The 54,805-nt window shown below is 72.1% G+C and carries 53 protein-coding genes, 2 tRNA genes and 1 pseudogene (1 of these 56 only partly in view); 27 read left to right on the top strand and 29 right to left on the bottom strand.

All coding sequences use genetic code 11. From position 1 onward, the window contains the following. Together AMK11_RS22080 and AMK11_RS22075 are read left to right on the top strand one after the other, a co-directional pair. Positions 1–1,104, top strand: partial view of a GNAT family N-acetyltransferase gene (locus tag AMK11_RS22080; RefSeq protein WP_073729723.1) — the 3' portion only. It extends 150 nt beyond the left edge of the window; the window shows 1,104 of its 1,254 coding nt (coding positions 151–1,254); its start codon lies off the left edge, out of view; its stop codon occupies positions 1,102–1,104. Between the two features lie 305 nt (positions 1,105–1,409). Continuing rightward, the gene (locus AMK11_RS22075) at positions 1,410–2,321 is read left to right on the top strand and encodes a FadR/GntR family transcriptional regulator (protein WP_073729722.1); all 912 of its coding nucleotides are present in this window, start codon (positions 1,410–1,412) and stop codon (positions 2,319–2,321) included. A gap of 11 nt (positions 2,322–2,332) precedes the next feature. On the opposite strand, the gene AMK11_RS22070 is transcribed toward AMK11_RS22075, so the two are convergent. Beyond that, positions 2,333–2,521 (bottom strand): hypothetical protein, encoded by a 189-nt coding sequence (locus tag AMK11_RS22070; protein WP_073729721.1) that lies wholly within the window; start codon positions 2,519–2,521, stop codon positions 2,333–2,335. 148 nt (positions 2,522–2,669) lie between these two features. Between AMK11_RS22070 and AMK11_RS22065 the strand changes: the two genes are divergently transcribed. The 7 genes from AMK11_RS22065 (at position 2,670) to AMK11_RS22035 (ending at position 11,643) form a co-directional block, all read left to right on the top strand. Further along, entirely contained in the window at positions 2,670–3,545 is an 876-nt protein-coding gene (locus tag AMK11_RS22065; protein ID WP_079187600.1) for a GntR family transcriptional regulator, read from the top strand. Then, positions 3,545–4,300, top strand: a complete 756-nt coding sequence (locus AMK11_RS22060) for an HAD family hydrolase (protein WP_241847031.1) — start codon at positions 3,545–3,547, stop codon at positions 4,298–4,300. Before AMK11_RS22065 ends, AMK11_RS22060 begins: the two co-directional genes overlap by 1 nt. Before the next feature lie 340 nt (positions 4,301–4,640). Continuing rightward, on the top strand, positions 4,641–5,540 hold the full coding sequence (locus AMK11_RS22055; protein WP_073729719.1) for a GntR family transcriptional regulator: 900 nt from the start codon (positions 4,641–4,643) through the stop codon (positions 5,538–5,540). 305 nt (positions 5,541–5,845) lie between these two features. After that, on the top strand, positions 5,846–7,945 hold the full coding sequence (locus AMK11_RS22050) for a phosphotransferase (protein WP_079187622.1): 2,100 nt from the start codon (positions 5,846–5,848) through the stop codon (positions 7,943–7,945). 72 nt (positions 7,946–8,017) lie between these two features. Next, the gene (locus tag AMK11_RS22045; RefSeq protein ID WP_079187599.1) at positions 8,018–8,869 is read left to right on the top strand and encodes a hypothetical protein; all 852 of its coding nucleotides are present in this window, start codon (positions 8,018–8,020) and stop codon (positions 8,867–8,869) included. Between the two features lie 35 nt (positions 8,870–8,904). After that, entirely contained in the window at positions 8,905–9,510 is a 606-nt protein-coding gene (locus AMK11_RS22040; protein ID WP_073729717.1) for a TetR/AcrR family transcriptional regulator, read from the top strand. 75 nt (positions 9,511–9,585) lie between these two features. Further along, positions 9,586–11,643, top strand: a complete 2,058-nt coding sequence (locus AMK11_RS22035; RefSeq protein ID WP_073729716.1) for a HelD family protein — start codon at positions 9,586–9,588, stop codon at positions 11,641–11,643. 18 nt (positions 11,644–11,661) lie between these two features. Here the strand turns inward: AMK11_RS22035 and AMK11_RS22030 are convergent, their stop codons facing one another. Then, a complete protein-coding gene (locus tag AMK11_RS22030; protein ID WP_073729715.1) occupies positions 11,662–12,555 on the bottom strand; it encodes an NAD(P)-dependent oxidoreductase in 894 nt (297 codons plus the stop codon). A 51-nt stretch (positions 12,556–12,606) separates the two neighbouring features. Here AMK11_RS22030 and AMK11_RS22025 point away from each other — a divergent pair, with 51 nt between their 5' ends. The 4 genes from AMK11_RS22025 to AMK11_RS22010 all read left to right on the top strand — a co-directional run bounded on the left by AMK11_RS22025 (position 12,607) and on the right by AMK11_RS22010 (position 14,694). After that, complete coding sequence (locus tag AMK11_RS22025; protein ID WP_073729714.1) at positions 12,607–12,966, top strand: winged helix-turn-helix transcriptional regulator; 360 nt, start codon at positions 12,607–12,609, stop codon at positions 12,964–12,966. Between the two features lie 137 nt (positions 12,967–13,103). Continuing rightward, entirely contained in the window at positions 13,104–13,571 is a 468-nt protein-coding gene (locus AMK11_RS22020; protein ID WP_073729713.1) for a helix-turn-helix domain-containing protein, read from the top strand. An 84-nt stretch (positions 13,572–13,655) separates the two neighbouring features. Then, positions 13,656–14,261 (top strand): hypothetical protein, encoded by a 606-nt coding sequence (locus tag AMK11_RS22015; protein ID WP_073729712.1) that lies wholly within the window; start codon positions 13,656–13,658, stop codon positions 14,259–14,261. A 97-nt stretch (positions 14,262–14,358) separates the two neighbouring features. Then, positions 14,359–14,694, top strand: a complete 336-nt coding sequence (locus AMK11_RS22010) for a DUF2516 family protein (RefSeq protein WP_198941427.1) — start codon at positions 14,359–14,361, stop codon at positions 14,692–14,694. A 28-nt stretch (positions 14,695–14,722) separates the two neighbouring features. Here the strand turns inward: AMK11_RS22010 and AMK11_RS22005 are convergent, their stop codons facing one another. The 3 genes from AMK11_RS22005 to AMK11_RS21995 form a co-directional block, all read right to left on the bottom strand. After that, on the bottom strand, positions 14,723–16,207 hold the full coding sequence (locus AMK11_RS22005; protein ID WP_073729711.1) for a PP2C family protein-serine/threonine phosphatase: 1,485 nt from the start codon (positions 16,205–16,207) through the stop codon (positions 14,723–14,725). Between the two features lie 260 nt (positions 16,208–16,467). Further along, positions 16,468–17,577, bottom strand: coding sequence for a C40 family peptidase (locus AMK11_RS22000; RefSeq protein ID WP_079187597.1), 1,110 nt, complete (start codon positions 17,575–17,577; stop codon positions 16,468–16,470). A 205-nt stretch (positions 17,578–17,782) separates the two neighbouring features. Then, on the bottom strand, positions 17,783–18,601 hold the full coding sequence (locus tag AMK11_RS21995) for an SAM-dependent methyltransferase (RefSeq protein ID WP_079187596.1): 819 nt from the start codon (positions 18,599–18,601) through the stop codon (positions 17,783–17,785). Positions 18,602–18,815: 214 nt separating this feature from the next. Here AMK11_RS21995 and mshA point away from each other — a divergent pair, with 214 nt between their 5' ends. Continuing rightward, positions 18,816–20,189, top strand: a complete 1,374-nt coding sequence (gene mshA, locus AMK11_RS21990) for a D-inositol-3-phosphate glycosyltransferase (protein ID WP_073729826.1) — start codon at positions 18,816–18,818, stop codon at positions 20,187–20,189. Then, positions 20,182–20,694 (top strand): YbjN domain-containing protein, encoded by a 513-nt coding sequence (locus AMK11_RS21985; protein WP_073729709.1) that lies wholly within the window; start codon positions 20,182–20,184, stop codon positions 20,692–20,694. The genes mshA and AMK11_RS21985 overlap by 8 nt, the downstream gene beginning before the upstream one ends. A 7-nt stretch (positions 20,695–20,701) precedes the next feature. On the opposite strand, the gene AMK11_RS21980 is transcribed toward AMK11_RS21985, so the two are convergent. Next, on the bottom strand, positions 20,702–21,514 hold the full coding sequence (locus AMK11_RS21980; RefSeq protein WP_073729708.1) for an AraC family transcriptional regulator: 813 nt from the start codon (positions 21,512–21,514) through the stop codon (positions 20,702–20,704). On the opposite strand from AMK11_RS21980, the gene AMK11_RS21975 reads away from it, so the two are divergent. Beyond that, positions 21,513–21,980, top strand: coding sequence for a DUF2000 domain-containing protein (locus AMK11_RS21975; RefSeq protein ID WP_107429727.1), 468 nt, complete (start codon positions 21,513–21,515; stop codon positions 21,978–21,980). The two genes, AMK11_RS21980 and AMK11_RS21975, sit on opposite strands and share 2 nt — an antisense overlap. A 15-nt stretch (positions 21,981–21,995) precedes the next feature. On the opposite strand, the gene AMK11_RS21970 is transcribed toward AMK11_RS21975, so the two are convergent. After that, positions 21,996–23,282, bottom strand: a complete 1,287-nt coding sequence (locus AMK11_RS21970) for an MDR family MFS transporter (RefSeq protein WP_073729707.1) — start codon at positions 23,280–23,282, stop codon at positions 21,996–21,998. A gap of 188 nt (positions 23,283–23,470) precedes the next feature. On the opposite strand from AMK11_RS21970, the gene AMK11_RS21965 reads away from it, so the two are divergent. Beyond that, complete coding sequence (locus tag AMK11_RS21965; RefSeq protein WP_073729706.1) at positions 23,471–24,232, top strand: phosphoglyceromutase; 762 nt, start codon at positions 23,471–23,473, stop codon at positions 24,230–24,232. 440 nt (positions 24,233–24,672) lie between these two features. On the opposite strand, the gene AMK11_RS21960 is transcribed toward AMK11_RS21965, so the two are convergent. The 3 genes from AMK11_RS21960 to AMK11_RS21950 all read right to left on the bottom strand — a co-directional run bounded on the left by AMK11_RS21960 (position 24,673) and on the right by AMK11_RS21950 (position 26,548). After that, on the bottom strand, positions 24,673–25,155 hold the full coding sequence (locus AMK11_RS21960; protein ID WP_073729705.1) for a hypothetical protein: 483 nt from the start codon (positions 25,153–25,155) through the stop codon (positions 24,673–24,675). A 92-nt stretch (positions 25,156–25,247) separates the two neighbouring features. Further along, on the bottom strand, positions 25,248–25,628 hold the full coding sequence (locus AMK11_RS21955; RefSeq protein WP_073729704.1) for an ATP-binding protein: 381 nt from the start codon (positions 25,626–25,628) through the stop codon (positions 25,248–25,250). 377 nt (positions 25,629–26,005) lie between these two features. Continuing rightward, positions 26,006–26,548: a DinB family protein gene (locus AMK11_RS21950; protein ID WP_073729703.1), complete on the bottom strand. Its 543-nt coding sequence runs from the start codon at positions 26,546–26,548 to the stop codon at positions 26,006–26,008. A gap of 149 nt (positions 26,549–26,697) precedes the next feature. Here AMK11_RS21950 and AMK11_RS21945 point away from each other — a divergent pair. Further along, positions 26,698–26,772, top strand: a tRNA-Trp gene (locus AMK11_RS21945). A 15-nt stretch (positions 26,773–26,787) separates the two neighbouring features. On the opposite strand, the gene AMK11_RS21940 is transcribed toward AMK11_RS21945, so the two are convergent. From AMK11_RS21940 to phoU, 6 genes are all read right to left on the bottom strand, one after another. Further along, positions 26,788–27,657: an AraC family transcriptional regulator gene (locus AMK11_RS21940; protein ID WP_073729702.1), complete on the bottom strand. Its 870-nt coding sequence runs from the start codon at positions 27,655–27,657 to the stop codon at positions 26,788–26,790. A 99-nt stretch (positions 27,658–27,756) separates the two neighbouring features. Next, entirely contained in the window at positions 27,757–29,235 is a 1,479-nt protein-coding gene (locus AMK11_RS21935; RefSeq protein WP_073729701.1) for an AAA family ATPase, read from the bottom strand. A gap of 88 nt (positions 29,236–29,323) precedes the next feature. After that, positions 29,324–29,695, bottom strand: coding sequence for an SCO4225 family membrane protein (locus AMK11_RS21930; RefSeq protein ID WP_073729700.1), 372 nt, complete (start codon positions 29,693–29,695; stop codon positions 29,324–29,326). Between the two features lie 123 nt (positions 29,696–29,818). Further along, a complete protein-coding gene (locus AMK11_RS21925) occupies positions 29,819–30,067 on the bottom strand; it encodes an SCO4226 family nickel-binding protein (protein ID WP_073729699.1) in 249 nt (82 codons plus the stop codon). Positions 30,068–30,184: 117 nt separating this feature from the next. Continuing rightward, positions 30,185–30,361, bottom strand: a complete 177-nt coding sequence (locus AMK11_RS37485) for a hypothetical protein (RefSeq protein ID WP_107429716.1) — start codon at positions 30,359–30,361, stop codon at positions 30,185–30,187. Between the two features lie 111 nt (positions 30,362–30,472). Then, the gene (gene phoU / locus AMK11_RS21920) at positions 30,473–31,162 is read right to left on the bottom strand and encodes a phosphate signaling complex protein PhoU (RefSeq protein ID WP_073729698.1); all 690 of its coding nucleotides are present in this window, start codon (positions 31,160–31,162) and stop codon (positions 30,473–30,475) included. Between the two features lie 222 nt (positions 31,163–31,384). Between phoU and AMK11_RS21915 the strand changes: the two genes are divergently transcribed. Together AMK11_RS21915 and AMK11_RS21910 are read left to right on the top strand one after the other, a co-directional pair. Beyond that, entirely contained in the window at positions 31,385–32,656 is a 1,272-nt protein-coding gene (locus AMK11_RS21915; protein ID WP_073729697.1) for a sensor histidine kinase, read from the top strand. Continuing rightward, positions 32,653–33,333 carry a response regulator transcription factor gene (locus tag AMK11_RS21910; protein WP_043381903.1) on the top strand — a complete coding sequence of 227 codons (681 nt, stop codon included), beginning with the start codon at positions 32,653–32,655 and terminating at the stop codon, positions 33,331–33,333. Before AMK11_RS21915 ends, AMK11_RS21910 begins: the two co-directional genes overlap by 4 nt. A gap of 106 nt (positions 33,334–33,439) precedes the next feature. Here AMK11_RS21910 and AMK11_RS21905 read toward each other — a convergent pair whose 3' ends face one another. Next, the gene (locus AMK11_RS21905) at positions 33,440–34,117 is read right to left on the bottom strand and encodes a copper chaperone PCu(A)C (RefSeq protein ID WP_073729696.1); all 678 of its coding nucleotides are present in this window, start codon (positions 34,115–34,117) and stop codon (positions 33,440–33,442) included. 643 nt (positions 34,118–34,760) lie between these two features. On the opposite strand from AMK11_RS21905, the gene AMK11_RS21895 reads away from it, so the two are divergent. The 6 genes from AMK11_RS21895 to AMK11_RS21865 all read left to right on the top strand — a co-directional run bounded on the left by AMK11_RS21895 (position 34,761) and on the right by AMK11_RS21865 (position 41,380). Then, the gene (locus AMK11_RS21895) at positions 34,761–35,243 is read left to right on the top strand and encodes a CarD family transcriptional regulator (protein ID WP_003953493.1); all 483 of its coding nucleotides are present in this window, start codon (positions 34,761–34,763) and stop codon (positions 35,241–35,243) included. 282 nt (positions 35,244–35,525) lie between these two features. Then, positions 35,526–36,314, top strand: a complete 789-nt coding sequence (ispD, locus tag AMK11_RS21885) for a 2-C-methyl-D-erythritol 4-phosphate cytidylyltransferase (RefSeq protein WP_073729694.1) — start codon at positions 35,526–35,528, stop codon at positions 36,312–36,314. After that, a complete protein-coding gene (gene ispF / locus AMK11_RS21880; RefSeq protein WP_073729693.1) occupies positions 36,304–36,816 on the top strand; it encodes a 2-C-methyl-D-erythritol 2,4-cyclodiphosphate synthase in 513 nt (170 codons plus the stop codon). The genes ispD and ispF overlap by 11 nt, the downstream gene beginning before the upstream one ends. 215 nt (positions 36,817–37,031) lie before the next feature. Then, on the top strand, positions 37,032–38,432 hold the full coding sequence (gene cysS / locus AMK11_RS21875; RefSeq protein ID WP_073729692.1) for a cysteine--tRNA ligase: 1,401 nt from the start codon (positions 37,032–37,034) through the stop codon (positions 38,430–38,432). A 123-nt stretch (positions 38,433–38,555) separates the two neighbouring features. Then, positions 38,556–39,497, top strand: coding sequence for a 23S rRNA (guanosine(2251)-2'-O)-methyltransferase RlmB (gene rlmB / locus AMK11_RS21870; RefSeq protein WP_073729691.1), 942 nt, complete (start codon positions 38,556–38,558; stop codon positions 39,495–39,497). A 125-nt stretch (positions 39,498–39,622) separates the two neighbouring features. Next, positions 39,623–41,380: a DoxX family protein gene (locus AMK11_RS21865; RefSeq protein ID WP_073729690.1), complete on the top strand. Its 1,758-nt coding sequence runs from the start codon at positions 39,623–39,625 to the stop codon at positions 41,378–41,380. 116 nt (positions 41,381–41,496) lie between these two features. On the opposite strand, the gene AMK11_RS21860 is transcribed toward AMK11_RS21865, so the two are convergent. The 3 genes from AMK11_RS21860 to msiK all read right to left on the bottom strand — a co-directional run bounded on the left by AMK11_RS21860 (position 41,497) and on the right by msiK (position 44,139). After that, entirely contained in the window at positions 41,497–42,234 is a 738-nt protein-coding gene (locus AMK11_RS21860) for a nucleotidyltransferase family protein (protein ID WP_073729689.1), read from the bottom strand. Positions 42,235–42,308: 74 nt separating this feature from the next. After that, on the bottom strand, positions 42,309–42,779 hold the full coding sequence (locus AMK11_RS21855) for a hypothetical protein (protein ID WP_241847030.1): 471 nt from the start codon (positions 42,777–42,779) through the stop codon (positions 42,309–42,311). Positions 42,780–43,002: 223 nt separating this feature from the next. Continuing rightward, positions 43,003–44,139 (bottom strand): diacetylchitobiose ABC transporter ATP-binding protein MsiK, encoded by a 1,137-nt coding sequence (msiK, locus tag AMK11_RS21850; protein ID WP_073729688.1) that lies wholly within the window; start codon positions 44,137–44,139, stop codon positions 43,003–43,005. A gap of 217 nt (positions 44,140–44,356) precedes the next feature. Here msiK and AMK11_RS21845 point away from each other — a divergent pair. Then, positions 44,357–44,430: transfer RNA gene (locus tag AMK11_RS21845), tRNA-Thr, on the top strand. A 57-nt stretch (positions 44,431–44,487) separates the two neighbouring features. On the opposite strand, the gene AMK11_RS21840 is transcribed toward AMK11_RS21845, so the two are convergent. The 9 genes and pseudogenes from AMK11_RS21840 to AMK11_RS37970 form a co-directional block, all read right to left on the bottom strand. Then, on the bottom strand, positions 44,488–46,140 hold the full coding sequence (locus AMK11_RS21840; protein ID WP_073729687.1) for an alpha/beta hydrolase: 1,653 nt from the start codon (positions 46,138–46,140) through the stop codon (positions 44,488–44,490). A gap of 109 nt (positions 46,141–46,249) precedes the next feature. After that, a complete protein-coding gene (locus AMK11_RS21835) occupies positions 46,250–47,515 on the bottom strand; it encodes an NADase-type glycan-binding domain-containing protein (protein ID WP_241847038.1) in 1,266 nt (421 codons plus the stop codon). 572 nt (positions 47,516–48,087) lie between these two features. Continuing rightward, entirely contained in the window at positions 48,088–48,597 is a 510-nt protein-coding gene (locus tag AMK11_RS21830) for a phage tail protein (RefSeq protein ID WP_073729822.1), read from the bottom strand. 59 nt (positions 48,598–48,656) lie between these two features. Then, on the bottom strand, positions 48,657–50,615 hold the full coding sequence (locus AMK11_RS21825; RefSeq protein ID WP_073729686.1) for a putative baseplate assembly protein: 1,959 nt from the start codon (positions 50,613–50,615) through the stop codon (positions 48,657–48,659). Further along, positions 50,615–51,067, bottom strand: a complete 453-nt coding sequence (locus tag AMK11_RS21820) for a GPW/gp25 family protein (RefSeq protein ID WP_073729685.1) — start codon at positions 51,065–51,067, stop codon at positions 50,615–50,617. Before AMK11_RS21820 ends, AMK11_RS21825 begins: the two co-directional genes overlap by 1 nt. 58 nt (positions 51,068–51,125) lie before the next feature. After that, positions 51,126–53,051 (bottom strand): VgrG-related protein, encoded by a 1,926-nt coding sequence (locus AMK11_RS21815; protein ID WP_073729684.1) that lies wholly within the window; start codon positions 53,049–53,051, stop codon positions 51,126–51,128. Then, a complete protein-coding gene (locus tag AMK11_RS21810) occupies positions 53,051–53,773 on the bottom strand; it encodes a CIS tube protein (RefSeq protein ID WP_073729683.1) in 723 nt (240 codons plus the stop codon). Before AMK11_RS21810 ends, AMK11_RS21815 begins: the two co-directional genes overlap by 1 nt. 46 nt (positions 53,774–53,819) lie before the next feature. Continuing rightward, entirely contained in the window at positions 53,820–54,242 is a 423-nt protein-coding gene (locus AMK11_RS21805) for a phage tail protein (RefSeq protein ID WP_073729682.1), read from the bottom strand. A 56-nt stretch (positions 54,243–54,298) separates the two neighbouring features. After that, a pseudogene (locus tag AMK11_RS37970) lies at positions 54,299–54,805 on the bottom strand (hypothetical protein); the annotation flags it as partial.

The following is a 54,805-nucleotide window of genomic DNA, read 5'->3' as shown; positions in this document are numbered from 1 at the left end:
CTGCTCGGCGCCTTCGACGGCGCCCGGTGCGTGGCGACCTTCCGGTCCTTCGACCAGGAGGTCACCGCCGTCGGCGGCGCCCCCGTCCGGGCCGACGCGATCTCCAACGTGACCGTCACCGCGACCCACCGCCGCCGCGGCCTGCTGACCCAGATGATGGTGCAGGACCTGGCCGCCGCGAAGGACCGCGGGGACGTCGTCGCGACGCTGATCGCCGCCGAGTACCCGATCTACGGCCGCTACGGCTTCGGCCCCGCCACCACCATGACCGAGTGGACGGTCGACGTCCCCCGCGCCGGTCTCGACCCGCGCCGGCCGGTCCCGGAGGACGGCGGGCGGATCGACCTCGTGGACGGCGAGGACGTCCGCAAGCTCGGCCCCGAGCTGCACGAGCGGCTGCGCCGGGCCCAGCCGGGCGCGATCAGCCGGACCGAGCTGTGGTGGCAGATGCGGACGGGCGCCGTCAACTGGAGCGGCGCCCCGTGGACCGAGCCCTACTACGCCCTGTACCGCTCGGCGGACGGCGAGGTGGAGGGCCTGGTCTGCTACCGGAGCGACGACCACTGGGTCGGCAAGCAGCCGCTGAACACGGCGACCGTCGACTGGCTGATCGCCGTCACCCCGGCCGCCGAGCGCGCGCTGTGGCGCTACCTGTGCTCGATCGACTGGATCACGACCGTCAAGAGCGGCTGGCGCGCCCCCGACGACCTGCTCCCGCACCTCCTGCCGGACCCCCGCGCGGCCAGGATCACCACGCAGGCGGACTGGCTGTGGGTGCGGATCCTGGACGTCGTACGGGCGCTGGAGGCGCGCGCGTACGAGGGGCGGGGGGCGCTGGTGCTGGAGGTCGCGGACCGGGCGGGGCTGACCGGCGGGCGGTGGCGGCTGGACGCGGGACCGGACGGGGCGTCCTGCACGCCGACCACCGAGAGCGCCCATCTCGTGCTCGACGCGGGCGAGCTGGCGGCGCTGTGGCTCGGCGACGAGTCGGCCGTGCGGCTGGCCGCGCTCGGGCGGGTCCGGGAAGAACGAGCGGGCGCCGCCCGTGTGGCCGACGCCCTGCTGCGTACGTCCAGGCGGCCTTGGTGCCCGGACCTGTTCTGAGGTGGCTCCCTTCTGCCGGTGACGGTGGGTGTGCGCATCCGTAGCGCTCTTCGGTTGTGGTTGTGGTTGTGGTTGTTGTACGTGGTGTGTAGTGCGTGTGCGTGGTGCGACTGCCCGTCCGGGTCCCCGGCTCCCCTCCGGAAGGGGGCCCGGACAGCAGTGGGCCGGCTCAGTCGGCCAACCCCCCAGAGGTCTGACCACGTTGCTCAAGTTGGCTGCCAACTTCTCTGTACTTATCTCCGATTGGGCGCGTCTCATAACCACCTTTCGCTGAACTGCCCAAAGATGGCGAGAAGTTGTAGTGTTTGGTCGTGGAGCCGGAACACGCCCTCGTCGACGGCCTCAAGGGCCCGCAGCGGCCGCAGAGGACACATCGCGAGGTGGCCGACGAGCTGCGCGCCCGGATCAGGTCCGGCCGGCTGCGGGCGGGCCAGCGCATGCCCACCCAGGCCCAGTTGGCCGACGAGTTCGGCGTGGAGCGCGGCACCGTCCGCCAGGCCCTGCGCATCCTCCAGTCGGAGCGCCTGCTCACCAACGTGTCCAAGGGGAGCCCGGCGACCGTCGCACCCGACCCCGGCGCGGTCCTGACCGGCCCGGCTGCCCTGCCCGCGCCCACCACGGTCGCCCTCGCACCCCGCATCGCCGAGGCCTTCGCGTCCCCGCACGTGGAGATCGACGCCCTGTGCCTGACCTCCGTCTCCCTCACCCTCGCCCTCGGCGAACCCCTGCGCCAGATCCACGCGGGGCGGCGGAAACCGGCCAAGATCGACGTACGCGTGCTGCTGCCGGGCCGGAACATCGACCTGGCCTTCCCGGTGGCGGTGGCCGGCCGCGGGGGCGGCGACCCGGTGCACGAGCGGTGGCTGGCCATGCGTAACGCCCAGGGGCAGGTGCTCCAGCACAACCTGCTGGGTCTGCGGGCCACGCACGGCATCGACGTCAGCGTCTCCTTCCGCGCACTGCCCTTCACGCCGCCGGTGAAGCTGTACCTGCTCAACGGCACGGAGGCCCTCTTCGCGTACTACACCCTCAGCCGGCGTGAGCACGAGATCGATCACGAGCCGATGGAGATGTACGACGTGGAGGGCATCCGTTCGACGCTGTTCGCGTTCGGGCAGGCCGGGGGCGTGCGGGACGGGGTGTTCGTGAAGCAGTCGCGGCTGTGGTTCGACGCGCTGTGGGAGACGATCAGTTCGGAACTGCTGCTCACGACGTGATCATCGCCTGGTCACAGGGCTGGGCCCGCGACCAGGAGGGCCAGCACCACCGCTCCGGCGGAGCTGACGGACGGGCTCTTGGCCTTGACGCCCACGGTGAGCAGGAGCAGTCCGACGATGCCGGCGGCGCCGTACTTCCACTGGACGACCTGCTCGAGGGTGACGAAGAGGATCGCGGAGACGAAAGCGAGGACGGGCACGGTCTTTCCCCCTTCGGAGGTTCGGGAAGAAGAACTTCCGCCAACTGGCTAAAGTTGGCAACCAACTCCAACTAGGTTGTCCCCACTTGGCTGCTACCTATAAACAAGTTTCAAACAACTCCCTATAGGTAGGTCAAAGTTGTAGCGTTTGGTCGTGACCCAGGAGAACGTGTCCGTGAACGGCAGCAGAAGGCTCTCGTCCCAGGAGATCGCCGACATCCTGCGGGAGCGGATCCGCGAGGGAGACCTCAAGGCGGGCGACCGTCTGCCCACCCAGGCCGAGCTGGCCGACGAGTTCGGGGTGGAGCGCGGCACCGTCCGCCAGGCCCTGCGCGCGCTCCAGGAGGACGGCCTGCTCACCAACGTGAGCAAGGGCAGCCCGCCCCGCATCGCCGAGCCCCCCACGCCCCGGGACGAGCCGCAGCCGACGATGGTGGCCCTCGGGCCCCGCCTGGCGGAGGCGTTCTCGGTACCGCGCGTGAAGGTCGACGTCGTCTGCCACACCTCGGAGACGCTGATGCTCGCCCTCAGCGAGCCGCTCCGCCTCATCCACGAGGGCCGCATCCGCCCCGAGTCCATCGACTTCCGTGTCCTGATGCCGTCGCGGGACATCGAGCTGGCCTTCCCCGTCCTGGTGGACGAGGAGGACGACGACCCGGTCCACCAGCGCTGGCTCCAGATGCGCAACGCCCAGGCCCGCGTCCTCCAGCACAATCTGCACGCCGTGCGCTCCACCCACCGCGTCGACGTGCACATCGCCTTCCGCGCGCTGCCCTTCACCCCGCCGATGAAGCTCTACCTGCTCAACGGCGAGGAGGCCCTGTACGGCTACTACATGCTGACCCGGCGCGAGGAGGAGTACGAGAGCCGGACGCTGGAGATGTACGACGCCCTGGGCTCCCAGTCGCTGCTGTTCTCCTTCCTGAAGCGGGCGGGGCACCGGGACGCGGTGTTCGTGGAGGAATCACAGAAGTGGTTCGACGCCCTCTGGGAAACCATCACCTCGGACATGACACTCTCCTAGTGACTTCCGATACGGATCAGACGGAACCGGTGACCGAGCGGGACGCCGGCCTCAGGGACCTGATCGCGGGCGCCCGGGTGGTCCTGTGGGACTTCGACGGCCCCGTCTGCCGGCTCTTCGCGGGCTACTCGGCCGACCGGGTCGCCGGCGAACTGGTGGACTGGCTGGAACGGCTGGGCCTCAAGGAACTGCTGACCGAGGAGGAGCAGGTCCACCCGGACCCGCACGTCCTGCTGGGCGCGGTCGACCGCAGGCGCCACCACAGCGACCTGGCCGCCGAGTTCGAGGAGCGGCTGACCCGCGAGGAATTGCGGGCGGTGCCCTCCGCACGGCCGACCGCGTACGCGGACCCGCTGATCCGCACCTGGGCCGCGCTGGGCGTGGGACTGGCCGTGACGACCAACAACTCGCCGCGCGTGGTGGGCGAGTACCTCACGACACGCGGCCTGCTCGGCTGCTTCGCTCCGCACATCTACGGCCGCACCCGGAACCTCGGCCTGCTCAAGCCCGACCCCCACTGCCTCAACCGGGCCCTCAGCGCGATGGGCGCGGCGCCCGGCCAGGCCCTGATGGTCGGCGACACCCCCTCCGACCTGACGGCCGCCCGGCGCGCCGGTGTGCCGTTCCTGGGCTACGCGCGCAACGAGGAGAAGGCGAAGCTCCTGAGGCAGGCGGGCGCGGACACGGTCGTGCACTCGCTGGAGCCGGTGCTGAGGCTCGTGCGGGAGGGCGGCGGGGGTCGGACTCAGGCCTGAGTCATCAGCAGGACGAAGAGTACGGCCGCGGGCGCCGCCAGCGGCAGGCTGCGGGCGCGTACACCGAGCGCGACCAGGACCAGGAGGGCGACGGACGCTGCCCCGAGGGGGTGCGGAGCACCTGGGACACAGCGGTGTGCACGAGGACTGACGTCAACTGGTTGAAGAGCATGTGTCCCCCTGACGATCGGGCCAATTGGCCTGGTCTTGTCCTTGAGTTGTCCCCTTGCTGGCTGATCGACTAACGGACTCGGTCAAGTTGCCAGTCCAACTGGCCGACACCTGACCGCACATGACGGAAAGTGGTTTGGCCGTAGGGCCGCGGCGGTACGGTCGGTGCATGAGCGGAGACCGCGTTGAGGCCGGGGGCGGCAGGGAGTTCGACCGCGTTCTGCAGTCGCTGCGCGTCCAGTTGGCGGACGGCACTTACGGTCTGCACGCCAGCCTCCCTCCGCAGCGCGAGCTCTCCTCGGAGTTCGGAGTCTCGCGCGACACGGTCCAGCGGGTGCTGCACGAGCTGAAGTCGGAGGGGTGGATCGAGTCACGGCAAGGGAGCGGGACGCGGGTGGTCAAGCTTCCGCTGCAGGCCGCCACCCGCACCAAGGAGGAACCGGTGCCCGTGCGGGCCGCCCTGGGGCCCTTCATCGCCCGCGCCTTCGGACAGCGGGAGGTCCGCCTGGACGTGTTCACCCTGACCTCCGAGAGCCTGGACGCGCACATCCGCCTGCAGGCCGAGCGCATCAGGATGAAGGAGATCGAGCCCGCCGGCATCGAGCTCAGGATGCTGCTGCCCGCCGAGGACGTCGAGCTGCCCTATCCGCGTCCGAGGGTGTCGGACGAGCCGTTCGACGGCGAGCTGGGCGTGCGGCTGCAGAACCGCCTGCGCGTTATCACTCGACGGCACACGGCCTCGTTGGGCGCCGCCCTGCGTGACCTGCGGACGGAGGGGCTCGTACCCTCCGTGGACGTGCGGATACGGCACGCCCCCTTGGTACCGACGTTCAAGCTGTACCTGCGGCCGCAGACCGAGGCGCTCTTCGGGCCGTACGAAGTGGTCGAGCGGAGCATCCGGCTGGACGACGACGAGGAGGTCGAGGCGCTGGACGTGCTGGGCCTCGGCTCCACACTGACCCGGCACGTCAACGACGAGGGCGACCCCGGTTCGGCGGGGTCCGTGTTCGTGCAGAGCATGCAGAGCTGGTTCGACTCGTGCTGGGAGCTGCTGGCCGGGGACGGGTGACATACGGGCACGATCAGGTGACAGGACCGATTCGCCCGTTCGGGTCACCCGAGTTGCTCCTGTGCGTTCCGAATACTGGAGTACACCCAACGGGCAACCAGCCGTAGCTGTACTGTGTGCCCACTTCTTCGTCCCCGCATGAAGAACCGGCGCGTCGCAAGTCCCTCCTGGAGCACTCCGTGAGCCGTCCGTCCCCGCTTGGCAAGCCGGCGCTCGAGCGGGCGGCCGACGAGGCGTTCGACCGGTTCCTGGCCCACGCCACGGCGCTGGGACAGTTCGGCCGGGGCCACCACAACCTGAACTACATGGTGCGCCCCCTCACCGCCGAGGACTCGAGGCTGGTGGCCGCCGAGAACGGCGCGCCGGTCACCGTCCGCAAGCGCATCCCGTCCGCTCTGCCGGTGGTCATCCGGACGTGGCAGGACGAGGCCGACCTGCTGAACCGGATCTGGGGCGTGCTGCACAACGTCCCGCGCTGTCTGGCCAAGCACGGTGACGTCGTGGTCCTCAGCTACGTCGAGGGCGTGCCCCTGTCGTCCGTCTGCCCCAACGACACGCCCGTCGACCACGACCTGATCGTCGCGCTGGCGGGGCTGCTCGCTGACATGACGCAGGTGCGCAGGCATCACCTGCCCCCGCTGCCCGCCTCCTGGCCCCGCTCCAGCCGGGACAGCGGCGCGTTCCTCAGAGCACTGGCGTTCGCGGCCGACGACCAGATCAGACAGCGCAACCGGGCCGAGTTCGGCGGCCTGTTCGCCATGCTGGGCATCCCGGAGGACGCCTTGGTTCGGTTCGCCGAGCGGGTGCCCACGCTCATCAGCCGCCCGTTCAGCCTGCTCCACACGGACCTGCACCGGGACAACGTGATCGTCTCGTACGGCGGGAACCCTCCACTGATCTGTGTCGACTGGGAGCTGGCCAGTTACGGTGACCCGCTCCACGACCTCGCCACGCACCTGGTGCGCATGCGCTACCCCGACCACCAGTGGCCGCAGGTCGTCGAGGCCTGGCGCAAGGTGATGGGGGAGCGGCGCGGCAAGGCCGTCAACGGCCTCGACCGGGACCTGAAGCACTACGTGGCCTTCGAGCAGGCCCAGTCCGTCTACCCGGACGTCATGCGGGCCGCCAGGTCGCTCGGTGACTCCTTCGAGCAGCGGGACCTGGACGCCGCGACCCGGGCGGTGCGGAAGGCGCTGATCGCGGCGGAAGAACCGTTGCGGCTGAAGAGCGTGCCGGACGAGTCGGCCATCGAGCGGATCCTCTTCCGGTGGAACGAGTCGCACGGGGGCCGGCCCAGCCGGGAGCGGACCCTGTCCGGGATCGTGTGGCAGCGCGACCGGCGGTTCCGCATCCGTGGCGACTTTCCCGCGTGGGCGGTCAGCCGGGCCTTGTTCGAGGAGGGGGCCGCCTCCGCGGACCGGCTCTTCAAGGGGACGGCTCATCTGAACACGGCCGTGGAGGTCCCCGGCATCGACTTCCCCGTCATGGTCCGCCGGAAGGTGGGCAACGCCGACGTCCGGGAACGCCGGTTCCTCAGTGAGCACGCGGTGCTCACGGCGATCGAGCGCTCCGGCGTACGCGTCCGGGCGCCGCGTGCGCTCGCCCTGGGCACCAGTGGTCTGCGCGAGCAGTTCACCATCCACTCCTACGAGGGGCCGGTGGACGGGTTCCGCCCACCGGAGCATCCCGCACACGGACTGCGCCCGTACGAGGCCGACGATCTCGTGGACCAGTTGTGCGAGTTGACCCTGGTCGGATGCGGGGGCCTGGACCCGCTGAACGGGGCCGACTTCTACCCCTGGCTGCGGGGCGAGCTGGTCCGGTTGGTGAGCGAGCTGCCCAAGGTCACAATGGAACTCGCCCGTGAACTCGGGCTCCCGGACAGCGTCCGGCTGGCCGAGATCCTCTCCCGCCACACCCTGACACCCCGCCGTTCCGTCCTGCTGCACGGCGACCTGAATCCGTGGAACCTGGTGTGCCGGCCGGACGGGGGCCTGACGCTGATCGACTGGGAGATGGCCATGGTGGGCGATCCCCTCTACGACCTCGTCCGCCACATGCACCTCACACCGACACGGCCGGAGATCCGCGACCGCATGTTCCGCCGCTGGGAACGCTCGCTGCCGCCCGACTGCACCAAGGACTGGCACGAGGACTGGCGCGTGTACCGGTGGATCGAGACCGTCCGCTCGGCCTACGTCGACCTCGACCGCCTGGTCACCGGCGCCGGCCTGGACGCGCCCAACGTCAAGCGTGCCGTCCACACTTACGCCATGACCCTGGCCGAGGCCACGGCGGCCCTGGGCCTCCCCGACAAGTCCATGGCCAACCCGTATCTTGCCCGGGCGCTGCCGCAGGGGGACCATGGTGAGCCACGGAGAGCTCGGCTGGTGGCGGACGTCTGAGCGACCAGCGGCGGCAACGGTTCGGGGGGACTGCGCATGCCGGGTAGGCCGGGCGGATCGAGCATCGACGGAATGGCGTCCCGCTTCCGGCGGCTGCAGGCGCGATACGAACCGGCGGTGACCCGCACCCTGCTGCTGGGCCTGTTCGTCACCGGAGTGAGCGCCCAACTGGTCGAGCCGATCGGCGATGCCCTCCAGGACAAGGCCTTCCTCGGCGGTGCGCTGCTCAGCCTCGTGGGCTACGTCCTGTACGAGTCGGTGAAGGACCTGGCGGCGTCCCTGCGTCTGCCTGCCCGGGCTCAGGTCGAGTCCCGGGAACTGGGCACGTTCGTGAGCGAGGCGTTCCGCGCCCGCACGGTGGAGATCGGTTTCCTCGGGTACACCGGCGAGACGCTCTACAACGAACTGCACCACCGCCTGGAAGGCCTGCAGGAGGATCCCGGACCCACCCGTCACGTCAACGTGCGGTTCCTCATCCCCGACTTCGACCGCCCGATGACCGTGCCCTCTCGGGTCGGCCAGGACGGCAGGCCGGAGGACGACCAGGACTTCCGCAAGCGGCTCGAGGAGAAGTGCCGGGAGTACGACCAGACCCTGTCCGGCCTCGCGGAGCGGCTGACCGGCCTCGGCCGGGTGACCGCCCGGTGCGAGTACCGGCTCCATCCCGGCATACCCACGCACAAGGTCTGCGTCTTCAACCGCGAGCTCGTCCTGCACGGCCTCTACGACGTCACCGCCCGCACCGTCCTGCGCAGCTCGGACCCGGAGTACTACGACCCCAAGGGCTACCGCACCGCCCTCACGGTCTGGTCGCAGGAAGGCGGTGACGACGCGAAGGCGGTCATCGCCACCTGGAACAAGCACTTCGACAGCCTCTGGGAGCTGGCGTCGCCGCCCCCCTGGCGGGCGCTGCCCACCGCCTGAGTCGCCGCCCGGCGCCCCGGCGTAGGGTCGGTCGCATGGTGGAGACCGGTCTGCGGGAGCGCAAGAGGCAGCGGACGATCCAGGTGCTGTCGGACACCGCCGTCCGGCTGTTCGTGGAGAAGGGCTTCGACGCGGTGTCCGTCGCGGAGGTCGCCGCCGAGGCCGAGGTGTCCAAGCCGACGCTCTTCCGGTACTTCCCGGCCAAGGAGGACCTGGTCCTGCACCGCATCGCCGACCACGAGGGCGAGGCGGCGCGGGTGGTGGCGCAGGGGCCCACGCCGCTGGCGGCGCTGCGCCGGCACTTCCTGGCGGGGCTGGAGCGGTGCGACCCGGTGACCGGGCTCAACGACGATCCCGGCGTACTCGCCTTCCACACGCTGCTGTACGGGACGCCCGCGCTCGTCGCCCGGTTGCACACGCACCTGGAGCGGTCGGAGGCCGCGCTCGCCGAGGCCCTCGGCGGTGATCTGGACGCGAGGCTGGCGGCCGGGCAGGTCATCGCCGTACAGCGGGTGCTCGCGCTGGAGAACTGGCGGCGGATCGCGGCCGGGGAGCGGGTGGCCGCGGTGCGCGGGGACGCGGTGGCGGCGGCGGAGCGGGCGTTCGGGGTGCTGGCGGCCGGGCTGCCTTGGATCGCCTGAGCCGAGGTGAGTCCGGCAAGGTGATTCTGAGTAAATTATTTAACTGAGTCTCGTATTTTGGTTACGCTCGATGGAATGAGCTCACCCGATCCCGCCCTCCGGCACGCCCTCGCCCGCGAACGCGCCCACCACGACCACTGCCGCACCGCTCTCGCTGCCATGGCCGACGGCGCCCGGGAACACGTCGTCACCGGCGAGGACGTCTCCGCCTCCGGTGCCGACGCCGAAGTGCTCGGGTACCGGTTGCGCAGCCGGGCGAAGGAACTGCGCGAACTGCCCGCGGGCCCGCTGTTCTTCGGGCGGCTGGACTTCGCCGGGACGGAACCGGCGGGCGATCACGCGGGGCAGACGTATCACCTCGGCCGGCTGCGGATCACCGAGGAGCCCGCCGCCCCGCCCCTCGTCGTCGACTGGCGCGCCCCCGTCGCCCGCGCCTTCTACCAGGCCACCGCCACCGACCCGCGCGGCGTCGCCGTCCGCCGGCGCTTCGGCTGGGCGCCCGGCAGCCGCGGGGACTCGACCGACCTCACCGGGCTGGAGGACGAACACCTCGGCCGGGGCGAGTCCCGCGCGAGCGACATCGTGGCCCGGGAGATCGAACGGCCCCGCGTCGGACCCATGCGGGACATCGCAGCCACCATCCAGCCCGAGCAGGACGACCTCGTCCGCGCCGACCTCACCGCCACGGTGTGCGTGCAGGGCGCCCCGGGCACCGGGAAGACCGCCGTCGGCCTCCACCGGGCCGCCTACCTGCTCTACACCCACCCCCGGCGCATCGCCCGCGGCGGCCTGCTAATCCTCGGCCCCAATGCCACCTTCCTCGCCTACATCGCCGAGGTGCTGCCCGCCCTCGGCGAGACCGGCGTACGGCAGTCCACCCTCGCCCGGGAGATCGCCCGGCACCCGGTCACCGCCACCGACGACGAGCGGGCCGCCGTCGTGAAGCACGACGCCCGGACGGCCGAGGTGCTGCGCCGCGCCCTGTACGCCCGCGTGACCGCCGACGCCGCCGGCTCCCTCGCCGTGCCGGACGGCTCGTACCGCTGGCGGGTCCCGGCCGGCGAGCTGGCCCGGATCGTGGCGGACGTACAGGAAGAGGAACCGCTGTACACCGTGGGCCGGGAACGGGTGCGGGCCCGGATCGTGCGGTACGTCCAGGAGCAGGCCGAGCGGCGGAGCGGGCCGCGGACGGCCGCCTGGACGCGCCGGATCGAACGCGCCCGGCCCGTCACCGCCCACCTCGACGCGGCCTGGCCCCGGGTGCGTCCCGAGGAGGTCGTCGCGGGGCTCTTCGGCGATCCGGACGCGCTGGCGCGGGCCGCCGAGGGTCTGCTGGACGACGAGGAGCAGAAGGCGGTGCTCTGGACGGCGGCCGACGCGCGGCGGTCGTGGCGGTCGGCCCGCTGGACCGCCGCCGACCTGGTTCTCCTCGACGAGGTCGCCGGGCTCCTCGAACACCCCGAGGGCTACGGGCACATCGTCGTCGACGAGGCCCAGGACCTGTCCCCGATGGAGTACCGGGCCATCGCCCGCCGGGCCGCCTTCGGCTCGCTCACCGTCCTCGGCGATTTGGCCCAGGGCACCACGCCGTGGGCCGCCCGGTCGTGGTGGACGGCCCTCGCCCACCTCGGCCGCCCCAACGCCCCGGTGACACCGCTGACCACCGGCTTCCGGGTGCCGCAGGCGGTCGTCGGCCTCACCAACCGGCTGCTGGCGCGGCTCGGCGTGGAGGTGCCCGAGGCCCGCTCGCTGCGCCCGGACGGGGAGCTGTCGGTCCGCCCGGTCGCCGACGGCCGGGTCGTGGACGCGGCCGTCGGCGCCGTACGGGCCGCCCTCACCCGGGACGGCTCCGTCGGTGTCGTCGCCGCGGACGCGGACGTACCCGGGCTGCGCGACGCCCTCGACGCGGCCGGCATCCCGGCCGGGGGGCCGGAAGAGCTGGGCGCCCGGGTGACCGTGGCGCCGGCGGGCGTCGTCAAGGGGCTGGAGTACGACCACGTCGTCGCCGTCGAACCGGCGGCGATCGCGGAGGCGGAGGGCGCCGGCGGGCGGGGCCTGCACCGGCTGTACGTGGTGCTCACCCGCGCGGTGTCCCGGCTGGACGTGGTGCACGCGCGGCCGCTGCCCTTCTGACGGCCGCCGCCGCCCGGGTCAGCGCCCGGTCGTGATCACGTTGGCGACACGGGTGTACCCGTCCGTGCCGTGCCCGCGCGCGATGACCCGCCGGGCCTGCCCCTCGACGACCCGCATCAGGCTCGCGTCGATGCCGTGCGCCTCGGAGGCGTGGACGACGTGGGCCATGGTCGAGGCGGCCGAGGTGATCGGGTTCAGCTCGCCCGAGTAGGTACCGGCGTCGGTGTCGGCGGCGAACTCGGTGAACAGCGGCGGCAGGATCGCCGCGATGCCCTGGGCGAACGGCGCGAGTTCCGCCCCGGTGACGCCCTCCGCCCGGGCCACCGCGAGGGCGTGCACGTAGCCTGCCATCGCCGTCCAGAAGATGTCGAGCAGCGCGATGTCGTACGCCGCGGCCCGCCCGGCGTCCTCGCCGAGGTGGGTGTGCGTGCCGCCGAGCGCCGCCAGCAGCGGCTGGTGCTCCCGGTACAGCTCCTCGGGGCCGCTGTGCAGGAACACCGCGTCGTCCGTGCCGATGGTCGGGGTCGGGGTCATGATCGCGCCGTCCAGGTAGCGGACGCCGTGGCGGTCGGCCCACTCGGCCGTGTCCCGGGCCCGTCCGGGCGTGTCGGCGCTCAGGTTCACGACCGTGCGGCCCTTGAGGGCGGCGGTGACGGCGTCCTGGCGCAGTACGGCGTCGGAGGCGTCGTAGTTCACCACGCAGACGACGGTCAGCGGGGCGGCGGCGACCGCCTCCTCGGCGGAGGCCGCCGGGATCGCGCCCTTGGCGACCAGGTCGGTGTCCCGGCCGGGCGTGCGGTTCCAGACGGTGGTGCGCAGCCCGGCGGCCAGGAAGGCGGCGGCCAGCGCCCGGCCCATCGGGCCCAGGCCGAGGACGGTGACGGCGGAGGGCTGGTGGGTCTGTGCGGACATGCTTGAACTCCCGTAACGTGACGAATGATCGCTGATGAATGGGGGCAGGACATGGCACACCGGCGCCACGATCCGAACGTCTGCGGAGTGACCGCCGCGATCGCCGTGATCGAGGGCAAGTGGAAGACCACGCTGCTGTGGCTGCTGGAGTCGGGGCCGCACCGGCCGGCCGAACTGCGCCGGAAGGCGCCGGGCCTCACCGAGAAGGTGCTGACCCAGGCGTTGCGCGAGATGGAGGCGGACGGCGTGGTGCACCGCGAGGTGTACGACGTGCTGCCGCCCAAGACGGAGTACTCCCTGACCGAGTTCGGCCGGGATCTCGCCGAGGCCCTTTCCCCCCTCTCCGACTGGGGCCACCGCCGCCTGGACCGGCTGGCGGGACCGGAGGCCGCCGTCCGCGCGGCCTCCTGACGTCTGCCTGTCTGCCTGTCTGCTGCTTCAGTCTGGAACGGGCGTGGCGCGTTGCCCAGTACGCACAAAAAAGTGGGTGCGGGCACTATTGCAAGCGGCTGCTTGCAATAGTTAGCAGCCTGGTGCATGGTGGAGGCATGGCCTCGCTCAACGTCGGCAATCTCGGCAACCTCGGTGAGTACCTGCGCGAGCAGCGGCGCAACGCGCAGCTCTCGCTGCGGCAGCTCGCCGACGCCGCGGGCGTGTCCAATCCGTACCTGAGCCAGATCGAGCGCGGGCTGCGCAAGCCGAGCGCGGAGGTGCTCCAGCAGGTCGCCAAGGCGCTGCGGATCTCCGCCGAGACGCTCTACGTACGGGCCGGGATCCTCGACGCGGAGCGGGACCGGGACGACGTGGAGACGCGTGCGGTGCTCCTCGCCGACCCCTCGCTCAACGAGCGGCAGAAGCAGGTGCTGCTCCAGATCTACGAGTCCTTCCGCAAGGAGAACGGGTTCGGGACCGACGGGGAGGAAGAGGTGCCGGCCCGGGACGCGGCGGCGGGCGACGCCGCCGGGGGCGCGGACTCCATACCGGGTCCCGGCGCCCGTACCGGCGGCGAGCCGTAGCCGACAGCCGGTGGCCGGCCGGGCGCGGGACCACCGCACAACCCCAAAACCCTCAGTCGAACGCAATTCCGGAGGACCATCACCATGGCCATCACCGACGACCTGCGCAAGACCTTCAGCGACCCCACCCCGCTCTACTTCGCCGCGGGCACCGCCGACCTGGCCTTCCAGCAGGCCAAGAAGGTGCCGGTGCTGGTGGAGCAGCTGCGCGCCGAGGCCCCGGCGCGGATCGAGGCCGTGCGCAACACCGACCCGAAGGCCGTCCAGGAGAAGGCGACGGCCCGCGTCAAGGAGACCCAGGGCACTTTCCAGGCCAAGGCCAACGAGCTCTTCGGCTCCCTCGACGCCGACTTCAAGAAGCTCGGCGAGAACGCGCAGGACCTCGCGCTGCGCTCGGTCGGCGTCGCCGCCGAGTACGCCGTCAAGGCGCGGGAGGCCTACGAGAAGGTCGCCGAGCGCGGCGAGCAGGCGGTGCGCACCTGGCGCGGCCAGGCCGCCGACGGCATCGAGGACGTCGCCGAGGGCGTCGAGGAGTTCGCCGTGGCCGTCGAGCCGGCCGAGCCCGCCAAGTCCGAGCCGGTCGAGGTCACCGAGGACAAGTCCGCCGCGGCGAGGAAGACCCCGGCGCCGCGCAAGGCCCCGGCCAAGAAGAGCGCCGCCGCGAAGAAGACGACGCCGCCCGCGAAGTAGCCGGCTCCGGGCCGGGCACCTCTGGGGTGTCCGGCCCGTTCACCGGGTACGGTGACCGCGGAAGGACGATCCGACTCGGGTGGTGGACGTTGTGCTGATGCAGGGGTTCGCAGGCTTCATGTGGCTGCTGAGCATCGCCCTGATCCTTTTCAGCGGCTTCGCGTTGATCGACGCCGCCACGCGCCGTGAGGACGCCTACCGCGCGGCCGACAAGAAGACCAAGCCGTTCTGGCTGATCATCCTCGGGCTCGCCTTCGTGGTGAACCTGGTCTTCAACATCCTGTCGTTCCTGCCGATCATCGGGCTCATCGCGACGATCGTGTACATGGTCGACGTACGGCCCGCGCTGCGCGGCCTGCCGGGCGGCGGGCGCAGCACCCGCCGCGGCTCCAGCAGCGACGGCCCGTACGGTCCGTACAACGGCGGGCGTTGACCCGCACCGCCGGCTCGGACCGGGCGGCTCAGGGCGTCCGGTCCAGCAGGACCACGGCCACGTCGTCGGCCAGTTCGCCGCCGTTGAGCTCGCGGACCTCGTTGACGGTCGCCCGCAGCAACTGCTCGCCCTGCAGGCCCTCGGCGAACTGCCGGCGCACCATCTCCACCATGCCGTCCTGGCCGAGCCGCTCCCGGCCCTCGCCGACGTGGCCCTCGATCAGGCCGTCGGTGTAGAGCATCAGGCTCCACTCGGCGCCCAGCTCCACCTGCATGCGCGGCCAGCGGGCGCCCGGCAGCAGGCCGAGCGCCGGGCCGTTGTTGTCGTAGGGCAGCAGCTTCGCGGGCGTGCCCGGACCGGCGACCAGCGGCGCCGGGTGCCCGGCCAGGCACAGGCCGGCGCGGCGGCCGTCCGGGGCGATGTCCACGGCGCACAGGGTCGCGAAGATCTCGTCGTGCGCGCGCTCGTGCTCCAGCACCTGCTGGAGCGTGCCCAGCAGTTGGTCGCCGCAGAGCCCCGCCAGGGTCAGCGCGCGCCACGCGATCCGCAGCTCCACGCCGAGCGCCGCCTCGTCCGGGCCGTGCCCGCAGACGTCGCCGATCATGGCGTGCACGGTGCCGTCCGGGGTGCGGACGACGTCGTAGAAGTCGCCGCCGAGCAGGGCGCGGGAGCGGCCCGGACGGTAGCGGGCGGCGAAGCGCAGCGGGGAGCCCTCCAGGAGCGGTGTCGGCAGCAGGCCGCGCTCCAGCCGGCGGTTCTCCTGGGCGCGCAGCCGGCCCTCGGCCAGGCGCCGCTCCGCCGAGTCGGACCGCTTGCGCTCGACGGCGTAGCGGATCGCGCGGCTCAGCAGCCGGCCGTCCAGCTCGTCCCGGAACAGGTAGTCCTGGGCGCCGACGGCCACGGCCTCCGCGCCGCGCTCGGCGTCGCTGGAGGAGGTGAGCGCGAGCACGGCGTGCCGGGGCGCGAGCTCCAGTACGTGCCTCAGCACCGCCAGCTCGTCGTGTCCGTCCGCGTCCCCGTCGCCGCCGTCGTCGGCGCTGGTGCGGGCCGGGGCGGGGGACGGCAGGGCGAGGTCCAGCAGGATGCAGTGGACGTCGTCGGTCAGCAGCCGGCCGGCCTCGGTGAGGTTGCGGGCCGTGCGGATGCGGATCGGCTTGCCGGACTGGTCGAGCAGGTCGGGCACGATCGGTGAGCCGCCCGGGTCGTCCTCGATCAGCAGCACCGTCAGGTTCGTGGGGACGGCACTCCCGCGCTGGTCCGTGGCACGGCCGGGGGTCCGGTCCGTGGTCCGGTCCGAGGTCGCGTCAGCGGTCCGGGTCGGGGTGTTGTCGCGGTTCTCCGTGGTCTTCTCGCGCTTCTGGGTGGGGTTCTCCGGCCGGCCGGAGAGGTTCTCGGCCGGGGCTGTCCCGGGCGGGGCCTGTTCCGTGGAAGGGCCGCGGTCCTGGGACGCGGCGGGCGCCTGACCGCACTCCACGGCCGGGATCGCCCTTGGCCGCGGTACGGGTACGGGCATCGTCTTGGTTTCCTTCCCTCCCCCCGAGGGCATGGCGGGGCGAGGGACCTCGACCCACCGACGGGGACCATAGCGGGTGACGCCGCCGCTGCGGAATGGTCCAGGACACGCCGGACGGTCGTCGGCCAATGTCATATGCCGCGTTATGTACCGCAGTTGGACACGTCGACCGGGGGGCCGGGATGACGAACGTCACGCGGGGCGGGGCGCCGGGCGTGGACTGGGTCACGTGGCCCGGTTCACGTTCCCGGCGCGAGGGGTCACTCCGGGGCGGACGCGTCCGTGCCGGGTCGTACCACCCCGAGTATGGGCATCGTGCCCGCCCCCGCGATCGTGATCGAGCGCCCGGGGCGCGGGGCGTGCACGACGGAGCCGTCGCCGACGTACATGCCGACGTGGCTGGCGTCGTCGAAGTAGATGATCAGGTCGCCGGGGCGCATGTCCTTGATATCGACGCGCTGGAGCTGCTTCCACTGCTGCTGCGAGGTGCGCGGTATCGCCGTGCCGGCCGCCACCCAGGCCTGTGAGGTCAGGCCGGAGCAGTCGTAGGCCTTCGGGCCCTCGGCGCCCCACTGGTACGGCTTGCCGACCTGGGCGGTGGCGTACTCGACGGCCTTGCGGCCCTGCTCGGTCGCCTCGCTGTCGAGGTCCTTCAGGATGCCGGAGCCGAGCCAGGCGGTCTGGGCCCGTTCCTGGGCCTCACGCTCCAGCCGGGCCAGGCGCTCCTTCTCCTCCTGCTCCAGCTCGGACTCCAGCTTCTCGGCCGCCTTGATCTGCTTCTCGACCTTCTTCTGGGCGGTGGCCTTGGCCTTGCGGTTCGCCTCCAGCTCCTCGAACCGGTCCGAGGCGTCGGCCGCGTAGGCCTCCAGGTCCTGCTGGGTGCGGGTCATCTCGGCGAGCAGGCCCTTGGTGGCGCGCTGACCCTGGAGGACGCGGCCGGTGCCGTCCAGGAAGTCCTCGGGGTCGTCGCTCAGCATCAGCTTGGCCTCGTCGGGCAGGCCGCCGGTGCGGTACTGGGAGCGGGCCGCCGCGCCCGCGCGGTCCTTGAGGCCGTCCAGCTTCTCCTGGCCCTTGACGATCTTCTTGGCCAGCTCGACGATCTCGGCCGACTGCTTGTCCGCCTTCTCCTCGGCCGCGTTGTACTCCTCGGTGGCCGAGGCCGCCTCGCGGTAGAGCTTGTCGAGCTTCTTGCGCACGGCCTCCAGGTCCTTGCCCTGGGTGGCGGCAGGGGCGGAGGGCGAGGCGCTGGGCGTGCCGGGCGAGGGGGAGGGTCCCGGGTCCGCGAACGCCGTGCCCGGTGCCGCCAGCACGGTGACCGCGCAGACCACGGTCACGGCAGCGGTCGTCCAGCCATGCTTCCCCGTGCGCATACCTCGCCCCCAAACTGGTTAACCGTCAGTAACTTACGTCGCCTGGGGGATCGTGCCATGCCCGCGCGGAAAGCGACAGAGGTCGTGCTTCCCTCCTGCATCCCCCCTTCTGCCGCGCCGTACGACGATTCCCCCGCTGTGTGACGAACGCCGCACGGAGATCGTTCCCCCCTCCCGGCACCGGACCCGGCGACCGCCGTCCGGCTCAACCGCGCGGTGCCAGCGCCTCCCACCGCACCGTCACCTCGCCCTGGCGCCACCGCCCCGGCCCGTCGGTCACCGGCCAGTCGGCCGCCAGGTCCCGCACCGCCCGCATCCAGCGCTGGCGGGCGCCGTAGGAGGCGTAGGGCGCGGCGGCGGCCCAGGCGCGGTCGAAGTCGCGGAGGAAGGTGTGCACGGGCTCGCCGGGGACATTGCGGTGGATCAGCGCCTTCGGCAGCCGTTCCGCCAGGTCGGAAGGGCGGTCCAGGGAGCCCAGCCGGGTGGCGAGGGTGACCGTGCGCGGCCCCTCTGGCCCGAGCGCCACCCATACGTGCCGGCGCCCGATCTCGTCGCACGTCCCCTCGACCAGGAGCCCCCCGCGCGAGTGCTCCGACGCCGGCGCGAGCCGCGCGCACAGCCGCCGCCAGACCGCGGCCACCTCACCCTCGTCGTACTGCCGCAGCACGTTCGCCGCGCGGATGAGCGAGGGCCGCGGGGAGACGGGCACCTCGAAGCCGCCGTGCCGGAAATCGAGCCCCGCGCGCGCGTACGGCTGGGCTGCCGCCACCCGCGCCGGGTCGATCTCGACGCCCACCACGCGCGCGTGCGGTGCGACCGTGCGCAGGCGGTGCAGCAGCTCGACGGCCGTCCAGGGGGCCGCGCCGTACCCGAGGTCCACGGCGACGGGGTCGGCGGCGCGGCGCAGCTCGGCTCCGTGGACGGCCGCGATCCAGCGGTCCATCCGGCGCAGCCGGTTCGGGTTCGTCGTCCCGCGGGTGACCGTGCCCACGGGGGCCGTGCGGGCGGTGGCGCGGGAGGGCATGCGTACGAGGGTATGCGGCCGGGGGTGGCTGCCCGGACGTGTCCGCCCCCTGCGAGGGGGACGCAACCGGCCATCGAACGGTTGATCGATAGGCGGTAATGATTCGGCAAAGGCGGGGAAACCGGAAATGGAGCGCCCCGGTCCGGTGTTCGCACCCCTTGGAGGGCGGCGCGTGTCCTTCGACCGGCATGCCCGCAGCGAGGAGGAATGGCTCGTGAGCCAGTACGTCAGCAGGCTCGGGCGTCGCTCACCGGCGGCCTCCCCGCGGCTGAGGCTGCATCGCAGGCCCCGGCGCGTCGCCATGCTCTCGGTGCACACCTCACCGCTCCACCAGCCCGGCACCGGCGACGCCGGCGGTATGAACGTCTACATCGTGGAGCTCGCGCAGCGCCTCGCCGCGATCAACATCGAGGTCGAGATCTTCACCCGCGCGACGGCCGGCGGACTCCCGCCCTCCGTCCAGCTCGCCCCCGGCGTACTCGTCCGCCACGTCGACGCCGGACCGTACGAGGGCCTGGCGAAGGAAGACCTCCCGGCCCAGCTGTGCGCCTTCACGCACGGCGTGATGCAGGCCTGGGCCGGCCACCGCCCCGGCTACTACGACCTGGTCCACTCCCACTACTGGCTCTCCGGCCACGTCGGCTGGCTCGCCGCCCAGCGCTGGGGCGCCCCCCTGGTGCACGCCATGCACACCATGGCCAAGGTCAAGAACGCCAACCTGGCCGACGGCGACACCCCCGAGCCCGCCGCCCGCGTCATCGGCGAGACCCAGATCGTCGCCGCCTCCGACCGGCTGATCGCCAACACCGCCGAGGAAGCCGACGAGCTGGTCCGCCACTACGCCGCCGACCCGGCCAGGGTCGCCGTCGTCCACCCCGGCGTGAACCTCGACCGCTTCCGCCCCTTCCCCAGGGGCGCCGAGCCCGGCCCCGGCGAGCGGGCCGACGCCCGCGCCGCCGCCCGCGCCCGCCTCGGCCTGCCCCAGGACGCCCTGATCCCGCTCTTCGCCGGCCGCATACAGCCCCTCAAGGCCCCCGACATACTCCTCCGCGCGGTCGCCGTCCTCCTCGACGAACGCCCCGAGCTGCGCTCCCGCCTCCTCGTCCCCGTCGTCGGCGGCCCCAGCGGCAGCGGCCTCGCCAAGCCGGAGGGCCTGCAGAAACTCGCCGCGCGGCTGGGCATCGCCGACGTCGTACGCTTCCGCCCGCCCGTCGGCCAGGAACAGCTCGCCGACTGGTTCCGGGCCGCCTCCGTCCTCGTCATGCCCTCCTACAGCGAGTCCTTCGGCCTGGTCGCCATAGAGGCCCAGGCGGCCGGCACCCCGGTCCTCGCCGCCGCGGTCGGCGGACTCCCGGTCGCCGTGCGCGACGGACACACCGGCCGCCTCGTCGAGGGCCACGATCCCGCCGCGTACGCGCGCGTGCTGCGCGATTTCGCCGACAACCCGGAGCTGGTGCCCCGGATGGGCGACGCCGCCGCCCGGCACGCCCAGTCCTTCGGCTGGGACAGCGCCGCCGCCGCGACCGCCGACGTCTACACGGCCGCGATCCAAGCCCACCGCCGTCGCGTACGCTCCCACCATGGCTGAGGCAGCGCAGAAGGCAGCACAGGTCGTCGAGGACGCCCTGAAGGACGCCGAGCTGGAGTGGGAGAGCCCCGAACCCGGCAACTACGTCGTCAAACTCCCCGGCACCCGCAAGCTCTCCACGACGGTCTCCCTCCTCGTCGGCCGCCACTCCCTCTCCCTCAACGCCTTCGTCGTCCGCCACCCCGACGAGAACGAACCGGCGGTCCACCGCTGGCTCCTGGAACGCAACCTCAAGCTGTACGGGGTGAGTTACGCGGTCGACCGCCTCGGCGACGTCTACGTCACCGCGAAGCTCCCCCTGGCCGCCGTCACCCCCGACGAGATCGACCGCCTCCTCGGCCAGGTCCTGGAGGCCGCCGACGGCGCCTTCAACACCCTGCTGGAGCTGGGCTTCGCCACCGCCATCCGCAAGGAGTACGAGTGGCGCACCGCGCGCGGGGAGTCGACGCGGAACCTGGAGGCGTTCCAGCGCCTGATCGAGCGCACCGGGGACTCCGAGAGCTGACGCCCCGTCAGCCCGGGGTGCGGCCGGTGCGATAGGCCCCCGGCGTGACCCCCACCAGCCGCTTGAAGTGCCGGGTCAGATGGGCCTGGTCGTAGAAGCCGGTCGCGCCGGCCACCTCCGCCGGAGCACGCCCCGCGAGCAGCAGCCGCCGCGCCCGCTCCACGCGCCGGGACATCAGGTACTGGTGCGGTGCGATGCCGTAGGCGCCGCTGAACGCCCGTACGAGGTGGGCCGGATGCGCGGGCACCAGCGCGGTGGCCTCGTCGAGGGTGACGCCCTGGACGACCCGCTCGTCGAGCAGCTCCCGCAGCCGCCGCGCCAGCACGGGATCGCGCCGTGCTCGGTCCCGGGGCTCCCGGGGCCGCAGGTGGGCGTGCAGCCGCTCCCCGATCAACGTCAGCCGGCTCTCCGCCTCCAGCTCCTCCCCGGGCAGTGCCAGCGCCGCGTGCAGCTGCCCCACCCGCCGCCGCAGCACGGGGTCCCGCAGGTCGGGGCCGTCGACCGCCGGCCCGATCAGCTCCTCGCCCAGCCGGGAGGCGTCCAGGTACAGCACGCGCTTGCGGAAGCCGTCCGGGGTGGCGGGGGAGCCGTTGTGCGGCACGTGCGGCGGCAGCAGCGACACCGTGTCGTGCGGGGTGCCGTGCTCGTGCCGGTCCAGGTCGTACCGTACGGCCCCGTCGTCGACGATGAGCAGCGTCCAGGCGTCGTGGACGTGCATCGGGTAGGCGTACTCGGTGTAGTGGGCGTGGAAGACCTCGACGACGCCCGGGACGCGGGGGCGCCAGGCGGAGACGGTGCGCGTCCGCTGGTCGGCGGCCATGCAAAGAACGTACAAGACCCGCCCGTACCCGGCCCGGCAGTCTCACCGTATGAACACGCGCTTCGACACCAAGATCGCCGTACTGCTGCGCGAGGACCTGGAGACCTGGCAGCGGCTCAACGTCACCGCCTTCCTGGTCAGCGGCCTGGGATCGCAGTGTCCCGAGGTGATCGGCGAACCGTACGAGGACGCCGACGCGGTCGGCTACCTGCCGATGTTCCGGCAGCCGGTGCTGGTCTTCGAGGGCACCAAGGAGACGCTGACGACCGCCCACGCGCGCGTGCTGTCGCGCGCCCTGCCGCGCGCTCTGTTCACGTCCGACCTCTTCACCACCGGCAACGACGGCGACAACCGGGCGGCGGTACGGGCCGTACCGACCGCGGAACTCGACCTGGTGGGCCTCGCGGTGTACGGCCCGAGGAACGCCGTGGACAAGGTGCTGAAGGGAGCGCGGATGCACCCGTGAGCGGGGCGGCGGTGGTCAGGCGCCGGTGACCTCGGCGGCCTTCGCGGGCGCGGCCGCGTCGGGAACCGTCTTCGCGACCGCGGCGTCCTCCTGCGGCAGCCCCCGCATGAGCCCCCAGTACCCGGCCGCCGCCACCGTCCCGACGACGGCGCACACGCCCCACAGCCACTCGGCGCCCCAGCGGTCGATGACGAACCCGGACATCAGCGGGGCGACGAGGGAGGCGACCGCCCAGGACATGGTGTACATCCCCTGGTACCGCCCGCGCCCCCGCACGGGCGACAGCCGCACGACGAGCCCGGTCTGGGTCGGCGCGTTGACGATCTCGGCCAGCGTCCACACGCACACGGTCAGCGCGAACACCGCGACCGACCCGGCGAAGGCGGTGAGCCCGAAGCCGTACCCGGCCAGCAGCGCCGAGCCGACGAGCAGCAGCCGCGGGTCACGGTGCTCGATGAACCGCGTGACCGGGATCTGGAGCACGACGATCAGCACCCCGTTGACGGCGATGGCCATCCCGAAGTCGGCGGGTGTGAACCCCGCCTCACCCATGGCCACCGGCAGCCCGACGTACGCCTGCTGGAAGATCAGGGCGATCAGGAAGGACAGCCCGACGACCCCCATGTACCGCCCGTCGCGCAGCACGGTCCCGAGCGACACGGGAGCCTCCGCGGCACCGGCGGCCCCACTGCCGTCGTCCCCCTCCTCCGGCCGCGACTCGGGCAGCTTCACGAAGACGAGCACGGCGCACACGAGCGTCATCCCGGCCTCGATCAGGAACCCGGCGAGATAGCTGGCCTCGGCGATGAACCCGGCCGCCATGGAGGAGACCGCGAAGCCGAGGTTGATGGCCCAGTAGTTGAGCGAGAAGGCGCGGATACGGTCCTCGGGCCGCACGATGTCCGCCATCATCGCCTGCACGGCCGGCCGGGAGGCGTTGCTCGCCATGCCGACCAGGAAGGCGACGGCCGCGATGGCGACCGGGTCCCGCACGAAGCCGAGCAGTGCGACGGACAGCGCGGTGGAGACCTGCGCGACGAGCAGCGTGGGCCGCCGCCCGAGCCGGTCGGCCATCACCCCGCCGCCCAGCGAGGAGACGACGCCGCCGAGCCCGTGCAGCGCGGCGACCAGTCCGGCGTACGAGGCGGAGTACCCGCGGTCGATGGTCAGGTACAGCGCCATGAAGGTGGCGACGAAGGCACCGAGCCGGTTGACCAGGGTGCTGGTCCACAGCCACCAGAACTCGCGGGGGAGCCCGGAAACGGACTCCCGCACGGCACGCCTGACACCGGTGACGGACATGGGACCCCCGAGAAGACTGTGAACGGCGAAGACTGTAAGCGGCTGAGCCGGGAAGCACGACTTACGTGACGTACGAACAACCTACGAAAGCGCCGGTACGGGAGCCACTCGATTAACACTTCCCGTCAACCGTCCGAGCCTCGGGCGCCCCGCGCGGCCGGTGCGTGGGTTCGATTAGGCTCGGAAGCATGGCCGACGCACCGTACAAGCTGATCCTCCTCCGCCACGGCGAGAGCGAGTGGAACGAGAAGAACCTGTTCACCGGCTGGGTGGACGTCAACCTCACCCCCAAGGGCGAGAAGGAGGCGACGCGCGGCGGCGAGCTGCTCAAGGACGCCGGCCTGCTGCCCGACGTGGTACACACGTCCGTCCAGAAGCGCGCGATCCGCACGGCCCAGCTCGCACTGGAGGCCGCCGACCGCCACTGGATCCCGGTCCACCGCCACTGGCGCCTGAACGAGCGCCACTACGGCGCCCTCCAGGGCAAGGACAAGGCCCAGACCCTCGCCGAGTTCGGCGAGGAGCAGTTCATGCTGTGGCGCCGCTCCTACGACACCCCGCCGCCCGCCCTGGACCGCGACGCCGAGTACTCCCAGTTCTCCGACGCCCGCTACGCGACCCTCCCGCCGGAGCTGCGCCCGCGGACGGAGTGCCTGAAGGACGTCGTCGGCCGCATGCTGCCGTACTGGTTCGACAGCATCGTCCCCGACCTCCTCACCGGCCGCACGGTCCTGGTCGCCGCCCACGGCAACTCGCTCCGCGCCCTCGTGAAGCACCTCGACGGCATCTCCGACGCCGACATCGCGGGCCTGAACATCCCGACGGGCATCCCGCTGACGTACGAACTGGACGCCGAGTTCAAGCCGCTGAACCCGGGCGGGACGTACCTGGACCCGGACGCGGCTGCGGCGGCCATTGAGGCCGTTAAGAACCAGGGGAAGAAGAAGTAGCCCGAACTGATCTGGGCCTGATCAGGGCCCCTACCTGCTGTTTGCTCGCGGGTAGGGGCCTTGTTGCTGTGCTGGGACCGTCGACGGGGGCGTTCGCGTGTGTAGGACCGGGGCCGCCAGGGCGCTGCCGAGCGCATTCGTCGCGCCGAGCGCACCATGAAAGCAGCACGAGGAGGGCGCGCCATGAGCAGAAGACACCGCGCTCAAGGGCCGCAGTGGGGGCCGAGCGCCCCACAAGGTCCCGGTCCGCCGCCGCGCGGATGGCCGGCACCGCCGCAGGGTCCGCCGCCCGCAAGTCCCTACCGCGCCCAGTCCGGCCCGCCACCGAGGAAGCGGCGTCGGGTCTTTCCCTGGGTCTTCCTGGCCGTTCAGGTACCTGGTGTTCCGGCTCGCCCGACGACGCGCCTGAACTGAGAGCACTCGTGTGGTTCCACGGCTTCTCACGTCCACCGCTTGATGACCTTTGAGGGCGCTTCGGGGGTCGGCCACACTTCGATGCGGACCTTCTCGGTCGTCGCGAGGTGCTCATCGGAGTCGACATCCGCCTCAATGGCCCGTGCCAAGTTGCTCCGGGATACGCGAACGCGGTTCCAGCCCGGGAGGACCTCGAAAGCTGCCGCTTCCGGCGCGTAGTCCGTGCATCCCTGAACCGACAGCCGCCCCCGCGACACATCGAGGCTGGCCTCCACGACGTGGTCGAACTCGGAGCTGTCGTCGTCGGGTTCCTGGGGAAGGAGGGCGACCGTGACGGACACGTGGACGTTCACGGCAGTGCCGATGCCGAGCGCATCCCGTGCGACCGCCAGGTGATCGGCAACGGCCTGGGGTGTCCACGCGTCGCTCAGGTCACCGTCCGAATCCGCATCGGACACGTGGAGCTGGAAGTAGTCGGCGAAGAGGGTGAGCTCCGCGGTCTTTGTCATGGCGGCACACTGACATGAGGCACTGACAGCGCTGGAGTGCCGGCTCGGCGAAGACGTACGGCAACCGTGCCGATCGCTACCGGGCCGCGTGCTCACAGTGGCCAGGCATCGGCCAACTCGAAGAAGACCACCGTCCCGCCGAAACGGCTGAGCCCGGAGTGCCACGAGTCGGCGATGGCGTCGACCAGGAGCAGCCCACGTCCGTGCGCGTCCTCGGAGTCGGGGCACCTGAGCCTCACGTCGTTCGGGAGCCCCGGGTTGTGCACCTCGACCCGGAGGGCGGTCCCATCGCGGAACCACTCCACCCGCACGAACCAGGGCTCGTCGTCCGACCTGCCGTGAAGGACGGCGTTGGTCACCAGCTCCGAGAGCAGCAGAAAGCAGTCGTCGACGGAGCGCCCCGGCTCGTAGGGGGTGATGAACTTCCGAAACCAGCGCCGGGCCCGTGGCACGGATTCCGCGACGGGGTGCAAGGTCGCTCCGTCGAGGTCAACGAGATGACGTTGGACGCCGCGTCATACGTATTGGAGTACGACTTCGACGCCCTGAGCGCGAGCGAGGCCGGACGGCGTGCCCGGCCCCCGTCGCACGTTGGTTGCGTGGTCGGCGCTGGCAGGTCTCGTTCTTGGCCATCGACCTAGCCCGGCCGTCGGTTGGGTCCCGGGCTGTTCCCGGGCCGCCCCCAGACAGAACCGGGGATGCAGCTGCTCTGCGGAGCTGGACACCTCGGAAGCCGACCACGCGTCCAGGACACTAGCCGCGACCACTGACAATCGCGGGTGCCGTCGAAATCACGAGGGTGCCCCCTCACCCGCACATCCCGCGTAGGTGAGGGGCGTACCGCCGCGCGTCAGCCCATGCTCTTCGCGCCGTCCAGGGACTCGCGGATGATGTCGGCGTGGCCGGCGTGCTGGGCGGTCTCGGTCATGATGTGCATCAGCACGCGGCGGGCCGACCACTGGGTGTCGGCCTCGAACCACGGGGCCTTCGGCAGCGGCCACGCGGCGTCGAGGTCGGGGAGGGTGGCGACCAGGTCGTCGGTGCGGCGGGCCACCTCGGCGTAGGCGGCCAGTACGCCGTCGAGCGTCTCGCCGGGCAGCATCCGGAACTCATCGGCCCGCTCGGCCCAGTCGGCCTCGGTCATCGCTGTGAAGTCGCCCATCGCCGACGGGCCCTCCAGGATGAAGTCGGCCCAGCCCCGCTCGACCGACGTCACATGCTTGATCAGGCCGCCCAGGCACAGCTCGCTGGCGGTGGTCCGGAGGCCGGCCTGCTCGTCGGTGAGGTCGCGGGTGGTGAAGCGCAGGAAGTGCCGGTGCTTGGCCAGCGTTTCCAGCAGGTCGGCGCGCTCACCGGTGGCCGTGTCGCGGGTGGTCTGCTCATTGGGGGTCATGGTGTGTGTCCGCCTTCCGGGGGTCCTGCTCCGTCGGTGTAGCCACACGCTATGAAGTATCGAGGTCAGGTCGTGTCCTACTTCGCGCGGGCCGCCTGCGAATCCCGCGCGACCGTCCCGCCCTCGGCCGTTACGATCGCGGCCAAGGGCGGGACGTAGCGCAGTGGTCGACGCGAGCGGTCTCCAGAACCGCGAGGACGCCGGTTCGAATCCGGTCGTCCCGCCCCCTGCCGGATGACTTACGCCGGTTCCACCGGGAGCCACAGTTCGCAGGTGGCGGTGGAGATGTCGTCCGCGCGGTCGAGGACGGCGACGATCGAGGGGCCCGGGCGCAGGCGCCACGGGTTGGACGGGAACCACTCCGTTGCCGTGGCGGCCCAGGTCGTCTGGAGGGTTGCCGGGTACGGGCCCGAGCTGCGGAAGACCGCCCACCGGCCGGCCGGGACCTCGATGGCGTCGAGGTCGTCGGGGGCCGGGGTGGCCCCGCTGACGGCGACTCCGTGCAGGTAGGTCAGTTCGCTGCCCTCCGAGTTGTCGGGGGCCAGGTCGTCGCAGACCGCGAGCAGACCCGCCGGGTCGGTGTCGCTGAGGGATTTCAGGCGGGCGTGCTCCTCCTGGGGCAGCGCGGCGATGTGCTCCTGGATGTGCGGGTTGACGCCCTCGTGGATCAGCGGGACGCGGGTGGCGTGGCCGATCAGGCGGAAGGCGGGGCGGTCGGCGAAGCGGGTGTCCATGGGGGTGCTCCCTTCGACGGTCAGGCGGAACCTGAGCTGCGGCTGTGTCTGAAGGGGGCCTCCGTCGCGGCGTACGTCACGCGGGGCGGCGCCGTGGACCGCCCGGAACGCACGTCCGAACGCCTCCGTGGAGCCGTATCCGTGTCGGACGGCGATGCTCAGCAGGTCGTCCTCACCGCGTACGACGTCGGCGGCGGCGACCGTCATGCGGCGCCGGCGCACGTACTCCGACAGCGGCATGCCCGCCAGTGACGAGAACATCCGGCGCAGGTGGTACTCGGTGGTCCCGAGCGTTCCGGCCAGTGCGGGGACGTCGAGTTCCTCGGTGAGGTGTTCCTCGACGAGGTCGACGAGGTGGTTGAGTGCCGAGATCACGAGGCCTCCTTTCGACATCCACCGTGGCAGGGGGCGGGGATGCGCTTCCCGATCGTTGTGGTCCGGTTCGGTCGGGTGGCTGAGGGGCGAGGGGCGCGGTCAGGGGTGCGGCGTGCCGTACAGCGTCGGCAGGTCTACCAGTTGTACGTCCGGTGAGGCGGCGGCGGCCTGGCGGGCCTTGTCGTTGAAGCCCGTGCCGCTGAAGCAGAGGAGCCTCGTGCGGCGGGTGTCGTAACGGGCGGTGCGGGCGATGACGTCGCGGATGTGGCGCAGGCGGTCGATGTGGGCGATGCCCATGGTGTCGTTCCACTTGGCCTCGCCGATCGCCAGCAGGGGAGGCTTCGTACCGTCGGCGACTCCTACGACGGCGACGTCCACCTCGTGGGACGTGCGTGTCGGAGGGTCGTTCACGACTCCGTGGCCGACGTGGGCGGGGAGGCCGCCGAGGAGGTCGGGGTCGGCGTGGTGCAGGGCCCACTCGCGGCAGACCTGTTCGAAGTGGGGGCCGAGGACGTTGGCCGCGAAGCGGCGTCGGCTGGCCTGCCAGACCCGGGCCGCGTTGCCCGGGCGTTCGAGTTGGGGCCAGACCGGGCGCATCACCGCGTGGTAGAAGGCGATCAGGGGTTCCGAGATGCGGTAGGTAGAGCGGTTGGCGCGGAAGGCGTCCGCCTCTCGCTGGAGCAGCCCGGCGTCCTCCAGGACGTTGATCGGGTGGGCGATGTCGGTGGCCTTGCGTTCCAGGTAGCCGGACATTCCGCCGCGCGTGGTGTGGCCCTCGGCCACCGCTCCGAGTACCGAGAAGTAGAGCGCGGTGTCGCGCAGGTCGGGTTCCTCGGCGAGGAGGTAGCGCGCTTCGCGGAAGAGGGGCGTCTCCGGGTTCAGCACGGTGCGGATCACCCAGTCGTCGAAGTCGTCCGGTCCGGAGGGGCTGTCCCCGCGCGCGAATTCGCGGCGGTAGGCGGGGGTGCCTCCTACGACGGCGTGCACTTGAAGGGCGAGTCGCGGGTCGGTGATGTCCCAGAACTGGGCCGCGAGTCGGTGGTCGAGGGAGCGGACCACCAGTTCCAGGCCCGCACGGCCTCGCAGTGGCGCGTTGCCGGACAGCAGGCGACCCATGAAGGTCAGCGCGGAACCGCAGAGTAGGAGGCGGGTGCGGGAGGTGGTGCGTTGCTCGCGCAGGGGGCGGAGCGCGTTCTGGATGATCGACGGCAGCTCCGGGTTGGCCTTGGCCAGGTAGGGGAATTCGTCGATCACGACCGGCACCGGGCGTTCGGTGCCCAGAGCGAGCAGGGCGTCCACCGCTTCGTGCCAGTCGGCGAAGTGGTAGGGGCTGGGAGGGCGGACGTGAGCGGTGAGGGCCGCGCTCAGGCGGCGCAGGGATTCGGCGTCGGCGGCCTCCGTCGCCCCGAAGTAGAAGCCTCCCGTCGCTTCACAGGCCGCTTCGAGCAGGAAGGTCTTTCCCTGGCGTCTCCTGCCGGAGACCACCCCCAGCGTCGCGCCCGGCTGGGTGTCGGTGACGAACCGGGTCAGGGCTGCCCACTCGTAGTCACGGTCGAACATGTCGGCGGGCTTGTCCATGCGGCCTCATTTATAGGAGTACGTTTCTATAAACTGTATCCCTATAAAGCGCGAGGTCGTTGCGGCTGGTGCTGCGGCTGTTCGCCGCTCACCCCGCCGTCGTCAGCCGCCCCCGGCGTCGGCCCCGCAGGCCCTCCCACGTCGCCCCCAGGGCCAGCGACTGGACCAGGGCCGACAGGACGATGCCGCCGATGAAGAACCACGTCGGGGCCTCGCCGCCCCAGATCGACTCGCCGAGCCAGGCCACGAAGCCGAAGGCCGGGAAGGTGAAGAGGGCCGGCCAGATCCAGATGAGGGAGGCGTCGGGGCTGGTGGCGAAGAGGGGCGTCAGCGCGGCCACCGCCATCGCGCCGCCGACCACGGTGAGGTAGGCCGCCGAGACGCGGTTGGCGACCGTCAGGCGGCTCAGGCGAGTGAGGGTCGTGAGGGTGCGTATGCGGGGGGTTCGGGTGGTGTTCATCGGGTTCGGTCTCCCCGGAGGTCGCTTTCCGGCTGGGTGTTCCCGGCCTGAACGTGCGTGTCCAGGGTCGGACGGGAGCGGCCTCCGGGGCCTGAGTACCCGTACTCAAAGTGGAGACCGCGCCTAGACCGTCAGCGGGACCTCGTGGATCTCGTCCGCCTTGTGGCCCGCGCGTTCGTGGACGCGCTGGACCGCGTCGGCCGACGGGCCCTCGGAGAGGCAGTAGATCGTGCCGGAGCCGGGGTCTGCCCACGCCCGCTCGAAGTGGACGTTCTCGTCCTTCTCCAGGGCGAGGTCCGCCTGGTGGGCACGGTGGAGCTGGTCCGCGGTGATGCCGTGCATGCCGTGGTGCACGTCCATGAAGTGAGCCATGGCCTCGCACCTCCTTCAGGGGCGGCTGTTCCTGCTCCTTCCAGGGTGCGCGCGCACGGCGGCCGGGGCGAACCGGCCGCCGTGCCCGTCGCGTGCGCCGGCGCCGCTACCGCACCGTCAGCCGCACTGGCAGGGACTGCCCGACTGGCAGCCGCAGCCGCAGCCCGAGCCGCAGCCGCAGGCGGCCAGCAGGGGCAGGGCGCGGGGCTCCGGGGGCTGTTCGGTGGGGCGCTCGCGGGTGGGGTCGGGCTGCTTCGTGCCGAGGGTGCCGGGCGTGCTGGGGGAGACGGGCATGGTTCCTCCTGGAGGCTGGTGTGCCTCGGTCCATTGCACGCCCGGGGCGGCAGTCGCATCAACGGCGCATTGGGGCGACGTCGCGCGCCCCCGGCACGAAGACGGGTCGGCTCAGGCGCCCTCGGCCTGGGTCGTCGGCTGGATGTCCGGCTGGAGCTCGTCCGCGTGCTCGCCGGTGACCAGGTAGACGACGCGCTTGGCGACCGCGACGGCGTGGTCGGCGTAGCGCTCGTAGTAGCGGCCGAGGAGAGTGACGTCCACGGCCGTCTCGATGCCGTGCTTCCAGCGGTCGTCCATCAGGTGCTGGAAGAGGGTGCGGTGGAGGAGGTCCATCGCGTCGTCGTCCTGTTCCAGCTGGAGGGCCAGGTCGACGTCCTTCGTGATGATGACCTCGGCCGCCTTCGCCATCAGGCGCTGCGCGAGCTGGCCCATCTCCAGGATGGTCGCGTGCAGGTCGTGCGGCACCGCGCGCGCCGGGTAGCGCAGGCGGGCCAGCTTGGCGACGTGCTGGGCCAGGTCGCCCGAGCGCTCCAGGTCGGCCGACATCCGCAGCGAGGTGACGACTATGCGCAGGTCGGTGGCGACCGGCTGCTGCCGGGCCAGCAGGGTTATCGCCCGGGCCTCCAGCTCGTGCTGGAGCTCGTCGACCTTCTGGTCGCCCTCGATGACCGTCTCGGCCAGCTTCAGGTCGGAGTCGAGGATCGCGGTCGTGGCGCGTCCGATCGCTGACCCGACCAGCCGGGCCATCTCGACCAGACTGTCGCCGATCGAGTCAAGTTCCTCGTGGTACGCGTCCCGCATCAGGGTTCCCTCTCGTACGTCCGTATGGGGGGCTCGCTCCGGCACGCGCCGGCTCGGACCCCTTGCCGTGCCCCCACGCTTACACGTTCCGGCCTGTACGCGTCCGTTTCCGGCACCACAAGTGAATCGTCCCTGGCTCCAAGGTGAACTCTGGGCGACGAGTGTTCGAGGTCGCAGGCCGAGGGCTGGGGCGGGGTACTCCGCCGTGCCTAACCTGGAGGCATGGACGTGAACGCGGCGGTCGCCGCAGCGGCTGCGATCGCCGGAGTGCTCACCGGCGTCATCGCCATGCTGGCGTTCCGCTGGAGCGAGCGGGAGCAGAAGCGCCCCACGCGCACCTCGCTCCACACGGACCCCGTGCTGCCGCCGGGTGTGGACACCGTCCTGTCGGTGCTCCGGTCCTCCGCGGTCGTCCTCGACGAGGCCGACGCGGTGGTCAAGGCCAGCTCGGCGGCGTACGCCCTCGGACTGGTCCGGGGCGGCAAGCTCGCCGTCGAGCCGATGCTGCAGATGGCCAGGGACACCAGGCGGGACGGGGAGATACGGCAGGTCGAGCTGGACCTGCCGAGGCGCGGGAACGGGCGGGGCGAGGCCCTGGCCGTCTCCGCGCGCGTCGCGCCGCTCGGGTCGCGGCTGGTGCTGCTGCTGGTCGAGGACCTCACCGAGGCCCGTCGCATCGAGGCCGTACGCCGCGACTTCGTCGCCAATGTGAGCCATGAGCTGAAGACGCCGGTGGGCGCCCTCTCGCTGCTGTCCGAGGCCGTCATGGACGCCTCCGACGACCCGGAGGCCGTGGAGCGGTTCGCCGGGCGGATGCAGATCGAGGCCACCCGGCTCACCAACCTGGTGCAGGAGCTCATCGACCTGTCCCGGGTGCAGAACGACGACCCCCTCGACGACGCCGAGCCCGTCCGGGTGGACGAGCTGGTCGCCGAGGCCATCGACCGCTGCCGGCAGCAGGCCGGTACCAAGCAGATCACCATGGCCGCCGGAGGTACGGCGGATCTGCACGTACGCGGCAACCGCGGCCAGCTCGCCGCGGCGCTCGGCAACCTCGTCGAGAACGCCGTCAACTACTCGCCCGCCCGCACCCGCGTCGGCATAGCCGCCCGCCGCGTGGGCGCACCCGGCGGCGACCTGATCGAGATCGCCGTCACCGACCAGGGGATCGGCATCTCCGAGAAGGACAAGGAGCGCGTCTTCGAGCGCTTCTACCGCGTGGACCCGGCCCGCTCCCGGGCCACCGGAGGCACCGGTCTGGGTCTCGCGATCGTCAAGCACGTGGTCGCCTCGCACGGCGGGGAGGTCACGGTGTGGAGCGCCGAAGGCCAGGGCTCCACCTTCACGCTGCGGCTGCCGGAGTCGGGCCCCGCCCGCGACCGCGCACCGCGCAACCCCGACCGCGCCGGGACCGGCGACGAGACCGAGCGGTCGTCCTCATCCCCCCATACTTCCCCGTACGAAACGCTTCCCGCCCCGGAGGTCCTTCCGTGACCCGTGTGCTCGTCGTCGAGGACGAGGAGTCCTTTTCCGACGTCCTGTCGTACATGCTCCGCAAGGAGGGCTTCGAGGTCGCCGTCGCGACCACCGGCCCCGACGGACTCGACGAGTTCGAGCGCAACGGCGCCGACCTCGTCCTCCTCGACCTGATGCTGCCCGGCCTGCCGGGCACCGAGGTCTGCCGCCAGCTGCGCGGCCGATCGAACGTCCCCGTGATCATGGTGACGGCCAAGGACAGTGAGATCGACAAGGTTGTCGGGCTGGAAATAGGGGCCGACGACTACGTCACCAAGCCCTTCTCCTCCCGCGAGCTGGTCGCCCGCATCCGTGCCGTACTGCGCCGGCGCGGTGAGCCGGAGGAGGTCGCTCCGGCCGCCCTGGAGGCCGGTCCCGTCCGCATGGACGTCGACCGGCACGTGGTGACCGTGGGCGGCACCAAGGTCGACCTGCCGCTGAAGGAGTTCGACCTGCTGGAGATGCTGCTGCGCAACGCCGGCCGCGTGCTGACCCGCATGCAGCTCATCGACCGGGTGTGGGGCGCCGACTACGTCGGTGACACCAAGACCCTCGACGTCCACGTCAAGCGGCTGCGCGCCAAGATCGAGCCCGACCCGGGCGCGCCGCGGTACCTGGTGACGGTGCGGGGGCTCGGGTACAAGTTCGAGCCGTAGAGCGCGGCCGGCGCGTCGGCGCGTGTGGCCGGTCAGGAAAAGACGGAAAAGGGCGGGGCCTCCGGAGAGGTCCCGCCCTTCTTCGTGGCTTCGTTCAGTACGAGGCTCAGTGGCCGGCTTCGGTGCCGGTCTCGGTCCCGGTCTCGGTGCCGGTGCCGGTGCCGGTCTCGGTTTCGGTGCCGGCGGCCGACTCGTCGTCGGACGGGGCGCCCGACTCCTCCTGCGAGGGGTTCGCCGACGCGCCGGGCACCGCCGGGACGTCGCTCGGTCCCCACTCGGAGAAGTAGCTCTCGGCCGGGACGACGAAGGCCTCCAGGCTCACCTCACCGGTCTTGCTGAAGGTGAAGGTGATCTTCTGTGCGTTGCCGTCCTGGATGGCCTCGCGGCTGCTGGGCAGGACGGCGGAGGCGTTGCCCTCGCCGCCGAGGACCAGCGAGCCGCCCGCCGGGACGGTCAGGCCGCCGTCCGCGCCCTTCTCGCCCTCGGCGGGCTTCAGCTCGGCGGACTTGTCGGTGCCGTCCACGGTGATGGACTCGAGGACCTGGTCGGTCCTGCCGTTGTTGAAGAAGGTGGCGGAGACCACGGCCGGGCCGGTCGACTCCAGGTCGGGCTGCGTGATGACGACCGCGTTCTGGATCTGGATGTCACCGACCGTCGTCGCGGCGTTGTCCGGCTTGATCTCCAGCGTTTGGGCGTTGTGACCGGCACCGCACGCGGCGAGCGAGGCGATCGAGAACGCGATGGCGGCGGCGGCGAGGGCGCCGCGTCGAAGGCTGCTGCTCACGGCGGCGGCAACTCCTTGGACTCGAGCGAGGCGGCGGCAACGGATAAAGCCGCCCTAAGTGACTGTCAGCGGCTTCAGGCTACCGAGCCGTTCCCCGGCGGCCGCACCCGACCCTCCCCGAACGTGATCCGCTTCGCCCGGCAGGCGGCAGGAGGGGCGGCGCGGCGGCTTCCCCGGCGGACCGCTTCGGACAGGATTTCGCAGCCCGTACTCGTCCGCCATTCACCTAAGAAGCCCTCCGTCACACCGGCCGCCGATCGGTGCGCGAATTTTCCGTGAAGGAATGCGCGGACGGACAGGAAATTGATCATCCGGTGGCCGGCCGGGGCGGTCTGTGATCAATTCCGGAATCGGCCGGAACCCCGTCCCGGCCCCCGAACGGAGTAGCGGAAGTCGCACACATGGAACCGGACATATGGAACTGTTCGGGCAGGTGGGAGGGCTTCCGGATGTGTGTGACGTGCGCGTTTCGCCCGGCCTGAAGAGCCGCTCCGACCTGCGAATTCTTTCTTCCGCTCGCCCGGCGCAGCACGTTCATGTTGCTGTTGTCAAGCCCCGAGATATGCCCTGACCTGCGAAAACGCCATTCAGAAGACGCCGTATCCGTGTTACCCTGGATAGCCACGGAAGGGGTACCTGTCACATGACGTTCAAGGTTGGCGACACCGTGGTCTATCCCCATCACGGGGCCGCGCTGATCGAGGCTATCGAAACTCGCCAGATCAAAGGCGTGGACAAGACCTACTTGGTGCTGAAGGTCGCCCAGGGCGATCTGACGGTACGTGTGCCAGCGGACAATGCGGAGTTCGTCGGCGTGCGTGATGTGGTCGGTCAGGACGGACTGGACCGGGTCTTCGAGGTGCTGCGCGCGCCGTACGCCGAGGAGCCCACGAACTGGTCGCGTCGTTACAAGGCAAACCTGGAGAAGCTCGCCTCCGGCGACGTCATCAAGGTCGCGGAAGTCGTACGCGATCTGTGGCGCCGGGAGCGCGAGCGCGGACTCTCCGCCGGTGAGAAGCGCATGCTCGCCAAGGCCCGCCAGATCCTGGTGAGCGAGCTCGCTCTTGCGGAGAACACCAACGAGGACAAGGCGGAGGCCCTGCTCGACGAGGTGCTCGCCTCCTGACGCGTCTCCCGGGGCGGGACGCGGGTAGGCGTCCGCCCGGATCAGCGCACTGAAATGCCGCGGTGCCCGATGACATCTCTGCTGTCGCCGGGCGCTGCGGCATGTTCGTACCCGGACGCCGTCCTCGTACGATCAACCCGGGGGACTCGTCCCCCGGTCCTGGCGTGCCGGGCCCGGGCTGCTGGCTCGACCAGGGTCACGGAAGGGTCCGGTCGAGGCATCGCGCCCGGCACGGTGAGGCCATACCCAACTAGGTCGAGCACACAAACCTGACAGGAACCGATGTCTGACGAATCGCGTCCCTCGCCCGCCGAGATGCCCGCCGATACGGCTGCCGACACCCGTGTGAACATCCGGACCGCGGCTGTCATTCCGGCCGCCGGCCGGGGTGTGCGGCTCGGCCCCGGCGCCCCGAAGGCCCTCCGCGCGCTGGGCGGGACGCCCATGCTCATCCACGCGGTGCGGGCGATGGCGGCCTCCCGCCGGGTCTCCCTCGTCGTGGTCGTCGCCCCGCCCGACGGCGTAGCCGAGGTCAAGAGCCTGCTCGACGCGCACGCGCTGCCCGAGTGGACGGACTTCCTCGTGGTGCCCGGGGGCGAGTCGCGGCAGGAGTCCGTACGGCTCGGGCTCGACGCGCTGCCGGACGAGTACGACATCGTCCTCGTGCACGACGCGGCCCGGCCGCTGGTGCCGGTGGACACGGTCGACACCGTGATCGAGGCCGTACGGGAGGGCGCGCCGGCCGTGGTGCCGGCGCTGCCGCTCGCCGACACGGTCAAGCAGGTCGAACCGGCCACGGTGCCGGGCGAGCCGGAGCCGGTGGTGGCCACGCCGGAGCGGGCGCGGCTGCGGGCGGTGCAGACACCGCAGGGGTTCGACCGGGGGACGCTGGTGCGGGCCCACGGGACGGTGACCGAGAACGTCACGGACGACGCGAGCATGGTCGAGCAGCTCGGGCTGACCGTGGTGGTCGTGCCGGGGCACGAGGAGGCGTTCAAGGTGACGCGGCCTCTCGACCTGGTGCTCGCGGAGGCGGTGCTGGCGCGCAGGAGGCTGAACGATGGGTTCTGAGAGTTCGGTGGCGGGCGGGGGCGTCGTGCTGCCGCAGGTCGGGATCGGGACGGACATCCACGCCTTCGAGGACGGGCGCGAGCTGTGGTGCGCCGGGCTGAAGTGGGAGGGCGAGGGGGCCGGGCTGGCCGGGCACTCCGACGCGGACGTCGTGGCGCACGCGGCGTGCAACGCGTTGTTCTCGGCGGCTGGGCTCGGGGACCTCGGGCAGCACTTCGGTACCGGGCGGCCGGAGTGGTCCGGGGCGTCGGGGGTGACGCTGCTGACGGAGGCGGCGCGGATCGTGCGGGCGGCGGGGTTCCGGATCGGGAACGTCGCGGTGCAGGTGGTCGGACCGAGGCCGAAGATCGGGAAGCGGCGGGACGAGGCGCAGGGGGTTCTGTCGGAGGCGGTGGGGGCGCCGGTGTCCGTGTCGGGCGCGACGACGGACGGGCTGGGGTTTCCCGGGCGGGGGGAAGGGCTGATGGCGGTGGCTACGGCGTTGGTCGTGCGGGTGGGGTGAACGGGGGGTGAGGCGCCCCGGCGTTGTGGTGGTGCCCGGTGCCCGGCGTGCCGTCGCGGGGCTCGGCCCCGCACCCCGCCAGGGGCTCCGCCCCTGGACCCCGGCCTGTGCCCACCCGGCCACCCGACTCGGTCGGCCGGGACGCGGGCCTCGGTCCGGGGGACAAGAGTGTCCGCGTGCCCGTGGCACTGCCCCGCGCCCACTACCCTGGAGGGGTGACTATTCGCCTGTACGACACCAGCGCCCGGCAGATTCGTGACTTCGCCCCCCTCACGCCGGGCTGCGTCTCGATCTACCTGTGCGGTGCCACCGTTCAGGCCGCCCCGCACATCGGGCACATCCGGTCGGGGCTGAACTTCGACATCATGCGCCGCTGGTTCGCGTACCGCGGCTACGACGTCACGTTCATCCGCAACGTCACCGACATCGACGACAAGATCATCAAGAAGGCCGCGGACCAGAACCGCCCCTGGTGGTCCATCGGATACGAGAACGAGCGGGCGTTCAACGACGCCTACGACGCCCTCGGCTGCCTGCCGCCGACCTACGAGCCCCGCGCCACCGGGCACATCACCGAGATGGTCGAGATGATGCGCGGCCTCATCGAGCGCGGGCACGCCTACGAGGCCGAGGGCAACGTCTACTTCGACGTACGGTCCCTGCCCGGGTACCTGTCGCTGTCCAACCAGGACCTCGACGAGCTGCGCCAGCCCTCCGGCGAGGGCGAGAGCGGCAAGCGGGACCCGCGGGACTTCGCCATGTGGAAGGCGGCCAAGCCGGGGGAGCCGAGCTGGGAGACGCCGTGGGGGCGGGGGCGGCCCGGCTGGCACCTGGAGTGCTCCGCCATGGCGCACAAGTACCTGGGCGAGGAGTTCGACATCCACGGGGGCGGGATCGACCTGATCTTCCCGCACCACGAGAACGAGATCGCCCAGGCCGAGGGCTTCGGCGACGCGTTCGCGCGCTACTGGGTGCACAACGCCTGGGTCACCATGAGCGGCGAGAAGATGTCCAAGTCGCTCGGCAACAGCGTGCTCGTGAGCGAGATGGTGAAGACCTGGCGGCCGGTCGTGCTGCGGTACTACCTGGGCACGCCGCACTACCGCTCCACCATCGAGTACAGCGAGGAGTCCCTGCGCGAGGCCGAGTCGGCGTACGCGCGGATCGAGGGCTTCGTGCAGCGCGTCACCGAGCTGGCCGGCCACACCGTCGAGCCCGCCGCCGAGGTGCCGCCCGCCTTCGCCGAGGCGATGGACGACGACCTGGGCGTCCCGGGGGCCCTCGCGGTCGTGCACACCACCGTCCGGCAGGGCAACAGCGCGCTGGCCGCCGACGACAAGGACGCCGCCGTCGAGCGGCTCGCCGAGGTGCGGGCCATGCTCGGGGTGCTGGGCCTGGACCCGCTGGCCCCGCAGTGGGCGGGGGAGCAGGAGCAGGGCGAGGACCTGCGGCACGTCGTCGACAGCCTCGTACGGCTCGTGCTCGACCAGCGGGAGTCCGCGCGGGCCCGCAAGGACTGGGCCACGGCGGACGCCATCCGCGACGAGCTGGGCCGGTCCGGCCTGGTCATCGAGGACGGCCCGCAGGGGCCCCGCTGGAGCCTCGGCTCCCGCTGACCCGAGTCCTCACTCGTAGGCCGGTACTCGTAGATCGATTGTGCCGCCCGGCCCTCCGGGCGGCACACTGCATAAGACGCACGTACGACGCACACTCCCGTAGAGAGCGGAGACAGGTAACTCATGGCCGCGAACAACCGCCGCATGTCCGGCAAGAAGGGCGCGCAGGTCGGCAGCGGCGGCAAGCGGCGCCGGGGCCTGGAAGGCAAGGGGCCGACGCCTCCCGCCGAGATGCGCAAGGGGCACGCCAAGCAGCGTGCCGCCAACGCCAAGGCGCGCCGCGCCACGGGGCGTCCGCAGCAGCGGCGCGGGGGCGGGCGGTCCACGTCCGAGCTGGTCGTCGGCCGCAACCCGGTCTTCGAGGCGCTGCGCGACGGCGTGCCCGCGTCGACGCTCTACGTCCAGCAGTTCATCGACAACGACGAGCGGGTGCGCGAGGCGCTCCAGCTCGCGGCCGAACGCGGCGGCATCAACCTCATGGAGGCGCCGCGTCCCGAGCTGGACCGGATGACCAACGGGCTGAACCACCAGGGCCTCGTCCTCCAAGTCCCGCCGTACGAGTACGCGCACCCCGAGGACCTGGTCGCCGCCGCCCACGACGAGGGCGCGGACCCGCTGATCGTCGCCCTCGACGGCGTGACCGACCCGCGCAACCTCGGTGCCGTCGTCCGCTCCGTCTCCGCCTTCGGCGGCCACGGCGTGGTCGTGCCCGAGCGGCGCGCGGCCGGCATGACGGCGGGGGCCTGGAAGACGTCCGCCGGCACGGCAGCCCGCACGCCGGTGGCCCGCGCCACCAACCTCACCCGGGCGCTGGAGCAGTACCAGAAGGCCGGGATCACGGTCGTCGGCCTGGCCGCCGACGGCGAGGCCGAACTCGGTGAACTGGAGGCCCTGGACGGTCCCCTGGTCGTCGTGGTCGGCAGCGAGGGCAAGGGTCTGTCCCGGCTCGTCGGGGAGACCTGCGACGTTCGGGTGCGGATCCCGATGCCGGGCGGGGCGGAGTCGCTGAACGCCGGTGTGGCGGCGGGGATCGTGCTGTACGAGGCGGCACGGCGCAGGCGCTGAGCCGGGAACGGGGTTTCGGCTCCGTCACCCACACGGGGTGTTCCGGGCTGTCCGGGCGGGCTTGACGCGGTCCGGACAGTTCGGCGCGGTCAAGGCAGTGTCCTAACGACACATCACTCGGTTAGATGAGTGTGGACACCAGAACACCCCGCACACCCACGGGGGACCGCTCGTCGGGATACGACGACGCTCCCGCGCTGAGCATGGTGAAGGTGCCGAGCGATCCGGCCCAGGTCATCGTCAATCACGCGAGCTTCCGCGTGCAGCTCGGTGCCTCCGCCGGGCGGACCCGGTCCCCGCGGATCGCGCGGCACTTGAGCGCCACCCAGGACACCGCCCGCATGCCCGGCCTCACGGGCACCGCCCCGGCAGCCGCCCGCCGCCGCGCCGTCGTCTGGAGCGGGCGTTCCGACCCGGACGACACCGGCGCCCACCGGCTGCTCCAGGCGGTACGGGCCGGAGCCGGCCGCCACACCGAGGACCCGGCCGCCGACACCTCCGCCGACGCCGGAGCGACCCAGGTCATCCCCCGCGTCGACATCGACGGCGCCGCCCCCGGCTACGAGGGCGGCTACGACGGTTACGACGACGGGCCCGCCACCCAGACCCTCGAGACGCCCCTCGTCGGCGCCCAGCGCGGCCCCGTCCCCGAGGGCACCCGGCTGCTGCCCGCCATGCGCACCGTCGGCAGCGCCTACGACGAACCCGCCTACACCGGCGAGGACTTCACCGCCGGACCCGGACAGTACGGCGACGGCTACGACGAGGGTTACGACGAGCGCGCGGACGAGCCCGAGCCGCGCACCCGGCGGCACGCCGACGACGACGCGCGGCACGCCTACTTCCCGGGCCGCCGCATGAACCTCGGCGTCGTGCTGCTCCCGCTGCGCGTCTTCCTCGGCTTCATCTCCATCTACGCCGGCATGGGCAAGCTCTGCGACCCCGTCTACTTCGACGGCGGCGAGCGCGGCTCCATGGTCAAGTGGCTCAACACCCTGCACCCCTGGGACGTCGCCGAGCCGCTGCGCCAGTTCGCCCTCGCCCACCCCGTCGGCGCCGGGCTCGTGATCGCCTTCCTCCAGGTCCTCGTGGGCGTCCTGACCGTGCTGGGCTGCTGGCAGCGCGTCGCCGCCGTCATCGGCGCCGGCCTGTCCGCCGCGCTCCTGGTCACCGTCAGCTGGAAGAGCGTCCCCGTCTACGACGCGCCCGACATCATCTACCTCGCCGCCTGGTCCCCGCTGATCATCGCCGGCGCACCCGTCTACTCCGTGGACGGCAGGCTCGCCGGCAACGCCTGGCGGCGCCTGGGCCCCCGCGCCGACATCTGGGACCTGCGCCGCTACGTCCTGCGCCGCGGCGCCCTCGTCACCTTCCTCGTCGCCGGTGTCACCCTCCTGGTCGGCTCGCTGCTCGGCGGTGCCGTCCGGGACGCCGACCGGGTGGTCGTCCCCGGCCCCGGCGAGGCCCCGCGCAACGAACTGCCGGGCTCCCCGCTCCCGCAGGAGCCCGGCACCCGCGAGCCGAAGACCTCCCCGGAGGCCTCCGCCTCGCCCACCCGTGGCGCCACCGGTGACGCGGCCACCCCGTCCGAGGACGCCGCGGCCACCTCCGGAGCCACCCGGGACAGCGGCGGCGCGACGGCCGGCACCACGCCCAGCCAGACCCAGGGCACTTCGGGCCAGGCCCCGCCGCGGCAGTCCTCCCCGGCCGGACAGGCACCGAGCACCACGGCGGGCCCGACCGCGGGCGGCACCACGACCGGCGGCGGCAGCGGCTCCAGCGGCGGAAGCGGCGGGAGCGGCGGCAGCGACAGCGACGGCGGGGGCTCCTCCTCCACCGGTGAGCCGGGGGGCAGCCGCCTCGTGGGCGGCCTCCTGGGCTAGCCACCACAGCCACCACCCACGGCGGTCCACGCGGCCGTACGCATGCCGAAGGGCCCCGCACACGTGACGTGCGGGGCCCTTCGGTGTACCGGCTGCGAACCGGCGTGCCAGGGTGCTCAGCGGCCGCCCAGGGCCGCCAGTTCCCGGGCGGCCTCCGTCAGGTCCTTCGCGGTGTCGATGGCACGCCAGTAGGAGCCCTGCGGGATCGGGAAACCGGCCAGCCGGCGCTCGCGGGCCAGCCTCGGGAACGTCGTCCGCTCGTGGTCGCCGCGCTCCGGGAGCATCGCCGCGAAGGCGGACGAGAAGACGTACACACCGGCGTTGATCTCGAAGGTCGACGGCGGTGCCTCGATGAAGTCGGTGATGTGGCCGAAGCCGTCCGTCTGCACGGCGCCCCACGGCAGGCGCGGGCGGGCCAGGGCGAGGGTCGCGACGGCGTCCCGCTCGGCGTGGAAGTCGGCCATGTCGCGCAGCGAGAAACGGGTCCAGATGTCGCCGTTGGTGGCGTACCAGGGCCGGTCCGGGTGGGGCAGGTGCGCGGCGGCGTACTTCAGGCCGCCGCCGCGGCCCAGCGGCTCGGTCTCGACGACGGTCGTGACGGAGAGCGGCAGGTCGGCGCCCTCCAGCCACTTCTGCAGCACCTCGGCCAGGTGACCGCAGGAGACCACGACGTCCGTCACGCCCTCCTCGGCGAGCCAGGCGAGCTGGTGGCCGATGATCGGGGTGCCCGTGCCGGGGATCTCCACCATCGGCTTGGGTCGGTCGTCGGTGTACGGGCGCAGCCGGGAACCCTGTCCGCCGGCCAGGACGACGGCTTGAACGGGGCGGCGGGACGCGGCGTTCGGATCGGTCATGCCCGAACTGTACGCGGCGCCCCGCGGGACCCGAGCGGGCTCCTCAGCTCATCGTCCCGTCGGCCCGTCGGCCCTCAGCCGTGCGCGGCCAGCACGCCCGAGGCGAAGGCGGTGTCGCAGACGGGGCGTGCGTACGACTGGGCGCGCGTCGGGCCGTACACCTTGACCGCGGCGCGACCGAGGGCGCGGGCGATGGAGGCGCAGTGCCCGGCGAGCGACGGGCGCTCGTTCACGGCCTGCTGGAGGTGGGTGAGGGCCGCGCCCGGGTCCTCCTCCTGCAGTTCGGTCAGCAGCCGGTCGCGCAGCACCTCGTGCGGGGCGCGCTTGGCGGCCTTGGCGGTGGAGACCTTGGCGCTGGAGGCTTCCGACGCGGCGAGCACCGAGTCGGCCGAGTCCCCCGACCAGTTGACCCGGGTGACCGCGAGGGTCCCGGAGAGCACCAGGACGACGGGCAGGACGAAGGCGAGAGAGCGGCCGATCCGGTGGGCGGGGCCCCGGCCGCGTCGCGTCTGTCGGGTAGTGGAGTGCTTCACGGAGTGCTTCACGCGAGTGAGGGTAGCGCCCGGTAATGATTTGGCGACATTTAGTCACCTTTTCGGGGGATGAAGAGCGGCACCGAAATGGGTAAGGGGTTGACGCACACTGCTCGAAACGTCCGTTGTGCCGGGGTATTTGTCGACAACGGAAAGAGCCCCGCAGCAGGCCGCGGGGCTCTTTTTCGTCAACGCGGGTGAATTCACCCGGCCGCGTGGTTTCCGTCAGCCGTCGTCAGTCGGAGAGGCGCTCGCCCGTGGAGGACGAGAAGACGTGGCTCTCGCCCGGCCGGGGCACGACGTGGACGGTCGTGCCCTTCTCCGGCACCGCGCGGCTGCTGACGCGGACCACGAGGTCCTTCGTCTCGCCGCCGACCTCGACCGTGCCGTAGATGTAGCCGTCGGCGCCGGTCTCCTCGACGACGTTGACCGAGACCGCGAGGCCCGCCGGGGCGTCCTCGGAGTCCTTCGACAGGGTCTTGGACGCCCCGCCGTTCAGCTCCACCACGTCGAAGTGCTCGGGGCGGACGCCGACGGTGACCGTGCGGTCGCCCTTGTCGGCGGCGGCCGCCAGGGCCTCGCGGCTGATCGGCACCACGCTGTTGCCGAACTTCACGCCGCCGTCGGTGATCGGGACCTCGATCAGGTTCATGGCCGGGGAGCCGATGAAACCGGCGACGAAGAGGTTGGCGGGCTTGTCGTACATGTTGCGCGGCGAGTCGACCTGCTGGAGCAGACCGTCCTTGAGCACGGCCACGCGGTCGCCCATCGTCATGGCCTCGACCTGGTCGTGGGTGACGTAGACGGTGGTGATGCCCAGGCGGCGCTGGAGCGAGGCGATCTGCGTACGGGTGGAGACGCGGAGCTTGGCGTCCAGGTTGGACAGCGGCTCGTCCATGAGGAACACCTGCGGCTCACGCACGATCGCGCGGCCCATCGCCACACGCTGGCGCTGACCGCCGGAGAGCGCCTTCGGCTTGCGGTCCAGGTACTCGGTGAGGTCGAGGATCTTCGCGGCCTCCTCGACCTTCTGCCGGATCTCCGCCTTGTTGACGCCGGCGATCTTGAGCGCGAAGCCCATGTTGTCGGCGACCGTCATGTGCGGGTACAGCGCGTAGTTCTGGAACACCATGGCGATGTCCCGGTCCTTCGGCGGCAGGTGCGTGACGTCGCGGTCACCGATGCGGATGGCGCCGCCGTTCACGTCCTCGAGCCCCGCGAGCATGCGGAGCGAGGTGGACTTTCCACAACCGGACGGGCCGACCAGGACGAGGAACTCGCCGTCCTCGATCGCGATGTCGAGACCGTCGACGGCGGGCTTGGTGGAACCCGGGTAGACGCGGGTCGCCTTGTCGAACGTAACTGTGGCCATGGTGATGGGCCCCCTTCTACCGGCAGGAACGTGCCGGACGATCCGTTGTAGGAAGGTGGTGTGGTGTAGTCCACACGGGTGAACTGGCACAGGACGGTACCTGGCGTTCACCTGATCTGTCAGTACCTGGGGGCCTGTGAACTTCGCCGAAATTTTCGAATCACATCGTTCACCGGCTCTGTGTACAGTGGAGCCTCCGCGCGCGCCGCCGCGCGACGCCTCCTTAGCTCAGCTGGTCAGAGCGCCGCTCTTGTAAAGCGAAGGTCGTCGGTTCGAATCCGACAGGGGGCTCGGAAGCGAGAGCGAAGGCCCGCCGTCCTGTGGACGGCGGGCCTTCGGTGTCAGGCGCTACTTGCCTTCCGGCACGGGCTCCGGTTCGCAGACCGCGCCGGGCTTCGGGAGTTCTCCGTCGAGCAGGTACGTGTGGACCGCGTCGCGCACGCACGGGTTGCCGGAGTCGAAGGCGCCGTGGCCCTCGCCGCGGTAGGTGAGCTCGAAGCCGACGCCCTTGCCGAGCGCCTCGGCCATGCGGGCGGCGCCCTCGTAGGGGGTGGCGGGGTCGCCGGTGTTGCCGACCAGCATGACCGGCGCCGCTTCCGGTGCGCTCACCTCGGGGTGGTGGGCCTCGCCGGGGACCGGCCAGCCGGTGCAGGACAGCGCGCTCCACGCCAGGCCCGGACCGAACAGGGGCGACGCCTCGACGAACTCGGGCATCATCCGCTCCACGTCGGCGACGGTGTAGCGGTCGCTGGAGTCGTCGCAGGTGATGGCCCGGAAGGCGTCGTTCTCGTTGCTCTCGTCCACGGGGTCGTCCTCGGCGGCGTCGTCGCTGTCGCCGCCGGCGCCGTGCTGTCCGAGTACCTCCGCCAGGTCCGCCAGGACGTCACCGTCGCCGCCGGTCACCGCCTCCAGGCCGACCAGGAGCGCGGGCCAGAAGGACTGGCTGTAGAGCGAGCCGGTGATGGCGGCGAGCACCTCGTCGCCGTCGAGTTCGCCGCCGTCCGAGGTGCCCAGCGGGGTCTCGTCCAGGCCCGCCTGGAGCTCCACGGCGGCGTCCACGATCGCCTCGACGTCCTCGCCGATCGTGCAGCGCTGCTCGACGCACCACTCGGCGAAGTGCTCGAAGGCGAGCTGGAACCCGGCGGCCTGACCGAGGGCCCCCTCCATCGTGTCCTGGGTCGGGTCGACGACGCCGTCCAGGACGGCCCGGCCGACGTGCTCGGGGAACAGGTGGGCGTACACGCCGCCGAGTTGGGTGCCGTACGAGATGCCGAAGTAGTGGAGTTTCTCGTCGCCGAGGACCTGCCGCATCAGGTCCAGGTCGCGGGCGGCCTCGGTGGTGCCGACGTACGGGAGGACGTCGCCGGAGTTCTTCTCGCACGCGGCGGCGATCAGCTTGTTGAGCTCGGTCAGCGCGTCGGCCTCGTCGCCGCCGTCGTCGGGCGTCTCGTCGACCCGCTCCTCGGCCTCCTCGGCCGCCTCGGGGTCGAGGCAGCGCACGCCGCGGCTGTTGCCGACGCCGCGCGGGTCGAAGCTCACCAGGTCGTAGCGGGAGCGGAGCTGCTCGTAGTCGGGGGCGAAGGCGGGCAGGGCGGCGACGCCGGAGCCGCCCGGGCCGCCGAAGTTGAAGAGGAGGGAGCCGATGCGGTCGTCCGCGTCGCCGCCGGCGCGGGCCCGGATGAGTTCGATGCCGATGGTGTCTCCGGCGGGCTTCTTCCAGTCCAGGGGCGCCTGCATGGTGGCGCACTGCCAGCGGGTGCCGTCCGGGAGCGGGGCGGGGGCCTCGCCGCCGCCCTGGATGGGGGTCGGGGCGGGGCAGTCCCGCCAGTCCAGGGTCTGCTGCCGGAAGCGGTTCACGTCGTCCCGGTCGCTCGCTGCCGTGGCGCCGTCGGCTCCCCGGCCGCCGTTCCCTGCCGTCGGCGCGCAGGCCGCCAGGGAACAGGAGAGCAGGGTCGCCGTGGACAGCAGGGCAGCGGTGGATATCACTCGTGCTGTGGGCATGGGCTCAGGCTCTGGCCGGCCGGCCGCGGGCGCACGGTACGGCGGCCATTCGGCGCAAGCGGCCCCCTGCCCGGTGTGGCGACGGCAGCGGGCAGGGGGGCGGGGCGGGTCAGGTGCGGTTCGCGCTGGAGGGGCCGAAGAACTCGATCTCCGCGATGGCGACCTGCTTGTCGGCGGAGGCCGCGTGGGCCGACTCGATGGTGAAGCGGACCTTGGTGACCTCGCCGACGCGGAAGGGACGGCGCTGGTCGCCGGCGCCCTGGTCCAGGGTGAGGGCGCGGGTCGTGGTGCTGCCGTCCTTGTTGGTGATGGTCGCCTTGACGCGGTGCGGCAGCGCCGACTTGTTGAGCTGGTCGGGCTTGGTGGAGGTGCCCGGGGTGATGATCAGGTCCAGCAGCCGGGTCGGCTGGGTGAAGCTGACCTCGACCCACTGGCCCTCGCCGGACTGCACGACACCCGGGCCCCACCAGGTGTTGCTGCGCTTGTCGATGAGGAGCTCCGGCTTGTGGCCGGGGAAGGAGCGGGAGGCCGTGATCCGGTCCGGGGAGACCGGGGCCCGCTTGGCGAAGTGGTCGCGGGTGGCCTGGACGCCGTCGGGGATGTAGACGAAGCCGAGGACCGCCAGGGTGATCACGACGGCCAGGGTGATCCAGGTGCCGATGCGGTCGAACACGCGGCGCAGGCGCGGCCGGTCACCCGCCCAGGGGGTCTCGCTGCGCCGCCCGCCGAAGAGCCGGCGCCACCACGGGGCGGGGCGCGGTTCGCCCTCGCCGGTACGGTCCAGCGGCATCGCGCAGCGCGCGCAGTAGTGGCGGTCGGGCCGGTTGGGGGTCGAACACCAGGGGCAGGGCGGGCCGTTGGCAATGTCCGGCTGGTGGCCGGGGGCGCGCACCTGGGGCCGGTCGGCGTCGGGGCGGCCGGGCAGCACCGGGGCGACCGCGGGGGTCGGGGCGGCGGCGGGCGTCTCCGGGTCGGCGACGGGGACGAGGAGGGAGCGGGCGCGGTGGTTCATGGTGTCGCTGAGGGCGTCCGGCGCGGCGCCGGGCTCGGGGGCGATGGGGGTGGTGGGGGCGGTGTCTTCCGTGTCGGGGGCCGGAGCGGAGGCTGCGGGGGTGGGGTGCGCCGGGTCGGTGGGCTGTGTGTCGGCCGTGGCGGACGGGGGTGTGGTTCCGGAGGGTTCGGGGGCGGGGTGGGCCGTGGTGGCGCCGGTCGACCAGGCGGGGGCGGTGCTGGGCTGTGCGGTCCCGGAGGGAGTGGGCGCTCCGGCCGAGGGGGCCGGGCCGGCTGCCGCGGCCGGCCAGGTGGCTCCCGGGGTCCCGGTGGTGCTGGTGGGCGCGGAGGCGGCGGTGGCCGTTCCCGCGGCTCCTGCCGCCATCCTCGCGGTCCTGGCGGCCCGCGCCGCCCTCGCCGCGCGTGCGGCGCTCACGGTGTCGGCGGTGCCGGTGGGTGACGTGGTGCTCGCCGCCGGTCCCGTGGTGCTCGTGGCCTCGCCGGTGCCGGGGGCCTCCGCGCTGGGACGGGTGTCCACGGTGCGGTGGGGCGCCGTGCTGTCGGTGGCCCCCGTGCCCGAGGCCGTCTCTGGTCCGGCGCCCGGTGCGGACTCCGTTCCCGGGCCTGCGTCCGGGGTTGTCCCCGCACTCGACCCCGCACTCGACCCCGCACCCGGGACCGTGTGCGTGCCCGGGGACGGTGCCGAACTGTCGGCGTGCGGCTGTCCGGGAGCGGCCGGCCGGTCCGCGAGGCCGGGGCGGGCCGGGGCCACCCCCGTGCCGCCGGGGCCGGGGCGGTCGAAGGCGTCCCAGCCGGGGTTCTGGTCGGACGGTGCGGAGGCGGGCCGGCCGGCGCGGGCGGGGCCGGCCTGTTCCCAGCGGAGTACGGCGCCGCACGCGTCGCAGAAGGACTGGCCCGGTTCCGCGCGCGTTCCGCACTCGGCGCAGTTCTGCGTGGTCATCTCTCCGGGGTCCTTTCGGAGGCGGTCACTTCGACGGTGTAGGGCATGTGGGCGGGGCGGGCCGCGGCGACGAGGGCGTCCAGGCGGTGCCGGTCGGCCGGCGTCGGGTCGGGCAGCCGCAGGGCGACGTGGAGGTGGGGGCGCGGAGTGCCGGGGAACGGGCCCAGGGGGCGGGCGTTCCACTCGGCGCCGCCGCTCTCGCTGATCTCCGGCTCGGCGCCGAACGCGAGCCGTACGGCCTCCGCCAGCCCCTGCCGGGTGCCGCGTACGCGGTGCAGGCGGGCGGCGGCGGCGACGGCCGCGCGCAGCCGGGGCTCGGGTTCGGTGCCGTCGGTCTCGGCGCCGACCCAGGTGCCGAGCCACTGGGCGAAGTCGGCCGGGGTGAGGGCGGGGTCGAAGTAGGTGTCGAGGCAGTCGAGGACGTTGAGGATGGGCGCGAGGACGTCGTCGAGGCCGCCGACGAACCGCTGGGCGAGGTCGTCGTCGGCGAAGACGGCGGGCAGCATCGTGCCCAGGGGCAGGGAGGAGCCGAGGCCGTCGACCGAGCCCCGGTAGGGCGTCGTCGTCACGTGCCGTCCCCGATCACGCGGACCCGGTGGTCGAAGGAGAAGACCAGCGCGGGCGGTTGCAGGTCGATGCGGTCGGTGGGGTCCCCGCGTTTGCCGGTGAGCGGGTCGGCGGGGTGCAGGACGACCTCGTCGACGAGTTCGACGCCGGGGACGCGTTGCAGGACGGCGAAGACCTCGCCGGTCTGCACGGGGCGGCCGAAGGGCCAGCCCTTGCCGTCGGCGCCGCCGGTGAGCGGGTCGAGGTGGCGGTAGAGGGCGTCGTGGGCCTGGCGGCGTACGCGGTCGGTGTCGGTGCCGCGGAAGGCGTGGACGGTGGCGACGACGGTGACGCCCTGGTAGTAGGGCGGGCCGACGGCGAGGCGGGTGCCGATGAGGCGCCGTTCGTCGAGGTGGCGGGTGATGCGGGCCAGCAGGGCGTCGCCGGGGACGAGTTGCTCGAAGCGGAGCCGGCCGCCCGGGTCGGGCACGGCCTGGGGGACGACCAGGACGCGGACCGCGTAGGCGCCGTGGTCGCCCTCCTCGCCCTCCAGGCAGGTGATGCGGGCGGTCTCGGGGGCGGCGCGGCGGGCCAGTTCCTCGTAGTCCCGCAGGGTGACGGCGCGTTCCTGGGCCCGGAGCGTGATCGGCGCCCTCAGCTTGGCCTCCTCGACCGTCTCGCCGTCGACGCCGCCGCGCGCGGCCTCGCGGTTGACGACCTCGGAGACGTACGGGATGGAGGTGCGCAGCACCTGTACGGCGCCGCGCGCCACGTTGCCGGCCCGTCCTCCGCCGGTGCGGTAGCGGCGGGCGCGGATGACGGCGCCCTTGGGGGCGACGGTGCCGTACTGGCGCAGGGTGCCGTCGGCTTCGCGGACGGCGGGGCCGAAGGCGATCTCGCCGGTGGCGGCGTCGAGGGTGATGTGGTGGTCGTCGGGGCGGGAGGCCGCGAAGTGCGGGACGACCCGCCAGTCCTGCCAGCCGTCGTCGGCGGCGGTCTGGAGGAGGACGGGCGGGTCGTCGGCGACGACGGGGGCGTGGGCGAGCCGCAGCCGCTGGCCGGGCAGGCCGGTGGACTCGCCGAGCGCCTCGTCGTGGACGGTCTCGGCGTGCACGGCCCGGGTGGTGCCGCCGATGGTGTACGCCTCGGCGGAACGGATGGTGGGCGACGTGGTGTAGAAGGGCTGGCCGGGCAGCGGGTCGGTGACCCGGCAGCGTATCCAGCCCGCCTCGTGGCCGCCGTTGCGGGACAGGACGTGGCCGCCGGGAATGTGGAGCACGATGTCGCCGGGGCGGTTGAGGCCGCCGGTGCCGTCCTGGTCGACCTCGCAGGGCTGCCAGCCGTCCTCCGTCCACGCCTCCCAGACCAGCGGCGGCTGGCGGGGGTCGACGCCGACGCCGTCGACGCGGCTGTCGAGTTCGAGGGCGAGGGCGCAGTCGGGGGTGGCGGCGGTCAGGCCGATGAGCATGCAGTCGCCGGGCTCCGGGGCCTCGGCGAAGCACATGAGGTCCTTGCCCTCGGCGAGGTCCGTGGTGCGGTCGGTGACGGGTTCGCCGCGGTGCTGCACCACGAGCCGGCCGAGCGCGCACGGTACGACGACCAGGTCGCGTTCGGTGGCGAAGACGACGGCGTCGTCGCGTTCGGTGCGCAGGGTGGCGACCTCGGCGCCGGACGGGACCAGGACCGCGTCCTCCTGCGGCGCGGACAGCCAGAAGGTGACGTCCGTGCGGGCCGCGGAGGGCGGGAAAAGGGTGATGCCGACCAGGTCGAGGAAGGCCAGGTGGTTCTTCTCGGGGACCCGGTTGAGGCGGTAGACGATCTGGTCGGCCATGTGCGCGACCGTCTCGACGAGGGTGACGCCGGGATCGGAGACGTTGTGGTCGGTCCACTCCGGGGCGCGCTGCTGGATGTAGCGCTTGGCGTCGTCGACGAACTGCTGGAAGCGGCGGTCGTCGAGGTTGGGGGAGGGCAGGGACATCAGCGGTCGCTTTCGGGAGAGCCCGGGAGGCCGGCGGGACCACCGGGGAGGTCCGGCTCGTCGTGGGAGGGGATGACGTAGAACGGGAAGACGAGGCTGCGCGGGTTGTTGGTGCCGCGGATCGAGTAGCGGACGTCGATGTAGAGGACGCTCTGGTCGGTGCCCGTGCTGACGTCGACCTCGTGGACCTCGATGCGCGGCTCCCAGCGGTCCAGGCTGACGTACACCTCGTGCTGGATGCGGCCCGCGGTCTGCTCGTTGACCGGGGCGAAGACCAGGTCGTGGATGGCGCAGCCGAACTCGGGGCGCATCGGCCGCTCGCCGGGCGCGGTGGCGAGGACCAGCCGGATGGCCTCCTCGACCTCGCGCTCGCCGCTGACCAGGGCGATGCCGCCGGTGGGTCCGATGCGCATGGGGAACGCCCAGCCGGAGCCGACGAATTGTTCGGCCATCAGGGGGCCACCTGCCTTCTGCTTCCGGTACCTGTTCCTGTGCCTGCTCCGGTGCCTGTCATGCGGGGAGCGGGTATTTCACGGTGTTGACGAACACGGCGCCGAAGAGGTCGACCTTGATGCCCTTGATGTTCACGTTGGCCACGGCGTTGACCGAGACCATCCCGGTGGCGTTGATCGACGTCATGCCGCTCGACGAGAGGTTCATGGCGCCGCCCATCGCGTTGACGTTGACCGCGCCGCCCAGCGAGGTGAGGCTGACCAGGGCCTTGCCCTTGAGGGTGAGCGGGCCGCCGCTGTCGATCAGCACCGAGCGGCGTCCGCGCAGGGTGAGGCTGGTGCCCGCCTCCACCGACACCGAGCGGCTGCCGGTGATGCTGACCGAGCCCTTGCTGTCGACGGTGATCTCGGTCTGGGTGCGGTCGAGGTTGATGATCAGCTTGTCGTTGCCGCTGGCGATCCGCACGCCCTGCTTGCGCCCGCCGGTCCGCTGGCTGAGCAGGTCGACGCGGTTGCCCTGGCGGTCGGACAGGGTGTGCCGGGCGGCCTGCTTCTTCAGCCCGTCGTGCAGCGGCACGTCCGGAACCTTGGTCGGCAGGTCCCGTCCGTTGTAGAGCCCGCCGATGACGAACGGGTGGTCCAGCGCTCCCCGGTCGAAGCCGACCAGCACCTCGTCGCCGACGTCCATGGGGAAGACCCCGCCGCCGCCCTTGCCGCCCAGCTGCACGCTGCGCGCCCAGTCGCTGACGTAGGTGTCGTCCAGCCACGGGAACTGGAGCTTGACCCTGCCCTGCTTCAGCGGGTCCTGCACGTCGGTGACGATGGCGTTGGCCACGCTGGGCAGCCGCGCCGCGCTCGCGGCGTCCACGCCCCCGCCCCCGCCGCCCGAGGCCAGCCCGTACAGGGAACGCCACTGGCGTCCGCTGACGGTGATCCAGGACTCGTAGTGCTTGCCGTCGCCGAAGACGTGGCGGACCGAGGTGACCGTGTACTTGCCCTCGAAGGGCCTGCCGACGTCCGAGAGCGCCACGGGGACGCCGGGCCTGAGGTCGGGGTTGCCGTAGACGGCGACCTCCAGCTCGGCGAAGGAGGAGGTGACGTCGGCGGCGAGGGCCTTCGCGGCGTGCCGGACCTCGTCCTGCTTGTCGTAGGGGCTGGCGGTCTCGACGAGCTTGGCGGGCTTGAACTTCCCGGCCGCCTGGCCGGGTGTCGTGCCGATGCTGAAGCCGGGGTCGGTGGTGGCGGGCGCGACCTCGGTGATCTTCTTCTTCGTCGTGACGTTCCAGCCGCGCGACTCGACCTTCCCCACCTGGTCGGCGGCGGTGACGGCGGCCCGCAGCCGCAGGATGTCGTGGCCGGCCTGGAGCACGAAGGTGCTCTTGTCGCCGTCCGTCTTCGGCGACGGCGCCCCCGCCGACGGCTTCGGCGTGACGAAGCGGAACTTCCCCTTCGCGTCCAGGGACATGACCATGTTGTTCTCGTCGGCGAGCCGGGACAGGAAGTCCCAGTCGGTCACGTTGGACTGGCTGATGAACCCGTACATGCCCTTCGTCGGCTGGATGCGGCCGATGGACACGCCGTCCATCGCGGCGAGCTTGCGGGCGATGTCGGAGGCCTTCTGGTTGCGGTACGCGGCCACCCGGCGCTGGCGCATCATGCGGTGCCCGTAGTCGTACCCGCGGATGACGGTGAAACTGCCGGTGCCGTCGTAGTCGGCCTCCAGACCGGTCACCTCGCCGGTCAGCAGCGGGTTGCCGATGCCCTGCCCGTCGGCGATCGGCGTGATGACGATCCTGGAGCCGAACTGCACGTTCAGCTTGCCGAGGACTAGGCGGTAGGGGTCGCGGAAGGTGAGGCGGAACGCCGCGGGCACGCCGACGCCCTGGTCGACCCAGCCCTCCACGAGCAGGGGCGCGATGTCGGAGGGCAGCTTCGCGCCGCCGATCTTGACCTCGACGATGCTGGAGAACGCGGGACGCACCATCAGTGCGGCACCTCCTCGGTGGCGGGCAGCATCAGTTCGGTGCCGGTCGGCAGGTGGGACGGGTCGTCGATGCCGTTGGCCTCGGCGATCGCCCGCCACGCGCCCGCACTGCCGTACTCGCTCCACGCCAGCGACTGAAGGGAGTCCCCGGCGACGACGCGGTGCACGCGCTGGGCGGTGAGCGCGCCGGAGGTCGGGTTCTGGCCCTGGGTCGGGCCGGGGATCTCCACGAGGGACACCTGGCAGGTGGCGCGGATGGGAACGCCGGTGGTGCCGAAGAGGGTGTACTGCGCCTCGATCGACGAGACGTACGCCGTGAACCGGGCCGTGGAGAAGGAGCCCCACTCGAAGACCACCCAGGGCGGCGAGGGCTGCTTGGCGGCGATGCTCTTGGCGGTCACCTCGCAGCACAGCAGCAGCGACTCGACCTTCTTCATCACGGTGTTGCCGTTGGGCTTCATGGAGGAGTCCAGGAAGATCTCCAGCGTCATCTCCCGCGGGTCGGCACCCATGAACTCCGGTTTCGAACCGTCCCGCACGGCCATCGTCGGCGTCGCCTTCCACTGGGCGCGCTGGGTGAGGGACAGCTGCGCCGGGTTGAACTCGAAGGCGAACCTGCGCATCAGCGCGCCGGGCGTGGTGGTGGTGCCGGTGGGCGGTTCGTGGATGGCGAGGTTGGCGCGTACGAGGCTCTTGCCGGCGCCCTTGCCGCTCTTTGCCATGGTCTCTTTCCTTCTGCCTCTTCTGTCCCTCTGCTGCGGGGCGCCGTCAGTCCGTGAACCCGTGGTGGGCGATCTCCAGGACCTCCGTGGCCACGGCCGGGCTCGCCGGGTCGAGGCTGGGGCCCTGCCAGCTGACCGGCAGCACCTCGATCAGCCCCCAGCGGGCGACCAGCGAGCCGTCCGCGCGCAGCGCCGAGATCTGCGCGGTGGGCCGCTTGATGCCGGTCTGCACGGAGGAGATCCACTTGGCGACCTTGGCCGTGTCCGGGGTGAGGGGGCGGGTCAGCCGGATGTTGGAGTAGGAGACGCGGGTGGGCAGTTGCCACACGAACCCGTTGTTGCCGCCCTCCTGGCGCTGCTCGATCTCCACGTGGGACGACAGTCCTTCGCACCCGTTGAAGTAGCCGAGGCTCTCGCCGTCGATGGTGAGCGTGAACCAGATCGTGGAGCCCGGGTCCTGGCGGGGCATCGGGGATGGCCTTTCTGTCGGGTGGTACGTCGGTCGCGAGGGGAGGCGGCCGCCGGTCAGGCGCGGGGGTCGCGGAGTCTGCCGACGCGTTCGCGGTCCATGCGCAGTTCGGTGCGGACCAGGCGGGTGACGCGGCCGATGATCCGGTGCACCAGCTCGTCGAGCTGGAAGTCGGTGAGCTCGCGCGGGTCGAACCCGCCTTCGGGCACGGCCGTGTACGCGGGCGGAGGGTCCGTCTCCGGGGCGGGCGCGTGGGACGGGTGACCACCGGGCGGGGTCGTGGCCGCGCTGTACGAGGGGGGCGGCTCGTAGGGCGGGGGCGGGGCCGGGGCGTTCGGCGGTGAGTGCGGGGCCGACTGCGCGGGCGACTGCTGGGACGAGGGCGATCGGAAGCGTCCCAGGGTGTCGGCGACGGTGGCCGACGCGGCGGCGGCGAGGGCGCCGATGGTACGGCCGGGGGCGCGCTGGGCCGGGAGCGCGGGAGCCGTGGGGGCCGCGGGGGCCGTGGCGGGGTGGAGTGCGGGGTGTGGTGCCGGTCGGGGTGGGGTGAGGGACGCGACGGG

The organism is Streptomyces sp. CB02414, from assembly GCF_001905385.1.
Taxonomy (GTDB): Bacteria; Actinomycetota; Actinomycetes; order Streptomycetales; family Streptomycetaceae; genus Streptomyces.
Note: the sequence above shows the minus strand (reverse complement) of the source record. Positions and strands in the feature narration are given on the sequence as shown.

What these genes read in the sequence shown, in the direction of transcription:
- AMK11_RS21930 (WP_073729700.1), bottom strand. Translation starts at nt 29,695, where the DNA reads ATGAACACCACCCGAACCCCCCGCATACGCACCCTCACGACCCTCACT.
- AMK11_RS21830 (WP_073729822.1), bottom strand. Translation starts at nt 48,597, where the DNA reads ATGCTGCCCGCCGTCTTCGCCGACGACGACCTCGCCCAGCGGTTCGTC.
- msiK (WP_073729688.1), bottom strand. Translation starts at nt 44,139, where the DNA reads ATGGCCACAGTTACGTTCGACAAGGCGACCCGCGTCTACCCGGGTTCC.
- AMK11_RS21995 (WP_079187596.1), bottom strand. Translation starts at nt 18,601, where the DNA reads ATGCCCTCCCGCGCCACCGCCCGCACGGCCCCCGTGGGCACGGTCACC.
- AMK11_RS21860 (WP_073729689.1), bottom strand. Translation starts at nt 42,234, where the DNA reads ATGACCGATCCGAACGCCGCGTCCCGCCGCCCCGTTCAAGCCGTCGTC.
- AMK11_RS21840 (WP_073729687.1), bottom strand. Translation starts at nt 46,140, where the DNA reads ATGCCCACAGCACGAGTGATATCCACCGCTGCCCTGCTGTCCACGGCG.
- AMK11_RS21980 (WP_073729708.1), bottom strand. Translation starts at nt 21,514, where the DNA reads ATGGCCGCCGACCAGCGGACGCGCACCGTCTCCGCCTGGCGCCCCCGC.
- AMK11_RS21820 (WP_073729685.1), bottom strand. Translation starts at nt 51,067, where the DNA reads ATGGCCGAACAATTCGTCGGCTCCGGCTGGGCGTTCCCCATGCGCATC.
- AMK11_RS21915 (WP_073729697.1), top strand. Translation starts at nt 31,385, where the DNA reads ATGGACGTGAACGCGGCGGTCGCCGCAGCGGCTGCGATCGCCGGAGTG.
- AMK11_RS21965 (WP_073729706.1), top strand. Translation starts at nt 23,471, where the DNA reads ATGGCCGACGCACCGTACAAGCTGATCCTCCTCCGCCACGGCGAGAGC.
- AMK11_RS21950 (WP_073729703.1), bottom strand. Translation starts at nt 26,548, where the DNA reads ATGACCCCCAATGAGCAGACCACCCGCGACACGGCCACCGGTGAGCGC.
- AMK11_RS22010 (WP_198941427.1), top strand. Translation starts at nt 14,359, where the DNA reads ATGCAGGGGTTCGCAGGCTTCATGTGGCTGCTGAGCATCGCCCTGATC.
- AMK11_RS21895 (WP_003953493.1), top strand. Translation starts at nt 34,761, where the DNA reads ATGACGTTCAAGGTTGGCGACACCGTGGTCTATCCCCATCACGGGGCC.
- AMK11_RS22000 (WP_079187597.1), bottom strand. Translation starts at nt 17,577, where the DNA reads ATGCGCACGGGGAAGCATGGCTGGACGACCGCTGCCGTGACCGTGGTC.
- AMK11_RS21805 (WP_073729682.1), bottom strand. Translation starts at nt 54,242, where the DNA reads ATGCCCCGCCAGGACCCGGGCTCCACGATCTGGTTCACGCTCACCATC.
- AMK11_RS21975 (WP_107429727.1), top strand. Translation starts at nt 21,513, where the DNA reads ATGCAAAGAACGTACAAGACCCGCCCGTACCCGGCCCGGCAGTCTCAC.
- AMK11_RS21970 (WP_073729707.1), bottom strand. Translation starts at nt 23,282, where the DNA reads ATGTCCGTCACCGGTGTCAGGCGTGCCGTGCGGGAGTCCGTTTCCGGG.
- AMK11_RS22025 (WP_073729714.1), top strand. Translation starts at nt 12,607, where the DNA reads ATGGCACACCGGCGCCACGATCCGAACGTCTGCGGAGTGACCGCCGCG.
- AMK11_RS21865 (WP_073729690.1), top strand. Translation starts at nt 39,623, where the DNA reads ATGAGTGTGGACACCAGAACACCCCGCACACCCACGGGGGACCGCTCG.
- AMK11_RS22015 (WP_073729712.1), top strand. Translation starts at nt 13,656, where the DNA reads ATGGCCATCACCGACGACCTGCGCAAGACCTTCAGCGACCCCACCCCG.
- AMK11_RS21835 (WP_241847038.1), bottom strand. Translation starts at nt 47,515, where the DNA reads ATGGCGGCAGGAGCCGCGGGAACGGCCACCGCCGCCTCCGCGCCCACC.
- AMK11_RS21960 (WP_073729705.1), bottom strand. Translation starts at nt 25,155, where the DNA reads ATGACAAAGACCGCGGAGCTCACCCTCTTCGCCGACTACTTCCAGCTC.
- ispD (WP_073729694.1), top strand. Translation starts at nt 35,526, where the DNA reads ATGTCTGACGAATCGCGTCCCTCGCCCGCCGAGATGCCCGCCGATACG.
- AMK11_RS21810 (WP_073729683.1), bottom strand. Translation starts at nt 53,773, where the DNA reads ATGGCAAAGAGCGGCAAGGGCGCCGGCAAGAGCCTCGTACGCGCCAAC.
- phoU (WP_073729698.1), bottom strand. Translation starts at nt 31,162, where the DNA reads ATGCGGGACGCGTACCACGAGGAACTTGACTCGATCGGCGACAGTCTG.
- AMK11_RS22040 (WP_073729717.1), top strand. Translation starts at nt 8,905, where the DNA reads ATGGTGGAGACCGGTCTGCGGGAGCGCAAGAGGCAGCGGACGATCCAG.
- AMK11_RS21815 (WP_073729684.1), bottom strand. Translation starts at nt 53,051, where the DNA reads ATGGTGCGTCCCGCGTTCTCCAGCATCGTCGAGGTCAAGATCGGCGGC.
- AMK11_RS21925 (WP_073729699.1), bottom strand. Translation starts at nt 30,067, where the DNA reads ATGGCTCACTTCATGGACGTGCACCACGGCATGCACGGCATCACCGCG.
- rlmB (WP_073729691.1), top strand. Translation starts at nt 38,556, where the DNA reads ATGGCCGCGAACAACCGCCGCATGTCCGGCAAGAAGGGCGCGCAGGTC.
- AMK11_RS37485 (WP_107429716.1), bottom strand. Translation starts at nt 30,361, where the DNA reads ATGCCCGTCTCCCCCAGCACGCCCGGCACCCTCGGCACGAAGCAGCCC.
- AMK11_RS21985 (WP_073729709.1), top strand. Translation starts at nt 20,182, where the DNA reads ATGGCTGAGGCAGCGCAGAAGGCAGCACAGGTCGTCGAGGACGCCCTG.
- ispF (WP_073729693.1), top strand. Translation starts at nt 36,304, where the DNA reads ATGGGTTCTGAGAGTTCGGTGGCGGGCGGGGGCGTCGTGCTGCCGCAG.
- AMK11_RS22035 (WP_073729716.1), top strand. Translation starts at nt 9,586, where the DNA reads ATGAGCTCACCCGATCCCGCCCTCCGGCACGCCCTCGCCCGCGAACGC.
- AMK11_RS21825 (WP_073729686.1), bottom strand. Translation starts at nt 50,615, where the DNA reads ATGTCCCTGCCCTCCCCCAACCTCGACGACCGCCGCTTCCAGCAGTTC.
- AMK11_RS22030 (WP_073729715.1), bottom strand. Translation starts at nt 12,555, where the DNA reads ATGTCCGCACAGACCCACCAGCCCTCCGCCGTCACCGTCCTCGGCCTG.
- AMK11_RS22045 (WP_079187599.1), top strand. Translation starts at nt 8,018, where the DNA reads ATGGCGTCCCGCTTCCGGCGGCTGCAGGCGCGATACGAACCGGCGGTG.
- AMK11_RS22020 (WP_073729713.1), top strand. Translation starts at nt 13,104, where the DNA reads ATGGCCTCGCTCAACGTCGGCAATCTCGGCAACCTCGGTGAGTACCTG.
- AMK11_RS21935 (WP_073729701.1), bottom strand. Translation starts at nt 29,235, where the DNA reads ATGGACAAGCCCGCCGACATGTTCGACCGTGACTACGAGTGGGCAGCC.
- AMK11_RS22055 (WP_073729719.1), top strand. Translation starts at nt 4,641, where the DNA reads ATGAGCGGAGACCGCGTTGAGGCCGGGGGCGGCAGGGAGTTCGACCGC.
- AMK11_RS22005 (WP_073729711.1), bottom strand. Translation starts at nt 16,207, where the DNA reads ATGCCCGTACCCGTACCGCGGCCAAGGGCGATCCCGGCCGTGGAGTGC.
- AMK11_RS22050 (WP_079187622.1), top strand. Translation starts at nt 5,846, where the DNA reads ATGGTGCGCCCCCTCACCGCCGAGGACTCGAGGCTGGTGGCCGCCGAG.